Annotated in this window: 52 protein-coding genes and 1 riboswitch (1 of these 53 running past the window's edge); of the genes, 30 read left to right on the top strand and 22 right to left on the bottom strand. The window is 37.6% G+C overall.

Annotated features, from left to right (window positions below; all coding sequences use genetic code 11):
- The 4 genes from PQ479_RS07190 to PQ479_RS07175 form a co-directional block, all read left to right on the top strand.
- Positions 1–29, top strand: the end of a protein-coding gene (locus tag PQ479_RS07190) for an NEAT domain-containing protein (RefSeq protein ID WP_047986871.1). 2,683 nt of this gene lie to the left of the window's left edge; 29 of the gene's 2,712 nt are visible here — the last part of the coding sequence; the start codon falls outside the window, past its left edge; it ends in the stop codon at positions 27–29.
- Between the two features lie 75 nt (positions 30–104).
- Complete coding sequence (gene isdE / locus PQ479_RS07185) at positions 105–989, top strand: heme ABC transporter substrate-binding protein IsdE (protein ID WP_047986872.1); 885 nt, start codon at positions 105–107, stop codon at positions 987–989.
- Between the two features lie 90 nt (positions 990–1,079).
- A complete protein-coding gene (locus tag PQ479_RS07180) occupies positions 1,080–2,051 on the top strand; it encodes a FecCD family ABC transporter permease (protein WP_047986873.1) in 972 nt (323 codons plus the stop codon).
- A gap of 7 nt (positions 2,052–2,058) precedes the next feature.
- Positions 2,059–2,826, top strand: a complete 768-nt coding sequence (locus PQ479_RS07175; protein WP_047986874.1) for an ABC transporter ATP-binding protein — start codon at positions 2,059–2,061, stop codon at positions 2,824–2,826.
- Here PQ479_RS07175 and PQ479_RS07170 read toward each other — a convergent pair.
- On the bottom strand, positions 2,800–3,084 hold the full coding sequence (locus PQ479_RS07170) for a hypothetical protein (protein ID WP_273716881.1): 285 nt from the start codon (positions 3,082–3,084) through the stop codon (positions 2,800–2,802). The genes PQ479_RS07175 and PQ479_RS07170 overlap by 27 nt on opposite strands.
- 323 nt (positions 3,085–3,407) lie before the next feature.
- Here PQ479_RS07170 and srtB point away from each other — a divergent pair, with 323 nt between their 5' ends.
- Entirely contained in the window at positions 3,408–4,169 is a 762-nt protein-coding gene (srtB, locus tag PQ479_RS07165; protein ID WP_047986876.1) for a class B sortase, read from the top strand.
- Positions 4,170–4,787: 618 nt separating this feature from the next.
- On the opposite strand, the gene isdG is transcribed toward srtB, so the two are convergent.
- Genes isdG through PQ479_RS07145 form a run of 4 tightly spaced genes read right to left on the bottom strand, consistent with a single transcriptional unit; the run spans position 4,788 to position 7,910 of the window.
- A complete protein-coding gene (gene isdG / locus PQ479_RS07160; RefSeq protein ID WP_047986877.1) occupies positions 4,788–5,132 on the bottom strand; it encodes a heme oxygenase in 345 nt (114 codons plus the stop codon).
- A 32-nt stretch (positions 5,133–5,164) separates the two neighbouring features.
- On the bottom strand, positions 5,165–5,968 hold the full coding sequence (locus PQ479_RS07155; protein WP_047986878.1) for an ABC transporter ATP-binding protein: 804 nt from the start codon (positions 5,966–5,968) through the stop codon (positions 5,165–5,167).
- On the bottom strand, positions 5,965–6,957 hold the full coding sequence (locus PQ479_RS07150) for a FecCD family ABC transporter permease (RefSeq protein WP_047986879.1): 993 nt from the start codon (positions 6,955–6,957) through the stop codon (positions 5,965–5,967). The genes PQ479_RS07155 and PQ479_RS07150 overlap by 4 nt, the downstream gene beginning before the upstream one ends.
- Positions 6,954–7,910 (bottom strand): ABC transporter substrate-binding protein, encoded by a 957-nt coding sequence (locus tag PQ479_RS07145; RefSeq protein ID WP_047987059.1) that lies wholly within the window; start codon positions 7,908–7,910, stop codon positions 6,954–6,956. The genes PQ479_RS07150 and PQ479_RS07145 overlap by 4 nt, the downstream gene beginning before the upstream one ends.
- Before the next feature lie 229 nt (positions 7,911–8,139).
- Between PQ479_RS07145 and PQ479_RS07140 the strand changes: the two genes are divergently transcribed.
- The 5 genes from PQ479_RS07140 (at position 8,140) to PQ479_RS07120 (ending at position 17,031) form a co-directional block, all read left to right on the top strand.
- Positions 8,140–9,003, top strand: coding sequence for an AraC family transcriptional regulator (locus PQ479_RS07140; RefSeq protein WP_047986880.1), 864 nt, complete (start codon positions 8,140–8,142; stop codon positions 9,001–9,003).
- A 63-nt stretch (positions 9,004–9,066) separates the two neighbouring features.
- Entirely contained in the window at positions 9,067–9,399 is a 333-nt protein-coding gene (gene csaA, locus PQ479_RS07135; RefSeq protein WP_047986881.1) for a chaperone CsaA, read from the top strand.
- Positions 9,400–9,765: 366 nt separating this feature from the next.
- Positions 9,766–11,136, top strand: a complete 1,371-nt coding sequence (locus PQ479_RS07130) for a dipeptidase (protein ID WP_047987060.1) — start codon at positions 9,766–9,768, stop codon at positions 11,134–11,136.
- A gap of 174 nt (positions 11,137–11,310) precedes the next feature.
- Positions 11,311–11,973, top strand: coding sequence for a response regulator (locus PQ479_RS07125; protein WP_047986882.1), 663 nt, complete (start codon positions 11,311–11,313; stop codon positions 11,971–11,973).
- A 30-nt stretch (positions 11,974–12,003) separates the two neighbouring features.
- Positions 12,004–17,031, top strand: a complete 5,028-nt coding sequence (locus tag PQ479_RS07120; protein ID WP_047986883.1) for an AAA family ATPase — start codon at positions 12,004–12,006, stop codon at positions 17,029–17,031.
- 92 nt (positions 17,032–17,123) lie between these two features.
- On the opposite strand, the gene PQ479_RS07115 is transcribed toward PQ479_RS07120, so the two are convergent.
- Positions 17,124–17,273 carry an anti-repressor SinI family protein gene (locus tag PQ479_RS07115; RefSeq protein WP_083991128.1) on the bottom strand — a complete coding sequence of 50 codons (150 nt, stop codon included), beginning with the start codon at positions 17,271–17,273 and terminating at the stop codon, positions 17,124–17,126.
- Positions 17,274–17,764: 491 nt separating this feature from the next.
- On the opposite strand from PQ479_RS07115, the gene PQ479_RS07110 reads away from it, so the two are divergent.
- The 3 genes from PQ479_RS07110 (at position 17,765) to PQ479_RS07100 (ending at position 19,339) form a co-directional block, all read left to right on the top strand.
- Positions 17,765–18,439 carry a LuxR C-terminal-related transcriptional regulator gene (locus PQ479_RS07110; RefSeq protein ID WP_047986884.1) on the top strand — a complete coding sequence of 225 codons (675 nt, stop codon included), beginning with the start codon at positions 17,765–17,767 and terminating at the stop codon, positions 18,437–18,439.
- A gap of 256 nt (positions 18,440–18,695) precedes the next feature.
- Positions 18,696–19,100 (top strand): hypothetical protein, encoded by a 405-nt coding sequence (locus tag PQ479_RS07105; RefSeq protein WP_047986885.1) that lies wholly within the window; start codon positions 18,696–18,698, stop codon positions 19,098–19,100.
- A complete protein-coding gene (locus PQ479_RS07100; protein WP_053070266.1) occupies positions 19,100–19,339 on the top strand; it encodes a helix-turn-helix domain-containing protein in 240 nt (79 codons plus the stop codon). Before PQ479_RS07105 ends, PQ479_RS07100 begins: the two co-directional genes overlap by 1 nt.
- Positions 19,340–19,366: 27 nt before the next feature.
- Here the strand turns inward: PQ479_RS07100 and PQ479_RS07095 are convergent, their stop codons facing one another.
- The 4 genes from PQ479_RS07095 to PQ479_RS07080 form a co-directional block, all read right to left on the bottom strand.
- A complete protein-coding gene (locus tag PQ479_RS07095; RefSeq protein ID WP_047986886.1) occupies positions 19,367–19,711 on the bottom strand; it encodes a helix-turn-helix domain-containing protein in 345 nt (114 codons plus the stop codon).
- 73 nt (positions 19,712–19,784) lie between these two features.
- The gene (sinI, locus tag PQ479_RS07090) at positions 19,785–19,907 is read right to left on the bottom strand and encodes a DNA-binding anti-repressor SinI (protein ID WP_083991130.1); all 123 of its coding nucleotides are present in this window, start codon (positions 19,905–19,907) and stop codon (positions 19,785–19,787) included.
- Between the two features lie 211 nt (positions 19,908–20,118).
- Positions 20,119–20,658, bottom strand: coding sequence for a YpiB family protein (locus PQ479_RS07085; RefSeq protein WP_047986887.1), 540 nt, complete (start codon positions 20,656–20,658; stop codon positions 20,119–20,121).
- A gap of 348 nt (positions 20,659–21,006) precedes the next feature.
- Positions 21,007–21,312 carry a DUF3817 domain-containing protein gene (locus PQ479_RS07080; RefSeq protein WP_083991131.1) on the bottom strand — a complete coding sequence of 102 codons (306 nt, stop codon included), beginning with the start codon at positions 21,310–21,312 and terminating at the stop codon, positions 21,007–21,009.
- Positions 21,313–21,466: 154 nt separating this feature from the next.
- Positions 21,467–21,577, top strand: a riboswitch (guanidine-I (ykkC/yxkD leader).
- 77 nt (positions 21,578–21,654) lie between these two features.
- On the opposite strand from PQ479_RS07080, the gene PQ479_RS07075 reads away from it, so the two are divergent.
- From PQ479_RS07075 to PQ479_RS07065, 3 genes are all read left to right on the top strand, one after another.
- A complete protein-coding gene (locus PQ479_RS07075) occupies positions 21,655–21,993 on the top strand; it encodes a DMT family transporter (RefSeq protein ID WP_047986888.1) in 339 nt (112 codons plus the stop codon).
- A gap of 4 nt (positions 21,994–21,997) precedes the next feature.
- Positions 21,998–22,312 (top strand): DMT family transporter, encoded by a 315-nt coding sequence (locus PQ479_RS07070; protein WP_047986889.1) that lies wholly within the window; start codon positions 21,998–22,000, stop codon positions 22,310–22,312.
- A gap of 432 nt (positions 22,313–22,744) precedes the next feature.
- Entirely contained in the window at positions 22,745–24,913 is a 2,169-nt protein-coding gene (locus tag PQ479_RS07065) for a DNA topoisomerase III (RefSeq protein WP_047986890.1), read from the top strand.
- A 745-nt stretch (positions 24,914–25,658) separates the two neighbouring features.
- Here the strand turns inward: PQ479_RS07065 and PQ479_RS07060 are convergent.
- Together PQ479_RS07060 and PQ479_RS07055 are read right to left on the bottom strand one after the other, a co-directional pair.
- On the bottom strand, positions 25,659–27,188 hold the full coding sequence (locus PQ479_RS07060; RefSeq protein WP_047986891.1) for an FAD-dependent oxidoreductase: 1,530 nt from the start codon (positions 27,186–27,188) through the stop codon (positions 25,659–25,661).
- 78 nt (positions 27,189–27,266) lie between these two features.
- Positions 27,267–28,502, bottom strand: coding sequence for an MFS transporter (locus PQ479_RS07055; RefSeq protein WP_047986892.1), 1,236 nt, complete (start codon positions 28,500–28,502; stop codon positions 27,267–27,269).
- 405 nt (positions 28,503–28,907) lie between these two features.
- Here PQ479_RS07055 and PQ479_RS07050 point away from each other — a divergent pair, with 405 nt between their 5' ends.
- The 3 genes from PQ479_RS07050 (at position 28,908) to glnA (ending at position 34,780) form a co-directional block, all read left to right on the top strand.
- Positions 28,908–30,572, top strand: coding sequence for a glycoside hydrolase family 13 protein (locus PQ479_RS07050; protein ID WP_047986893.1), 1,665 nt, complete (start codon positions 28,908–28,910; stop codon positions 30,570–30,572).
- A gap of 863 nt (positions 30,573–31,435) precedes the next feature.
- Positions 31,436–32,956: a degradosome RNA helicase CshA gene (cshA, locus tag PQ479_RS07045; protein ID WP_047986894.1), complete on the top strand. Its 1,521-nt coding sequence runs from the start codon at positions 31,436–31,438 to the stop codon at positions 32,954–32,956.
- Between the two features lie 465 nt (positions 32,957–33,421).
- Positions 33,422–34,780 (top strand): type I glutamate--ammonia ligase, encoded by a 1,359-nt coding sequence (gene glnA / locus PQ479_RS07040; protein WP_047986895.1) that lies wholly within the window; start codon positions 33,422–33,424, stop codon positions 34,778–34,780.
- A gap of 267 nt (positions 34,781–35,047) precedes the next feature.
- Here glnA and rarD read toward each other — a convergent pair whose 3' ends face one another.
- The 3 genes from rarD to PQ479_RS07025 form a co-directional block, all read right to left on the bottom strand.
- Positions 35,048–35,953, bottom strand: a complete 906-nt coding sequence (gene rarD / locus PQ479_RS07035) for an EamA family transporter RarD (RefSeq protein ID WP_047986896.1) — start codon at positions 35,951–35,953, stop codon at positions 35,048–35,050.
- Positions 35,954–36,055: 102 nt separating this feature from the next.
- Complete coding sequence (gene pdxK, locus PQ479_RS07030; RefSeq protein ID WP_047986897.1) at positions 36,056–36,868, bottom strand: pyridoxine/pyridoxal/pyridoxamine kinase; 813 nt, start codon at positions 36,866–36,868, stop codon at positions 36,056–36,058.
- 106 nt (positions 36,869–36,974) lie between these two features.
- The gene (locus PQ479_RS07025) at positions 36,975–37,931 is read right to left on the bottom strand and encodes an ATP-grasp domain-containing protein (RefSeq protein WP_047986898.1); all 957 of its coding nucleotides are present in this window, start codon (positions 37,929–37,931) and stop codon (positions 36,975–36,977) included.
- 226 nt (positions 37,932–38,157) lie between these two features.
- Here PQ479_RS07025 and PQ479_RS07020 point away from each other — a divergent pair, with 226 nt between their 5' ends.
- Both PQ479_RS07020 and PQ479_RS07015 read left to right on the top strand, forming a co-directional pair.
- Positions 38,158–39,510: a YjiH family protein gene (locus PQ479_RS07020; RefSeq protein WP_047986899.1), complete on the top strand. Its 1,353-nt coding sequence runs from the start codon at positions 38,158–38,160 to the stop codon at positions 39,508–39,510.
- Between the two features lie 682 nt (positions 39,511–40,192).
- Positions 40,193–40,891, top strand: coding sequence for a uracil-DNA glycosylase (locus tag PQ479_RS07015; RefSeq protein WP_047986900.1), 699 nt, complete (start codon positions 40,193–40,195; stop codon positions 40,889–40,891).
- A gap of 56 nt (positions 40,892–40,947) precedes the next feature.
- On the opposite strand, the gene PQ479_RS07010 is transcribed toward PQ479_RS07015, so the two are convergent.
- Positions 40,948–41,598 (bottom strand): spore coat protein, encoded by a 651-nt coding sequence (locus tag PQ479_RS07010; RefSeq protein WP_420535540.1) that lies wholly within the window; start codon positions 41,596–41,598, stop codon positions 40,948–40,950.
- A 289-nt stretch (positions 41,599–41,887) separates the two neighbouring features.
- Between PQ479_RS07010 and PQ479_RS07005 the strand changes: the two genes are divergently transcribed.
- The 4 genes from PQ479_RS07005 (at position 41,888) to PQ479_RS06990 (ending at position 45,505) form a co-directional block, all read left to right on the top strand.
- Positions 41,888–43,159, top strand: coding sequence for an ammonium transporter (locus PQ479_RS07005; protein WP_047986901.1), 1,272 nt, complete (start codon positions 41,888–41,890; stop codon positions 43,157–43,159).
- A gap of 2 nt (positions 43,160–43,161) precedes the next feature.
- Positions 43,162–44,169 (top strand): DUF294 nucleotidyltransferase-like domain-containing protein, encoded by a 1,008-nt coding sequence (locus PQ479_RS07000; RefSeq protein WP_047986902.1) that lies wholly within the window; start codon positions 43,162–43,164, stop codon positions 44,167–44,169.
- 5 nt (positions 44,170–44,174) lie between these two features.
- Positions 44,175–44,906 (top strand): 3'-5' exonuclease, encoded by a 732-nt coding sequence (locus PQ479_RS06995; protein ID WP_047986903.1) that lies wholly within the window; start codon positions 44,175–44,177, stop codon positions 44,904–44,906.
- Between the two features lie 287 nt (positions 44,907–45,193).
- A complete protein-coding gene (locus tag PQ479_RS06990; protein ID WP_047986904.1) occupies positions 45,194–45,505 on the top strand; it encodes a YwdI family protein in 312 nt (103 codons plus the stop codon).
- 66 nt (positions 45,506–45,571) lie between these two features.
- On the opposite strand, the gene PQ479_RS06985 is transcribed toward PQ479_RS06990, so the two are convergent.
- Positions 45,572–46,180, bottom strand: coding sequence for a GNAT family N-acetyltransferase (locus PQ479_RS06985; protein WP_337957088.1), 609 nt, complete (start codon positions 46,178–46,180; stop codon positions 45,572–45,574).
- Positions 46,181–46,314: 134 nt separating this feature from the next.
- Here PQ479_RS06985 and PQ479_RS06980 point away from each other — a divergent pair, with 134 nt between their 5' ends.
- On the top strand, positions 46,315–46,689 hold the full coding sequence (locus PQ479_RS06980) for a DUF423 domain-containing protein (RefSeq protein ID WP_047986906.1): 375 nt from the start codon (positions 46,315–46,317) through the stop codon (positions 46,687–46,689).
- A 41-nt stretch (positions 46,690–46,730) separates the two neighbouring features.
- Here PQ479_RS06980 and gerQ read toward each other — a convergent pair whose 3' ends face one another.
- The 3 genes from gerQ to hemQ all read right to left on the bottom strand — a co-directional run bounded on the left by gerQ (position 46,731) and on the right by hemQ (position 48,792).
- Entirely contained in the window at positions 46,731–47,204 is a 474-nt protein-coding gene (gene gerQ, locus PQ479_RS06975) for a spore coat protein GerQ (protein WP_047986907.1), read from the bottom strand.
- Positions 47,205–47,239: 35 nt separating this feature from the next.
- Positions 47,240–47,671, bottom strand: coding sequence for a cell wall hydrolase (locus PQ479_RS06970; RefSeq protein ID WP_047986908.1), 432 nt, complete (start codon positions 47,669–47,671; stop codon positions 47,240–47,242).
- Between the two features lie 368 nt (positions 47,672–48,039).
- The gene (gene hemQ, locus PQ479_RS06965; RefSeq protein ID WP_047986909.1) at positions 48,040–48,792 is read right to left on the bottom strand and encodes a hydrogen peroxide-dependent heme synthase; all 753 of its coding nucleotides are present in this window, start codon (positions 48,790–48,792) and stop codon (positions 48,040–48,042) included.
- A gap of 421 nt (positions 48,793–49,213) precedes the next feature.
- Here hemQ and pta point away from each other — a divergent pair, with 421 nt between their 5' ends.
- Positions 49,214–50,203: a phosphate acetyltransferase gene (gene pta, locus PQ479_RS06960; RefSeq protein ID WP_047986910.1), complete on the top strand. Its 990-nt coding sequence runs from the start codon at positions 49,214–49,216 to the stop codon at positions 50,201–50,203.
- A gap of 51 nt (positions 50,204–50,254) precedes the next feature.
- Here pta and PQ479_RS06955 read toward each other — a convergent pair whose 3' ends face one another.
- Positions 50,255–51,070: a lipoate--protein ligase family protein gene (locus tag PQ479_RS06955; RefSeq protein ID WP_047986911.1), complete on the bottom strand. Its 816-nt coding sequence runs from the start codon at positions 51,068–51,070 to the stop codon at positions 50,255–50,257.
- 437 nt (positions 51,071–51,507) lie between these two features.
- Between PQ479_RS06955 and PQ479_RS06950 the strand changes: the two genes are divergently transcribed.
- Both PQ479_RS06950 and asnB read left to right on the top strand, forming a co-directional pair.
- Positions 51,508–52,752: a dicarboxylate/amino acid:cation symporter gene (locus PQ479_RS06950; protein ID WP_047986912.1), complete on the top strand. Its 1,245-nt coding sequence runs from the start codon at positions 51,508–51,510 to the stop codon at positions 52,750–52,752.
- 385 nt (positions 52,753–53,137) lie between these two features.
- Positions 53,138–55,048: an asparagine synthase (glutamine-hydrolyzing) gene (gene asnB / locus PQ479_RS06945; protein WP_047986913.1), complete on the top strand. Its 1,911-nt coding sequence runs from the start codon at positions 53,138–53,140 to the stop codon at positions 55,046–55,048.
- 72 nt (positions 55,049–55,120) lie between these two features.
- On the opposite strand, the gene PQ479_RS06940 is transcribed toward asnB, so the two are convergent.
- Positions 55,121–56,248 (bottom strand): NAD(P)-dependent alcohol dehydrogenase, encoded by a 1,128-nt coding sequence (locus PQ479_RS06940; RefSeq protein WP_047986914.1) that lies wholly within the window; start codon positions 56,246–56,248, stop codon positions 55,121–55,123.
- A gap of 171 nt (positions 56,249–56,419) precedes the next feature.
- Here PQ479_RS06940 and PQ479_RS06935 point away from each other — a divergent pair, with 171 nt between their 5' ends.
- Positions 56,420–57,100, top strand: coding sequence for a helix-turn-helix transcriptional regulator (locus tag PQ479_RS06935; protein ID WP_047986915.1), 681 nt, complete (start codon positions 56,420–56,422; stop codon positions 57,098–57,100).
- The last annotated feature ends 571 nt before the right edge of the window (positions 57,101–57,671 follow it).

The following is a 57,671-nucleotide window of genomic DNA, read 5'->3' as shown; positions in this document are numbered from 1 at the left end:
TTAGGAAGTATCGTCTAGGTACCTTGTAAAATGTATGTCTTGGCCCTTCTATTAAGGGCCGAGACAGTCTTATTTTCAGATGTATGTGGTTCGGAGGGAAACGGATGAAATTAATAGGGAAACATATAGCCTGTTTATGTTTTTTGTTCTTCCTTATCTCCTGTTCGTCAGCCAGTGAGGATGTATCAGAGGGTACAGTGGAGAAAGAACTGAATAATGAAGAAAGAATTATCGCAACGACGGTAGCAGCGGCGGAAATCTTTGCAGAACTCAACATCGATCTAGTTGGTGTACCAACAACTTATAAGGGATTACCAGAGCGATATGATGGGATCAAGGAAATAGGGAATCCGATGAGTCCTGATATGGAGCTGATCAAATCGTTATCTCCTACACATGTTTATTCGGTTACGACCTTACAAAGTGATTTAGAAGAAATATTTGAACGGACGAATATTCCTGCTAGCTTTTTGAACTTTCAAAGCTTAGAGGATATGCTTTTGGAAATTGAAGTGATCGGCTCTATGCATAACCGGAGCAAAGAGGCAGAGGAGCTCATTAAATCTTTGGAACAGCAGTTAAGTCAATCCGAGCAAAAAGTAGAAGGCAAGCAGTCGCCGAAGGTTTTAATTTTATTAGGTGTACCAGGTAGTTATTTAGTAGCTACAGAACATTCTTATATTGGTGATCTAGTGAAAAGAGCGGGTGGTACTAATATTGTACAGGGAGAAACGGTTGAATATTTGGCTTCTAATACTGAATACCTTCAACAAGCAAACCCTGATGTGATTTTACGTGCAGCACATGGAATGCCTGAAGAAGTGATAGAGATGTTCGACCACAAATTTGCAACAGATGATATTTGGAAACACTTTGATGCGGTTAAAAATGACCGTGTTTATGATTTGGAGGAGGAGCTCTTTCCGACAACTGGTAATTTAGCTGTTGGTCGGGCAATGGATGTATTAGTGGATTTCCTCTATCGCTGAGTGCACGAGTTTCTTTGGAATAAATGAAGTAGCAGAGCATCCTATAAAATAATGAAAGAATATTTACCTCTTAAGGTAGAAGGTGAATCAATGAATAAAAAGATTGTTAGTTTTGTAGTGGTGGGTATCTTATTAGTAAGTGTACTTATCTATTCTAGTTTATCTGGTAGTATTCAAGTTAGTTTTCGAGAATTATTGATAGGCTTAACCCAAGGTGGTCATGATGAAGTGGCGGTAATTCGTGATTTAAGATTGCCACGGATTATTACAGCCATGATGGCAGGGGCAGCACTTGCTGTTTCTGGAGCTTTACTGCAAGCAGTTATGCGCAATCCACTAGCAGACGCAGGAATTATTGGTATTTCTTCTGGGGCTGGCTTTTTTTCCGTTTTTGTCGTTAGCTTTTTCCCGACGCTTTACTTCTGGTCACCCATATTTGCATTTATTGGAGGGGCAATTGCCTGTTTTCTCGTATACAGCTTGTCTTGGAAGTCTGGCTTAAATCCGGTTAAGTTAATTTTAATTGGTGTGGCTATTAATGCTGTGTTTAGTGGGTTAAGTGATACGTTTAATTACCGCGGTAGCTATACGGTGACAAGTATTAGCCCCACAACGACATCAACATTAGCGATGAAAAGCTGGACGGATGTAGAGATTATTCTTTGGTTTGGTGGCATTGGATTATTAGCTGCTTTTTGTGTCGGTTATTTGTGCAATTTATTAGTTCTTCAAGACAAAACGGCAAAAGGCTTAGGAATATCCGTGTTGCGTTCACGTCTTATCATTTCAGCGATTGCTGTTATGCTTGCAGCTGTATCAACGGCGGTAGCTGGACTCATTGCCTTTATTGGTTTATTAGTTCCTCATATGGCTCGCCAACTTGTAGGGACCGATTATAAGATTTTGCTACCTTTTACAGCCTTAGCAGGTGCGTTATTATTACTTTTAGCCGACACCTTGGGGAGAATGATTATTGCCCCGAATGAAATACCAGCCTCCATCATTATGGCGATTATCGGAGGACCATTCTTGATTATTTTATTGCGGAGAAAGGAGCTTTAATAACGAGATGTTAATTAAGGATATATCTTTTTCTTATACAAAAAAGGAGAAGCAACTTCAAAATATACAAACAGAAATACCTCTTGGTAAAATAACGACAATCATCGGTCCAAATGGTTCGGGTAAATCGACTTTTATTCAACTAATAGCAAGGTTGTATTTCTCCACAGAAGGGGAAATTGTGTTGGATGGCAAAAGACTTGAGGCGTATTCTGCTCGTGAATTTGCTAAAAGTCTTGCGGTCGTTCATCAGCATAATATAGTTCCTGATGATATGACGGTAGAAAAACTCGTTCGGTATGGACGAATTCCACATCAACATTTTCTAAAGAAAGACCGTAAAGATGATGAGAGGGCTGTTGAATGGGCATTAGAAAAAACACAACTATTGAAAAAGAAGTATCGTGCCGTCAGCCAATTAAGCGGCGGGGAGCGACAGCGCGTTTGGATCGCGATGGCACTAGCCCAGCAAACACCAATCTTGTTATTAGATGAACCGACAACCTACTTAGATATGTATCATCAGCTTGAAATTTTAGATTTAGTTAAAAGGTTAAATAGGGAAGAAGGTATGACGATAGTGATGGTCTTGCATGACCTGAATCAAGCAATACGTTATAGCGATCACCTTCTCGTCTTGAAGGATGGACAAAAGCTATTAGAAGGCTCTCCAGAGGATGTAATTAATGAAGCTGTAATCCATAAAATATACGGCATACGAGCCAAAGTGAAAGTAGAGGACAATGACCTATACGTCGTTCCACTCGGCATCTAAAACGAGCAAACGGAGAATCACGGGGTTGTTAGCAGAAAAAGGAGGAGGAAGCCCGAGCAAACGAGGAATCACGGGGTTGCGGCACGGAAAAGAAGGAGGAAGCCTGAGGAAACGAGGAATCACGGGGTTGCCGCACGGAAAAGAAAGAGGAAGCCCGAGCAAACGAGGAATCACGGGGTTGCGGCACAAAAAAGAAGGAGAAAGCCCGAGTAAATCTAAATATATAATTATAACAAGCGAGGTTATAGGTTCAAACACCACACAAACCCATGGCGAAGCCCGATTCACTTCGCCACCAACAAAGAGGAAAGTTGAATATTGTCTTTAGTATTTTGGCTCTTCATTTACTTTGTTTTTTGTTATTACTTTTTTATGATGTTATTTGTACTTGAGAATCAGCAGTACCTAGCGGGCGATTCATGCTGAGACTCCCGTGGGACATAGTGGCAGAGCTGAGATCCGCTGGCTGCGTCGATTAGCTCAGCGCCACGTGATTTTCTCGGAGCATGATTTTCGGTAGCGGCAAGTAGAGCTCGGCATATGAGTTTCAGCTTTAACTTTCATACAAAAAGGACGATCTTATGAAGACTCAACAAATAAAAAAGAAAAGAGGAAGTAGAATAATTACGATTATCTGCCTCCTCATTTTTATCTATTCTGCTTACAGACTAATCGAAATTGGCTATGACTATTATCGGAATCATCAAGTATTAACAGATATTCAAGAAGTATATTCCCCAATAGAACGACAAGAACAATCAGAAGAAAACCAACAACAGCGGAGCTCATTTAATCCCTTGTTAGATATCAATGAAGACATAGTTGCATGGATAACCGTCGAGGGAACAAAGATCGATTATCCCATTCTACAATCAACAGACAATGATTATTATTTAAATCGGAATTATTTACATCAAGAGACGCGGGCAGGTTCCATTTTTATGGACTTCCGAAATGACATTACTTTAGAAGAAGAACATACTATTGTGTATGGACATCGAATGAAGGATGGCTCGATGTTTGCCGGTTTAAATCAATATTTAGAGCCGGAATTTTATCAAGAGCATCCTTCATTTTCCTTTGACACCCTTTATCAAAGCTACGAGGTTGAGATATTTGCCGCCTATGTCACAACAACAGATTTCTATTATATTGAAACGGACTTTCAAGAAGAACAACAATTTGACGTGCTGTTACAAGAAATGAAAAAGCGCTCAGCAATCACTACAGATGTTGAGGTAGGCAGTAAAGATAGAATCATCACACTATCGACTTGCGATTATCAGCTAGATCGAGAGCTAGGAAGACTAGTCGTTCACGGTAAATTAACCTCAAGAAATTAACGTTCAAACATAAAATAAAAACGGAGTCCGATGTGGAAAGTGGAAGAGTTAATAGCGTCCACCAATGCCGAGTAAATGAAAATACGCAGCAAAGAAGCGGAAAAATCAGCCGTCAATGCGGAGCAAAACAAAAAATATAGCAATGAAACCGGAAGAAAGCTCGTCAATTTGATTTCAAAACAATCACGTAGTTACAACGGCACAACCCACCACCCTAAGAAACTTTCATCCAAAACGCCTATGACAAAGCCTGTACACTTCGCCGCCAACAAACATAAAAGTAAGGGTTTGCTTTTTGACCGGCGGCATTTCATTTAATTTGGTTTTTGTTTTTTTAGAATGTAGTTAGTCAGTTTTGAACTTGAGAATTAGCAGTACCCAAGCGGGCGAGTTATGCGGAGACTCCCTCGGTACGTAGTGGCAGGCTGAGATCCAGCGGCGTAGCCGATTAGCTCAGCGCCCGCCGGAGGGTGCGTGCCCCCCATTCCCGCAGCGATCTTCGAAGAAGAGCACATGAGCTTGAGTACACTTCCATACAAAACAAGCCTGTAACCATTTACATAAAGTAAACAGTTACAGGCTTGCTTCTATTACAACCTAGATGGTTAGTTATATCACTTATTGTGCAACTTCAAGAGTATCAGAGTCACCAGCTTTTAAAGGATTTCTCACAACCTTAACATCATAGAAACCAATGTTATTTTCAAGAATGTACTCAGGGATTTCTCTTTTCGTATGAGATTTTTTGAAGGCTTCACTCTTCGTCCAATTCTTAAAATCATCACGAGAGTTCCAGCGTGTTACGACAGTCACCTCATCGTAATCGCGTGTGTTCTGCGTAAATAACACCTCTAAACCAAGGAACCCCTCCATAAATTCAACTTGACCAACTTTGTTAAAACGTTCAATTAACTTTTCACCATTTCCTTTAGTAATCTTTGATTTGTTTGTAACAATAACCATTTTAACTCCTCCTTCAGTTTTATATAGTGACTTCATATTTCTAATCTTGTTTTATGAAACTGGCCTTTAACAGGGATAATGAGTGGCAAACCATCATCAAATAAAATTTTGACATCAATGTTATATATATCCTTGATAAAAGCACTTGTTAATAAATCAACAGGGTTGCCTGCAGCACGAATAGAACCATTTTTGACCGTAATCACGTAGTCACAATAGGTGGCAGCTTGCTGTAATTCATGTAAAACCATAACAATCGTCATGGAAAATTTCCGCTGAATTTGTTCCAGTAACTCCATGAGTTCAATTTGATGAGTGACATCTAAAAAGGTAGTTGGTTCATCAAGTAAAAGAATATCTGTTTTTTGTGCTAGTGCTAAGGCGATACGTACCTTTTGTTGCTCACCTCCAGATAAAGTATGAAAAAGCCTGTCTGCATGCTTTTGTGTATTCGTTATTTCCATCGCCCATTGGATGATTTCTTGGTCATGCCCGAGTGAAGTCTTTTCAAAGAAACGTTTATATGGTGAGCGACCATAAGCGATTAATTCCTGTACAGTCAGGTTAGGAAAGGATTGCTTGCTCTGAGGGAGCATAGCTACAGTTCGGGCAAATTCCTTCCTTTTATAATCATGGATGTCTTTTTCCTTGATGCTAATAGAACCCGTATTCGTTCCAACGAGCTGTGTGAGAGCTTTTAGTAGGGTTGATTTACCAGAACCATTTGGACCGATAATGGCGGTCATCTTCCCTTTAGGAATGTCGATAGTGGCATCATTCAGGTGAAAGGTTCCTAGCTGGACATTCAGATTTTTTGTTGCAATTTCGACCGTCATGAATGAAGCCCCTTTCTCTTCAATAAATAAAGGAAAAATGGTGCACCTAAAACAGCAAGTAAAATACCAACAGGTAATTCGATGGGGTCAAATAAAGTCCGTGCAGCTGTATCAGCTAAAACAACCAAAATCGCACCGTATACAGCAGATAGCGGTAATAAGAAGCGATAGTCTTCACCGATGAAAATCCTGATAGCATGCGGTACAACAAGACCGACAAAACCAATTAATCCGGCAACACTAACAGCCGTTCCTGCAAGAAGGGCAGCTAATACGATTAATAGAAATCGTTGTAACTCTACTTTTTGTCCTAATAGTTTGGCAGAATCATCGCCAAGAAGTAGTAGGTTAGCAGGTCGAATGGCTAAAAGTGATAAAAGCAAACCGATTATGGCATAGGGAAGCATAAAGTCGAGATGAAACCAGCTTCGCCCATTAAGCCCTCCTGCGAGCCAAGGTATGACCGATTGAACCCGGTCACTAAAAATCACCATTAAACCGTTTTGAACGGCTCCAATAAGAGCATTAATAGCAACTCCAGCAAGGATAATTTTTAGTGGTGACGCTCCTTTATCCCAAGCAAGTAAATAAATAACTAATGCCGTAACAACGGCTCCTATAAAAGCGGTGATAGGGAGTAGATAGCTTAGTTGAGGAAGCATTAACATCGTAATACTTGCCATCATGCCTCCGCCCGCTGTAACCCCAATAATGCCCGGGTCTGCGAGTGGGTTTCTCATCACACCTTGTAAAATTGCCCCTGAAACCGCTAAGCAAGCACCAACAAGTAAACCAATTAAAACTCTTGGAATCCTTAAGTCTACTAGTATCGTTCGATAAATAGAGTCGTCGTTATGGAAGATGATATTCATTAAATCTAGGAATGGTATCGAGACAGACCCAACCGACATTCCAAGTAATGAGACAATGATAAGAATTGGTAGTGCTGATAATATCAAGAGCGTTCTTCGTTTATTTCGTCTATTCATTGAGCCGAATGTCCCGACGTTTCTGCAAATAATTGGGCTAAGATTTCAAGTGCTTCTGTAACCCGTGTACCAGGATTAGAACCAAATAAATCAGATGGTAAAACTTCGATTCGACCTTGCTTGACGGCCTCTAAGTTATTCCAAGTAGCATTTTGTTCCATTTCCTTTAGAAAGCCTTTTTTAACCTCTTCAGAATTACCGTGACTCATAAGTAATATGTATTCAGGATTAGCTTCAATGACTCTTTCTGTATTTAATTGAGCGTATTGTGGATAAGCCTCTAATTGTTCAAAGTCACTGGCGATATTTTCACCGCCCGCTACTTCTAACAAATGTCCACTTAATGAGTTTGGTAAAGCTGCCATGTACGTACCAGGTGCACCGTAAACGAGGAGGACTCGTGTTTTATGTTCAGGTTGATTCGCTTGAATTTGCTTGATCTGTTCATCCATCGTTGCTAAAAGTTCTGCCGCTTTATCCTCCTTTTGCAGCATTTCTCCAAATAACTGGATTTGATTTTGAATATCCTCAATCGATTGTGCTTGAGTTAACACAAATTCAGCACCCAAACCTTCAATGGTTCCAATATCTTTAAGGTTCATTTGTGCATGGCCTAAAACAACGTCAGGCTGAGCTAAAGTTAATTGCTCTAAGTCAATTTCATGTGTCGATCCGATTTGCGTCACATCGTTTGTAGCCTCAACGTGACTAACTCCATTCGGTCTACCTACTAGCTCACCACCAAGTGCATAAATAATGTCCATTTCACCATTACTGAGTGCTGCGATTCTTTCTGGTGCATGTTCAAGCTCAATCGTTCTGTCGGCAAAGTCTGTAATCGAGTACGTGTCATTTGCTGATGTTGTTGATTCCTTTTGGGGTGAAGAAGTGTCGGAACAACCGAAAAGCAAAAGGGTAGTCAGTATAAAAATGAGTGTGAATGATTTGCTCATCATAAGTACGCTTCCTTTTTAAAAGTAGTTATCGAGATTCTAAATGATAATGAATATCACTATCAATTTAGTTAAATGATAATGAATATCATTCTTACTGTCAAGAAGAATATATTCATTTTTGACGAATTTATGAAAATTAATTTATTTAAGGCTAGCAGGTGAAAGCAAGTATTATCATGAATGTAGACAATAGGAGCTCTACAATGGAGCAGAAGGAGAGGATTGGATGGAAGCACTAAGCCATTTAGCTAAAAGCATTGATTATATCGAAGCTCATTTAGCGGATAAGGTAGATATGGAGGAAGTAGCGGCGATAGCCCATTTCTCAAAGTTTCATTATCAGCGTATGTTCTATATGCTTATAGGCGTAACACCTACAGAGTATATAAGGCGTAGACGGCTAACCTTAGCGGTAAAAGATCTATTAGAAGCTGACAAGAAAGTAATCGATGTTGCTTTTAAATATGGCTATGACTCACCTGAAGCTTTCGCAAGAGCTTTTCGTAGGCTACATGGGATTTCTCCAAGTCAGGTGAGAAAGAATGAAAGGATGCTAATTGCTTATCCGAAAATCACCTTCCAACTTCAAATAAAAGGAGCGGTTGAAATGGATTATCGTATTGTTGAAAAAGAGTCATATGATATTGTTGGCAAGAGAATGAGGTTAACAACCAAAAATGGTGAGAATTTTAAAAAAATACCTTTGTTTTGGAATGAATTTAATTCTGATGGTTCTTGTGAAGTTTTAGAACAAGTTATGACCGACTTTGGTTACTTAGGTGTTTGTTTAAATTTCGATGAGGAACAAAATGAATTTGACTATATGATTGCCGTCGAATTAAAGCGGGGTGCAGAGGTACCAATTGGGTATGAGAGGGTAACGATACCAGCTGTAACTTGGGCCATCTTTGAAGCAGTAGGGCCAGTTAGTGAGGTTGTTTCTGAGGTGACAAATCGGATATTCCGAGAGTGGCTACCAGCAACAGGTTATCAGTTAGCTAACGCCCCAGAATTAGAAGTTTACCCACCTGGTGATGTAACGAAAAAAGACTACTGCACACAAATTTGGATGCCGATTCAAAAAGGATAAATCGCATAAGGCTTGTATGAGACTCTCTTTTATCGGTAAAATGGTTAAAAAAGGAGGGATATGATGGCAACGATCGATGATTTCTTGGAGCTAGACATTCGGATTGGAACCATTGAAGAAGCAGAGTTTTTTGCAGAGGCAAGAGTCCCAGCAATAAAATTGACCATTAATTTTGGTGAAGAGCTAGGGATGAAGGCATCAAGTGCTCAAATTACAAAACGTTATCAAGCAGAAGAGTTAATTGGTAAACAGATCGTGGCTGTTGTCAATTTTCCATCACGAAGAATTGCTGGTTTTAAATCGGAAGTATTAGTATTAGGCGCAGTACCTAGTGAAGGTGATGTTATTCTCTTACAAGCAGATCAACCTCTTAAAAATGGTACGAAAATTTCGTGAATATCATGTATACTTAAAGTAGCTTCTGAATGCCATTTAGGAGCTACTATTTTGCATGTTCACTTCGCCACAAATAAACATGAAAGTATGATTTAGCTTTTAATTGGTGGCTTTTCATTCAGCTTGATTCTTGTTTTGGTTCATTTTAATGAATGATGTAAAACTGTATTTGAACTTGTGAATTTAGATTAACCCAGCGGACGAAAATATGCGGAGACTCTCGCGGGGCGTAGTGGCGGGCTGAAATCCACTGGTTGTGCCAGTTAGTTCAGCGTCACCCCGCAGGACGCGGAGCATCATTTTCGGTAGCGAGGAGCAATGCTCCATGTTCGCTCTAACTTTCATATAAAGAAAGGAACGATCATTATGACAAATCGTTTACAGGAATACTTGACTGAGCACCGTGCAGGACACTTAGAACAGCTAAGTGAGTTCCTTAAGATACCATCTATTAGTGCATTATCAGAGCACAAGGGTGATATGAGGAAATCAGCCGAATGGTTAGTTGCATCCCTTCAAGAAATAGGAATGGAAAATGTCACGATCATGGAAACCGGAGGACATCCTGTTGTCTATGGCGACTGGCTTCATGCAGCAGATAAGCCAACCGTTCTTATCTATGGCCATTATGATGTTCAACCTGTTGACCCATTAGAACTTTGGGAGTCACCACCTTTTGAACCAACCATTCGTGATGAAAAGATATATGCAAGAGGAGCAACCGATGACAAAGGACAAACCTTCATGCATATTAAAGCAGTTGAAGCTTTACTTAAAGTTCATAATGAACTACCCGTCAATATCAAATTCCTTATTGAAGGCGAAGAGGAAATTGGGAGTGTGCATTTAGACCAATTCGTCGATGAAAATAAAGAGCTATTACGTGCTGATGTACTTGTTATATCAGATACACCTTTATTAGCTAAAGGCAAACCAGCTATTTGTACAGGTTTGAGAGGCCTAGCTTCTTTACAAATTTCAGTCAAAGGGGCAAAAGGAGATCTCCATTCAGGCTTATATGGAGGAGGAGTTCCGAACTCTATCCATGCACTCGTTCAAATTTTAGATTCAATGCGTGATCAAGATGGACGCATTCAAGTAGAAGGATTTTATGATAAGGTAGAGGAATTAACAGAGCAAGAAAGAGCTGCTTTTAAAGCGTTAAATGATGATGAAGAAGCACTCAAAAAGGAATTAGAATTACCAGAGCTTTTTGGTGAAAAGGGTTATTCCTTGTTAGAGAGAACGTGGGTACGTCCGACCCTAGAGGTTAATGGCATCTACGGGGGCTTCCAGGGTGAAGGGGTAAAAACCGTTATACCTGCTGAGGCCCATGCTAAAATAACTTGTCGTCTCGTCCCCGAACAGGACCCTGAAGAAGTAACGGCACTCTTAGAAAAGCATATTGAAAACCATACTCCACCTGGTGTTACCGTAACAACGAAACGATATGATACAGGTAAGCCATTTGCCGCACCGGTTGATCATAAAGTCTTCCAATTGGCTGCCAAGGCGTATGAAGAAGTTTACCAGGCTCCTGTTGCCTTTTCGAGAATGGGCGGGTCCATCCCTGTTGTAGAAACCTTTGCTCACGTATTAAGAATACCAATCGTACTGATGGGCTTTGGCTTACCATCTGAGAATTTCCATGCACCGAATGAACATTTTCATCTCGAAAATTTTGATAAAGGCTTACTAACTCTAACAAATTATTATCAAAAATTAGGTAGAGAGTAGGAGTGAAGCAATTGAAAGTGGACGAACCTCATCGTCTGCTTTTTTAGTACAGATATGCTGATACAAATTGATTAGTATTCCAATATATAGTACATTTAATTTACTAATATTTGAAATTAATTAGGCATATTCAAAGTGTATCGAACGGTGATTTATAATTGGAGGGTATAAAGAATGATAACCATTATGATTGTTGATGACCAGACTTTAATGAGGGAAGGCCTTAAGACAATTATCGAGTTAGAAGACGATATGAAAGTTGTCGCAACAGCAGAAAATGGAGAGGAAGCTATCAGTAAAGCAGTTCGAATTAAGCCAGATATTATACTTATGGACATTCAGATGCCAGTTATGAATGGTATAGATAGTCTTATCGAGATTAAAGCGAAATTACCTCATATAAAAATTCTGATTCTTACGACATTTGCTCAAGAGGATTATATCATCTCAGGTTTAATTCACGGTTCTGATGGCTTTTTATTAAAGGATATGAATTATGACCAATTAATCAAGTCAATGAGAGATGCTTATGAGGGACAAGTGATTTTACCTAATCAAATTGCCCAAAAGCTTGCAAAAAGAATAAAGAGTGCAGATTCTATTACTCACTCAAGACCATTTAATGAAAAAGAATTACAAGCTAAAGGAATCTATTTTTCCAAAAGAGAAATGGAAGTGGTTCATTTGTTAATGACGGGTTGTAGCAATAAAAAAATAGCGGAAACCTTATTTATTAGTGAAGGTACAGTAAAGAATTATATTAGTGAAATATACAAAAAAATAGATATTAATGACCGTGTCCAAGCGATTGTCTATTTAAATCAATTTACTTCATAATTCATTCTTATAAGTGAGTGAGGTATACACATGATTGAGGGTTATCATTATATAGAGACGATTGATAATGAAACGAACTTTATATTATATCGAGCTGTGGAGGCATTGACGAACGAACCTGTACTCATTTTAATGGGCAGAACCTATCAAACTCCTAAATCTCATTTAGAAGAGTTAGAGAAAGTCGCAGCAATTAGTTCAGAGATGACAGAAGCGACGCACACTTTCAAGCTAAGGTATGAGAATGCTCCAAGAAAGAAACCATACCTTGTAGCACAAGATATGGGTGCTATTCAGCTAAAAACGCTCATGGAGCAAAAAAGACTTTATGAGTTAAATGATCTTCTAATCATTAAACAATTTGCAAGCATTCTAGCACAGGTTCATCAACAAGATTATATTCATCGTAGTGTTATCCCGACTTCGTTTATGATCACGCCAAAGAAATGTAAGCTAATCGGTGTTCAATATATTGATGCTTTAAAAATACAAACAAATGCGTTAGCCAATGTACATATTGAAAAAAGGTTCGCCCCGTATATGTCACCAGAACAGACAGGGAGAATTGGAAAGTTTATAGATACAAGAAGTGATTTTTATTCATTAGGAATTTTGTTATATCAATGGGCAACAGGTGAATTACCTTTTCGAGCAAATGATGAAGTTCAATGGCTTCATGCCCATATAAGTGAAACGCCAACACCACCGCATTTAGTTGATCAAAATGTCTCTCTCAGGCTTTCCATGATCATTATGAAGCTACTAGACAAAAATCCAGAGCAACGTTATCAAAGTGCATATGGACTTATAAAAGACTGTGAGAGGTTGATGGAACTTACAGATAGTTCTAAGGATGACCAACTAACATTAGGCGACTGTGATAAGTCGACGACCTTGGAGTTTTCTTCAACACTGATTGGTAGAGAAAAAGAGATCGACAAGCTTCGAACTATCTATTCAAACACGGTCAATGAGGCTAAAGTGGTGCTCATAGAAGGAGAGGCTGGAGTCGGAAAAACAAGCATTGTACAGCATGTTTTCAAGGGCGTGCAAAAAGATACCTACTTTATTCAAGCGTCGTTTGAAAAGAGAAAAGGACATCAAGCATACCACGGTTTTATCAATGGATTTTCTCAACTCATTGATCAAATCATTGCCCAAGGAAATGCGGAAGTAATGAAATGGAGAACCATTTTTAAAAATGGTCTAGGTGATTCTTTATCTGTTTTTTATCGAATATTTCCCGATATTTTATTAATACTGGATGAGGATTCAGTAGATAGTGAGCCCATTAACATGGAAGCCCATTCATTTAAACAGGCAATTAGGAGGTTTCTTCAGTGTTTCTGCGAGCAAGGCAAAACAATCATTTTCTTCTTTGATAATATGCAATGGTTTGATGAAGCGTCCTTGTCGTTATTTGAAGAAGATAAATTGACGGTACATGTTGAAAAAGTCTTGTTTATATTGGCTTTCCAACTCAATGAAAAAAGTCAACTAGATAGAAATGATAAGGCTCGTCAAATGCTCTTAAAAAATGTATCCATTGATTTAGTGCTGACGCTACAGCCATTAAATAGGCAGCAATTATTACTTTGGCTAAACAGCACGTTTACCTTATCAAAAGACATGGAGGATGAGACGTTAACAACATTATTTGAACGAACAGCTGGCAATCCCTATCGTCTTCAACAGGAATTAATAAGTTTATATGAGAAAAAACAATTCACTTTTAATCATATTGAAGGTTATTGGTCCTTTTCACAACTGCCTATTATTGAAGAGAGACAGGAAACAAATATTGAAGCACTTCCAAGTATTATAGAGCATATGTCAGAAATAGAAGTGGAATTATGGGAGTACTGTCTATGCCTTGGTGAGCCATTTCATTTTGAGCTTTTACAACAGATTTCGAATTATTCAGCTACTATCATTGAGTCATGCTTCACTCATTGGCAAAGATTAGAACTTGTGAAACGTATAGAATCCTTAAATATAGAAGAATTAGTCCTAACATTTATAAATGACCAAGTTTGGACGTATTTGTATGCAAATATCGACAAGCAAAACAGAATGGAAAAGCATTATAAAATTGCAGAAGCCATGCTAGCTCAATTATCAGAATTAGCACAAATTCCTTCCACCATTGTTGACCATTATAATAAATGCACGGAGCTTCCATTATCAAAAGAGAAGGGCTTAGAAATTGCCCAATATAATTTAATGGCAGCAGACAATTATGCAGCGGTTGAAGCCCATCACTCAGCGTGTGTGTATTATGAGCATGGATTAAAATGGGTACAAGACGACCCGTCCCTTGAGTTCATTCTCAATATAGGGAAGGCACGGTGTTTATACGCTCTGGCCAATAATGAAGAAGCACAAGCGTTAACGACCGAACTATATCAAAGTGCTACAACCGTAAAGGAAAAGGTCGAGGTGCTGCGTGTAGAAATAAAAATGACGAACCATTTAGCAGAGCCAGAAAAAGTCATTCAATTATGCCTCGATGGACTAGCACTTCTTGGATATGCATTTCCGAAAAGGCTAATCAAGTTCCATATATTATATGAATTGCTGAATGTCCATGTAAGAATGAATCGAGTTCTTCAGTATCAACCCCTTAAACAAGAGGGTTATAGTGAACAGGAGAAAATGGTTTTTTCACTGTTAGAAGCTATGGGTATAGCGGTCTATGGGTATAAAAAAGATCTCTATGCTCTGCATGTATTACGTCTTGTCAAGCTTCAATATCCAACTTTTTCAGAAGGGAACTCGAGTCTCATTTTATCTCAATATGCGATGGTATTAAGCGAAGGAGTTCACCATTATAAGAAAGCCTACCACGTTTCAAAGTGGGCTACAGAAAAAATCGGTCAGAATTCAGACTCGTTTACAAAAGGTGTTACCCGCTTTATCTTTTCGGGCTTTATTCAGCATTGGCAGGAACCGTTAGTCAATAAACTGACTGACCTAGAAATTGCTTATGAAACCAATAAAAAATCGGGTAATTTAGTCGTAGCTGGAGGCTGTTTGATTATGTCGTTTAATGCCTATTTAATGCTGGGTCATCCGTTGACCTCATTACTGAAACACGTTGAAGACTATCGAATTAAAGCACAAACTCTACGATTAGAGGAATTCAACTACTATTTTCAGCTAGTAGAAAAAGTGATGGAAGCCTTAAAGAATTGGCAAGAAACAGTAGAGTTGAATCAAGAAATAGAGGCGTTATACAAATGGATCAAAACACATTTTCAATCACGAGAAACAACACTTTCCTTCTTTTCATTGCTTATGAGCTTTTATTGGACGATGTTAGGAAGATATGAAAAATGCTTAGAAGAGGTGGAAGATAGTAAGTATCTATTTGAAGGGCGGAATAGTGTGTTAGGTGCATCTCAGGTAGATTATTGGGTCTATCACAGCCTCTCTATTTGTATGGCCGGTAAAAGCGATAAGGCTCATCGGAAAATAGTCTCAAGCTATTTAAAGCGAGTTACTAAATGGAAAAAAGTGAATAAGGATAATTTTGAAAGCCGATATGACATCATTGAAGGCTGCTATTATGCGATTAAAAAGTCATTTGAGCATGCGAGAAACTCGTTACAAAAAGCCTTAAAACTATCGACAACACAAGGGTTATTTCACCATCAAGCAATCATCCGTCAACTGCTCAATTACCTTTATATTGAGCAGAATAAACCGGTATGGGCTCAGATGTATATTCAACAAGCCAACGAGTCCTTTCAAAAATGGGGAGCAGAGACGATTGTGGAACAAAACCGCCAATTGTATCAACTCAATCAAACAAATCAAGTGAAAAGTTTTCCTGTTGAGGGAATAGACAGCTTAAGTTTAATGAAAGCGGCTCAAGTTCTTTCGAAGGAAATGGTTTTAGAAAAAGTACTTCAGCAACTCATGAACATTGCTCTTCAAAATGCAGGAGCTAACTCTGGGCTTTTTATCCTTCATCATAACGATCAATTATTAGTGGAGGTGAAAGGCTATTTACAGCAAGGGGATATTCAAATTGAGGAGATGGATTCTGTTTCAATCCAAGCGTATGAGCAAGCACCTGCGACGGTAATTGATTATGTGATTAAGTTGAAAAAGGCCCTATTATTTGAAGATTTAATGAAAGATTTTAGATTCAGCAACGATCCTTATATGCCAATGTATAAGCCAAAATCCGTTTTAGTAGTACCCGTCATTCATCATCATCAATTATTTGGTGTCTTATATTTAGAGAATAACCTTTTTACTCATGCCTTTACGAAACAAGACTTACTATTCTTAGAGCTATTAATGACTCAAGCTGCTATAGCTATAGAGAATGCAAGGTTATATAAAGAGATGCAAGTATTAAATGAGTCACTTGAAGAGAAAGTAAAAAAAAGAACCTACTATTTAGAAAGAACGCAACAGCAAATGGCAGAAACGATGGCGAAAAAGTCGGTACTGGAGGAAAGAAACCGCATTGCCCGAGATATCCATGATGTGGTAGGGCACACTCTCACCACAGCGATTGTACAAGCTGAAGCAAGCAGAAGATTGTTTGAAAAAAATGGGGAATTATCGATGGAGAAATTAGAACTTACACAAGGTCTAATACGAAAAGGGTTGAATGAAATTAGACACTCCGTCCATTTACTTAATCAGTTTGATTCGATAGATGACGTGCAGCTGACCGAGGTGGTTAAGTTGGTTATATCTGAGGTAGAGGTAAATACAGGGGTTATCGTTGATTTACATCTAAATATGAAGACGGAGATCAAGCAAAACGAACTGAATCAAGTGGTTTATTATGTTTTAAAAGAAGCTTTCACAAATGGTATTAAACACGGTAATAGCTCTAATTTTTCTATACATCTAACCGAGGAAGAGGATTGTGTAAAGTTAGTCATCCAAGATAATGGGAAGGGTGTAAACAAGCTTGAATATGGATTTGGTTTACATTCAATGAAAAAGAGAATCGAGCAAATAGGAGGAAACTTGCAAATAACCTCATCGAAAAAAAGTGGAACAACACTTATTATTGAAACCCCTTATAAATAGTAAGATGGGCATATCTTGAGCATGAGCGGTATTGTACCGATCATGCTCATTCATATAGGGGAATCCTCACTTTAATCGTTTTATGTAAGTGATCAGCTGATATTCGATATATTGAAGCTATCTTCAGTTGGTCGCTTTTTCGAATTATTTATATAATCTCTAACCTCTTCTAATGTTAAACCTAACCGTTTTGCTTCAGATATTAAAGAAAGCCATTCAACATCTAGTCCCTCTTTCCTCATCTCGGAATCCCCCTCTAAAAATAGTCATTCACTCTAATTAAGACTGGTAAACATATTTTAAATCATATTGTTACTATTAATTTTAACTATTTTGAAAATAATGGATAGTTACTACGGTCATAAAATTAGTCACAGGTTTTTTTTATTAAGTCATTTGTTGAATTTAGAACTAGTTTAAAATAACTATTTTTATTTATGCCAATAAATTGATAAGTATGACTGAATCGATAAAAATCTACATGAATAAACAGAATATATTATTTTTCTCTAGATATTTTTAGGTTAATTTATGAGTAATAAGTCCTTTTTAGTAAGGTTGAAATTTGTAAGTTTGTAGGAATTATAGTAAATTAAACTTACTTACAAATGTTGATAAGTAGTTATTTAGTCTCTTTATGAATAAATGTATGAGACTATATTTTAGTGTTATATTTGAATTAGGTGATAAGACTCAGAACGACATGGTAAGGGCATTTGATGGAGGGGAAACGATGAATAGCATACGTGTCATGATAATTGACTCACAAACATTAATGTTGGAAGGATTACGTTCTATAATTGATGCAAAACCTGATATGAAAGTTGTTGCAACTGCTAAGAATGGTGAGCAAGCACTGAATGAGTGTAACCTCACTATGGCTGATGTAGTAGTTATTGATTATTCATCATTATTAAACGGCGATCTCATTTCTATAATTAGGGAACTTAACCAAAAAGTAAAAATATTAGTTATTCTTAATATGGATGAAGATATATATATGATTAAGAAGCTAATTATTGAAGCGGATGGCCTATTATTGAAGAGTATGAGTTATGATACGTTAATTCAGTCAATCCGAGATATTATGAAGGGGCAAATCTTACTTCCGCATACGCTTGCGAAATTAGTTGTACATCAAGACTTTGATGTCCTAGGTCGACCGTATCATGAACCAGGAATAATTCCTCGTGGAGAAAGAATCAAATTTTCAAATAGGGAACAAGATGTGATTGGACTTTTGATAGAAGGCTATTCTAATAAAATGATTGCAGAAAAATTGTTTATAAGTGAAGGTACGACTAAAAATTATATAAGTGATATTTATGGAAAGATAGGAATCAAAGAAAGAACTAAGGCAGTGCAATGCTTAAAAAATCTTATGCAAGTTAGTCAGGAAATTATTTAAATGGTCTAAGAGCAGAGCTCGGACCATTTATTTTTTTATTTTATTGACTTATTCGTTATAAAGAACTAAAATTAAATAAAAATATGATTAGAGTTTTAAATAACACATGATATTCTCATTTTTTTGGAGGCTTGAATGGCTAGACTCCATTTATTTTTTGATGATATGTTCTTAATAAAGAATATAACGCGCAAATTTTTATACTCTTTTTTTGATGTTATTGTTCTTAATAAAGAATAAATAGACGGAGGTATTTATGAAGTCAAATATTCGTTTTGAAAAGGCTGTAAAGGGAGACTTATATTTATATGAATTAAAGAAGCAATTAATCAACCGAAAGTGTTCTGAAGTCATTGTGAAAGAAATGAATCACGAAGCAATTGTTTTTGAGAGTACATTATCGTTACCTCTTATGAAGGGGGTTGTTTATAAATTAAAAACGGAAGTATTTAAAAGAGAAGTAGAGCTTTTTGGGATTATTTGTGAGAAGAAACAACGTTTAGATAATAAGTTATATCTATATAAGTTATATTTTATGTCATTATCTAAACATGAGGACCTATATTTGTCTGAGATTAAATTGAAGCAACTACAAGTAAATAAATTTGAAGCATACACGCTATTAGTTAATGAAATAAACAAAGATGGAGTGAAATTTTGATGGAGCATAAAACGATAAGAGGACTTAGAAAGAATAAAGGATTAACATTAGAGGATTTGTCAGTTGCAGCAGGGGTATCGAAGTCATATATTAGTTATATTGAAAGAGGTGTACAAAAGAATCCTAGCATTGCCGTCTTAATCAAAATTGCTAATGTGTTAGATATTGAATATGTTGAACTCATTCAATTAATACATACGGAGGAAGGAAAAAGAGAGGTAGAAAAAGTAAAAAAATGAACTGATTGATTAATCAGATCATTTTTCTTATTTATCTGTCTCTTGTTTGTTTTTCCACTTAATAAAATCTAAATATTCGCGAAACTGATCCTTACTAATTCCTGAATTCATGGCTTCTTCGACAAGCTCGATCCACCTTGGGTCTAGGGTAGTATCTTGATTAGCTTGTCTTGTTTCATCATCATATAATAAATCTTCTACTGAAATATGGAGCATCGTTGCAATTTTTTCTAAAAATTGTATGGAAGGGTTTGATTGAATATTTCTTTCAATAGAGCTTAAATAGGACTTGGCAACCCCTGCTTTATCTGCTAACTCCGTTAACGAATAGCCTTTTTCTAGTCTATACCTTTTTACACGATCGCCTATCATGTGCATTACCTCTCTATGTGTGAGTTATACTTTGTATGATTATACCAATTAATAGTCTGTTCTGTAAAGAGAACTAATCAGTCTTTTTTTTAGCGATTTCTGTTTGGAAAAAAAGATTAATTTCTTGAATAGTTACTCCTAACGCAATCGCTTCCTTCAAAAGTTCAATCCACTCACTATCTAATTTTTGCTCCATACTTTGACACCCCTTTTTATTATAGGAATAACATATATGTTCATTATAAAGAACATATATGTATATGGAAAGGGGTATAAAACATAGAAATATAAAGAAATATCTATTATTTTGAAGATATTTGTCTAAAACATAGTATTAATCATAAAAAATCTGATTTTTTGGCAGTAATTGTTTGTATTTAGGTTTTGTTCATTAAAAAGAACGATTTTTACTTTATTTCCTGCAATTTTTCAACCAATTTATTAAATAATACTTTGTCTCGGTTATCTAAAGCCTTATCAATCGCTTTCATTATCGCTTCTTTATCGTTTTTCTGCATAAGGTCATGTATCATTTGATTGGTTTCTTCTTCGTATTGTTTGAAGCGTTTAAAACGTTTGAATTGGTCCTCTTTAGGGTTTTCGATCAGTTGTAAATACGTATGATTTAATGACTTACCATTAAAGTTTAAGATCAAATAATAAATTTCAGCAGGATTTGTGAGCATGTCCTCTAATAACTTCGACATATTGTCTGTTTTTCGCTTGCCATAATATATAAATCCAGGTTCTTCAGATTGAAAAGTAGAAATGACGATTGATTTATTATTTGGAACAATGTTGTTAGAAAAACGTAATTGCTCAAGTAGATGGTGATTTCGTATGAATTGATCCAGAATCATTTTAGTCTCTTTGTTTTTTAATTGATGGTTCTGTAAAAACCACTGTAGAAAACGCCTTTTTTGTTCGATAGATACCCATTTTGTCATCGAAGATTCACCTACTAGTTTAAATTTGAACAGTAAAAATATCCCCTGACACTGTCTAAACTTCTTATAATAAACTAGTGTAACATTTTTTTCTTACTATGTTTAAATAATTTAATTGAAATTTCTAACTTTTTAATTTGATGACTTGTTGAGTTTGACTCTTTATTCAATTTAGTTTTCCATCGTGGCTTTTCGTTCAACATGATTTTTTCACTCAGGGAGTACTGTCCTACTAAGGTCATTTATCGCGAGATGGATGACCAGCTAACTTCATGGCACAAACTATCGCCCATCAGTAACTTTCATACAAAAAAACCTTATACCGATTAAGATATAAGGTTTCACCTATTAACTGGCTACTTGAGTATTCTTTTCTTCTAAAATCTTTTTATCGAAAATAAATGGTCCAAATGGAATGACCGAGGCCAGTAAAGCTAAGCTTGTCGTTCCTAACGACCATCTCGCCATACGAACCATTACAAATACAGCGACGATATAAACCATAAATAAAACACCGTGTGCCATGCCGATTACGGATACGAAACTAGGAATATCAAATATATACTTAAGTGGCATAGCTAAAAATAGCAACAATACGAGAGAAGCACCTTCTAAATAGCTAATGATACGAAATGCCTTTGTTGATTGTTTCACCGATAAGCCCCCTATTAGAAACAAAATTTCTCTAAATCATTTTACAGCTTATCATAATTATGAGAGGAAAAACTAATGGACTTTTCGTGACAAATCATCAAAAGATTGACCATGCTTGACAGGAACAGGGAGCTTTGACATAATGAAGCCAATTAGCAAAGTCTTGTAGGGTTCCGTAGCGCATCATATGCTAGTCTGGTCCAAGACAAGACGCACTTCTTCAAATAACGAAGTTGTGACACGGAGGGATAAAAGCCCGGGAGATGCTGTCTATGAAGACAGAATTCCCGGGCTTTTTTGTGGCTAAATAGGATGTACCAGAAAAAAGAGGGGTGATGAATCGTGAGACAAGAGTGGTTATTATTAGTGATTGCAGCGGTTTTTGAGGTAGGTTGGGTGATGGGTTTAAAGCATTCATCTAATGGGATGGAATGGCTGCTAACCATAATAGCTATTATAATTAGCTTTTCCTTATTAATTCGCTCAGGTAGTAAGCTTCCAGTAGGGACGGCTTATGCAGTTTTTGTTGGTTTAGGAACAGCAGGAACTGTTTTACTAGATATTATCGTATTTGGAGAACCGTTTCGTTGGATGGTTGTTTTATTAATTGTTGTTCTATTAACTGGTGTACTAGGTTTGAAAATGAAAACGACTGTGACGGATGAGGAGAAAGGGGTTTAGCACCATGGAATGGATTTATTTAGTAATAGCAGGAATCTTTGAAATGGCTGGTGTGGTGATGATTAATCAGTGGCACCACTCAAAGAAATGGACAGCGATGTTTCTACTCATTTTCTTTTTTGGTCTCAGTTTTCTATTTTTATCATTAGCTATGGAAGTATTACCAATGGGAACAGCCTATGCTATTTGGACAGGAATAGGAGCTTCTGGAGGTGCACTACTTGGTATATTCCTCTATAATGAACCTAAAGATAAATGGCGAATCTTCTTTATTAGTCTAATACTCGTATCGGCAGTCGGTTTAAAAGCCATTAGCTAACTCATTTAAGCATTAGAAACGTATGGTTTTCTACGCTGCTATTGGCTTTTCAATGATTTCGATTTTGCTCCTTTTCAATAAAATAATGTTGTTGGTATAATTTCTTGAACATAATCATAAGCAATGACTCAGGTAGAAAAGTTATGCGAGATTCGAGTGGGAAAAGAGGAGAAGGCAGAGGATGAGCTATGTACCATGTTATTGTTTCAACCTTTAACTGATGGCTACTTAAACAGTTGGCACTTCATTCAATTAGTTTATGTTCATTTTCATTTTAATCATTTTTGTAAGAATGATTTTAACTTTAGAATTCAGTCACCCAGCGGACGAAAATATGTGGAGACCCCCGCAGGGCGCGTAGCATAATTTTCGGTAGCGACGAGCAACGCTCCATGTTCGCACTCACTTTCATACAAAAGGAGAAAATCATATATGACAAAAAAAGTAGTCCTAGCGGAAAAACCATCGGTAGCCCGTGACTTGGCAAGAGTATTACAATGTACAGAAAAAAGAAATGGATTCTTTGAAGGGAAAGAATATATTGTTACATGGGCATTAGGCCATCTTGTAACTTTAGCACCTCCAGAAAGCTACGGAAAATCGTTGCAGCAGTGGCGGCTTGAAGATTTACCGATGCTACCAAGCCCTCTTAACCTAGTTGTCATCAAACAATCTCAAAAACAATTCCAAACGGTAAAAGCCCAATTAAACCGAAAAGACGTATCCGAAGTAATCATTGCTACGGATGCAGGTCGAGAAGGGGAGCTCGTAGCCCGTTGGATATTAGCGAAAGCAGGCACAAATAAAAAGTTAAAGCGATTATGGATCTCATCGGTTACCGATAAAGCAATTAAAGAAGGTTTTAAGAAACTCAAAGATGGAAGACAATACGAAGGTCTGTATCATTCGGCAGTCGCAAGATCTGAGGCAGATTGGTATGTGGGAATGAACGGTACGAGAGCATTAACGACTAAATTTAATGCCCAGCTTTCCTGTGGGCGTGTGCAAACACCTACTTTAGCCATGATAGAAAAAAGGGAAGAGGATATTCGTCAATTCAAACCAATACCTTATTGGTTAGTAAAAGGAAGGGATTCTCAAAACCTAACATGGCAATGGTTTGAACAAAAAAATAATGAAAATCGTCTATTCGCCAAACAAAAGGCAGAAAAAATACATCAAATCGTTTCTAGTCAAAGTATGCAAGTAATAGATGTGAAAACAGCTAAGAAAATGCAACAAGCCCCTAAGCTTTTCGATTTAACGGAGCTTCAAAGAGAAGCCAATAAACGCTTTGGATTTTCAGCAAAGGAAACCTTGAGTACACTACAGCGTCTATATGAACAATATAAAATCGTTACTTATCCAAGGACGGACTCCCATGTTTTATCAAGTGATTTAATCGATACTTTATATGAACGTCTTGCAGCTGTGGATATTCCACCATACCGCAAGTTAGTTTCAACATTAAAAAGAGACGGTTTTCAGATTCAATCACATGCCGTGAACGATAAACTAGTAAGTGACCACCACGCGATTATACCTACAGAGCAACTTGCACCACCTTCATTATCAGCAAAAGAAAGAAAGCTCTATGATTTAATTGTGCAACGTTTTTTGGCTGTGTTATATCCGGTGTATCGTTATGAGCAAACGACGGTTACTGCTGGGGTGGGAGAACAACTATTTAAACTAACAGGTAAAAAAGAGCTTGAAAAAGGGTGGAAAGTGGTTTTTGAAGACCAGGAAACTTCAAAGGAAAGTTCATTACCTCTCATTAAGAAGGGTGATTCGATTAATGTAAAATCGGTTGAGTTAGAGCAACACTTAACCAAGCCGCCTGCTCGTTTTTCAGAAGGGACATTACTTTCTGCAATGGAAAAACCCGCCGCCTTTCTTGAGAATAAAGATCCGGAATTAGTCGACTCATTAGGAAAAGCAGGAGGGATTGGTACAGTAGCCACCCGTGCAGATATCATTGAGAAGTTATTGAATACTCACCTTATGGAAAAGCGTGGTCAAGAGCTTATGATTACTTCTAAAGGATCACAATTGCTTGAGTTAGTCCCAGCTGAGTTAAAATCACCTGCATTGACAGCTGAATGGGAAAGGAAGCTAGAGCTGATTACAGAAGGTAAGTTAAAGAAAGAGCAGTTCATACAAGAGATGAAGCAGTATGCCACCTCCATTGTGAAAGAGATTAAGGCAAGTGATCAACGCTTTAAGCATGATAATGTAACAGGTAGTAAATGCCCGGAGTGTGGAAAATTACTTTTAGAAGTCAATGGTAAAAAGGGTAAGATGCACGTATGTCAGGATCGAGAATGTGGCTTTAAAAAGAGTGTAGTTGTCTATACGAATGCTCGTTGTCCGCAGTGTCGCAAGAAGTTGGAGCTGCGTGGGCAAGGGGAAGGACAGGTATTTGCTTGTGTTTGTGGTCACCGAGAAAAGAAATCGAGCTTTGAGAAACGGAAAAAGGCGACTCAAAATCAAAGGGTAAGTAAAAAAGAAGTAAATCGCTATATGAATCAGCAGAACAAGGAAGATGGTTTTACTAATTCAGCTTTAGCAGATGCACTGGCAAAATTGAAGAAAGAATAGGGTTATCCACAAAGGAATTTTATTTGTTGTTGATAATAGTGTAAATTCCTCGATAAAAAAACTTGGTTTTTCCAATGTTATTCGACTTATTCACATTTGTTTGTGTATAAGTTGGGGTTTATCCACTATTTATTCACAAGTGGTATCTATAAATATCTTGCTAAACGAAAAAAGGTTATCTAAGGCATCTTTATTTGTAATAGATGTCAAAGGTAACCTTTTGTATGAAATTTACATGGGTGGTGCACATTTCTCGAGTAACTTGACCTTTGGTCTTTGTTTTTGGTCCGTTTTTGAAAATCGAAATGACCTCACAGACGAATGAATTCGTCTGAAGGTTCATTTCTATTTTCAAAACTTCACGCAGTCGCGTGAAGTAGCCAAGCAAACTTCGCTAACGGTCCAAAAACACTTGGATTTTAGATGCTAATCCTGATGAGTTACTACTTTCTCTTTTTTATTGGTGGTGGCGAAGTGAATGGGGCTTCGTCATGTGAGTTTTGTATGAAAGTGTACGGAGTGGCGATAGGTTGTGCCTTGAAGTTAGCTGGTCATCCATCTTGCGATAGACGACCTTAACAGGACAATGCTCCCAGCGGATCTCAGCTCTTCCACAATGTCCCATGGGAGTCTCTGCATGACTCGTCCGCTGGGCGACTGCTAATTCTTGAGTTTAAGTAACATATCCATTTACAAACATTCTAAATTTTAATGAAATAACGTCACTTCTAGATTTGATTGGACTTTACAGGTCGTTTTTAACTTGTTTGAGTGGTTCTTTAGCTGGGCCTTCGATGACATCTCCGCGATAGGAGAATCTCGAGCCGTGACATGGGCAGTCCCAGGTTCTGTCACCTTGGTTCCAATTGGTTTCACAGCCCATATGTGTACACGTTGTATCAACAAGATGTAAATGTCCATCGTGGTCTTTGTAGGCACCTGTTTTTTCTCCGTTCCATTCTACAACGGCACCTTCGTCTTTTCCAAGTTCTTCTATTTTTTTATAAGCTTGTTCTACTTTACCTTGAATCAGATGTTTGGCAACATTGATATTTTCTGATAAAAAATGTCTAATACTTGGGTCAGCAATAAATCGAGAAGGATCAAAAAGGGCTTCCGCAGGGTGATGTTCGTCTAAAATCTGTTTAGTAACGATTTGTGCGGCCGCTGTTCCCGTTGTCATTCCCCATTTTCTGTACGCAGTTGCCACATAGATTGTCTTTTTCTTATTCTTTAGTTTTCCAATATAAGGTAGCTTATCTAAGCTGACTAAATCTTGAGCAGACCAGTGATACTTGGGGGAGAATTCACCAAATAATTCTGTTCCGAACTGTTGAATAGCTTCATAATGGAATAATGGATTCATCCCTTGACCAGCTTTATGTGATTCGCCACCTAATAAAATGAGTTGTTTTCCTTCATGCTCGGTATACCTCAAGGAGCGCTTTGGGTTATCGGCACTTAAATACATACCTTCCGGAAAAGTACCTGGGATCGTACCTGCAACAATATAGGAACGTTCCGCATGAAGTTTACTAAAATAGAAACTACCGCCGTCATAGAAGGGAAAGTGCGTAGCGATGACAATCTGGTCAGCATATACACGTGCTTGTTGATTGGTAATCACTGCTACTTTTGTATCTTCTTCTATATCCTTGGCGACAGTGTTTTCATATAGCAGACCACCATGGGCGGAAATATAAGTTAAAAGTGTTTGTAAATATTTAAGTGGATGAAATTGAGCTTGTTTTCCGATCTTTAAAGCGGCTTTTGCTCGAACATCCAATGGGATTTTATCGACATAATGACCAGAAATTCCAAGTTGCTGATAAGCGTTAAACTCTTTTTCTAGACGATGAACACCGTGATTTGTCGTTGCATATAAGTAAGCATCCTGTTCACTAAATTCACAAGCAATGGAATGCTCCGCTATGCTTTTTTTGATAAAAGCGATAGCTTCTTCGTTGACATCGTAATATTGCTTTGATTTTTCCTCTCCAAGATGATGAACAAATTCATCGTAAATTAAATCGTGTTGTGAAGTGATTTTCGCTGTTGTATGCCCGGTCGTTCCGTGTAAAAATTTACTTGCTTCAATAAGGGCAACTTTATAGCCCGCCTTCGTTAGAAGATAAGCAGTCGTAATACCAGTAATCCCTCCACCAACAATCGCTACGTCTACATGAGTATCCTCCTCTAATTTTTGAAAAGAGGGAAGGGTTAAAGATTGTAACCAATATGAGCTTGTTTGATTTTGTTCAAATGATTCTTTCATGGTGTCCTCCAAACATGTTTTTGATACTCATAAGATATCCAACTATCTTTGAAACATGTATGGGTGAAGCGGTAGACTTTACGCTACTTTTCTTTCGCTTTGAACGAGGTGTTTTTTACCTAGGTATAGCACATAAAATGCGACAACAAACATGCAAGCACTAACATAGAAAAGAGTGGAGCCACCAAATAAATCAACCATACTTCCTAAAAAGAATGGCCCTACAATATTGGCTGACATTGAAAATAGGTAATAAAAACCAGTGAATAAACCAATACTTGTTAGTCCACCTAAATCAGCTACGAGTGGATAGGCTTGCACATTAATTAATGCCCACGCACAGCCACCGATAAATAGAATAAGCTGGAGAGATAGTGGCTCACTAAAAGCTGGTATCAGGACAAAAATAAGCGGAAGACTAATAAGCCCTACCATCATCGTTTTGATTTTACCAAATTTTTGACCAATCCATCCGGCAGGTAAGGCAAATAACACAAAGGATAAACTAAAGAACCCTAATGTAGTTCCTGCAACATCGCTAGTAAATCCTAATGTTTGGGTAGCGTACAAAGTGAACAGTGCTTCGACAGAGGCATATCCGATAAAATAGATAAAAATAGCCGTTAATATAAATAATGCTGAGCGGTTTTCCTTTTGAAAAAGTAAAACAAATTTCTCCTTTAATGAAGATACAGCCATTGTTTCTTCTTGCTCTCCACTTGTGTCACTACTATAAGGTGGATTACGGTCAACAACAAATAATAATAGGAAAAAACAAATGATTAAAAGGATACTTGCGATCGTAAAAGGGTACATCGGATCAATTTCAAAAAGCCTGGATAAACCAAACAAAGCGATAATGGCACCGACCCCACCCATTAAGTTAATAATTCCATTGGCATATGATCGTCTTGGCGGTGGAGTATGATCAGGCATTAATGAAATGACGGGTGCACGGTATAGAGTCATAGCTAATAAAAATAAAATATCGATGGTGATTAATATCCATAATGTGTCTTTGAAAAAAGGTAATAAAATAAAGAATAAGGCAGCAAGAGGCATACCGACCATTAAGAATGGTAATCTTTTTCCGAACCGTGATTGAACCTTATCAGACCAAGCCCCGATAATCGGAATAAGTAAAATGGCAAATAAGTTATCGAGCCCCATAATAAACCCAATGATGCTTTGTTTTTCGATATGAGCAGATAGGATAATGGGCATAAAAGCATTATAAAAAGTCCAAATTAATGTTAAAGCAAAAAAGCCACTACCAATTACGAATATCTTTTGGTAACGAAATGATTGTGACATGGTAATCCCCCTTAATCTCTTTTAGTTTTCTCTACCTATATGTATTCGTAGCTCCAACTAAGAATCCTTTGTTTGTTTGTTAGGTTTTCGTAAACTTTTGTCGAAAAAAAGTAAAGTCAAAATGACAAACGTTTGCATTTCATGTGAAAACATTGAGATAAAAGGATACAGAGAGTGTGTAAATCAAAAATACTTATCAAAAAAATACACACAACTAACTGTTGTATCTCAAAACGGAATAATTTATAATGAATCCATAAGTGCAAACGTTTGTCTAATCGCTTCACATTGAAAAAAAGCTTCGTTTGTAGCTTTTTAAAACGGGATAACTTTTAGGTTTTTTAGAAAATGAAAACGTTTCAAGTGAGTAAAAATAATATAGGACATGTACTAGGAGTGTTAATAATGAATAAAAAATGGTGGAAAGAAGCTGTCGCTTACCAAATATATCCACGAAGCTTCCGTGATTCTAATGGAGATGGAATAGGGGATTTACAAGGTGTTATTGAGAAATTAGATTATATCAAAGGACTAGGAATCGAAGTTATTTGGATTTGCCCAATGTATAAATCACCTAATGATGATAATGGTTATGACATTAGTGATTACCAGGATATTATGGATGAATTTGGTACGATGGAAGACTTTGATCAGCTTTTAAATGAAGTTCACAAAAGAGATATGAAATTAATTATTGACTTAGTCATTAACCATACGTCTGATGAACACCCTTGGTTTATTGAATCGAAGTCATCAATAAATAATGAAAAGCGTGATTGGTATATTTGGAGTGATCCAGCAGAGGATGGTTCAGAACCAAATAATTGGGAATCCATTTTTAGTGGTTCTGCTTGGAAATATGATCAGACAACAGAACAATATTTCATGCATATTTTTTCAAAGAAGCAACCTGACCTGAATTGGGAAAATCCTGACGTAAGGGCAGCTCTTTATCAAATGATGAACTGGTGGTTAGATAAAGGTATTGATGGATTCAGAGTAGATGCCATTTCTCATATTAAAAAAGTTAAAGGGTTTCCTGACTTACCTAACCCTGAGAAATTGGATTATGTTCCATCCTATGAGGGGCATATGAATCGTGAAGGAATCCATGAATTTTTACAAGAAATGAAAAAGGAAACCTTTGATCGTTATGATATTATGACGGTTGGTGAAGCGAATGGTGTCTCGGTTGAACAATCTGATATGTGGGTTTCTGAGAATAAAGGTGCCTTTGATATGATCTTCCAATTTGAGCATTTAGGGCTTTGGCGTAAAGAGACAGGAGAGGGAGGATTAGATATACTCTCTTTGAAAAAAACGTTAACCAAATGGCAAAAGGGATTAGAAGATGCCGGTTGGAATGCGTTATTCCTTGAAAATCACGATCAACCTCGTAGTGTTTCAACATGGGGCAATGATAGTGAATACTGGAAGGAAAGTGCAAAGGCATTAGGCACCTTGTATTTCTTTATGCAAGGAACTCCATTTATTTATCAAGGTCAAGAAATCGGAATGACAAACGTTCAATTCCCTAATATTGAAGATTATAATGATGTCGGCATGTTAAATCTATATAAAATTGAACGTGAAAAAGGAAAGAGTCATGAAGATATCATGAAGATTATTTGGGAACAAGGGCGAGATAATTCTCGAACACCGATGCAATGGTCGGACAGCTATCAAGCTGGCTTTTCTACTTCGGAAAAGCCTTGGTTTGGAGTGAACCCGAACTATACGTCAATTAACGTGGCTGCCCAGGAAAAAGATTCAAGTTCGATTCTGAACTACTTTAAGTCCATGATTAAACTCCGTAAACAATATGAAGGACTTGTATATGGTAAGTATGATTTACTTCTACCGGAAGATGAGTTTATTTATGCGTATTCAAGAACATTAGGAGAAGAAACTTTCCTGATTGTCGTAAACTTATTTGCTGAACAAGTAAAATTAGATACGGTATTTATAGATCAGTATTCAGATAAAGAATTACTTTTAAGTAACTACGAACACATCAAAGCAGAGGATCAATTAAGAGCATACGAAGCTCGCGTCTACAAAACAAGCTGACTTTGAATAGAATGCACTAGTCAAAAGCACACCGCTACTTTCAGAAGTGGCCGTGTGCTATTTGGAGTGTGAAAAAAGCAGTGCCATGTTGTTGTAGAGAGAATAGCTTCTAAGCAGGACGCACTACTTACAAAGATAAAAGTGTCGGCGATTAATCCTTAGCCTTTAACAACTCAGCTCCTCATTCCCTTCGTCACCAACAAAGATGAAAGTAGTGTTTTGTTCTTTACTTGTGTCTTTTTATTCACTTTGTTTTTTGTTCTCATTCATTTTAATGAATGTTTTAAGATTGTTTTTTTGAACTAGAGAATTAGGGTAAACCAGTGGATGAAAATATGCGGAGACTCCCTCGGGACGTAGTGGCAGAGCTGAGATCCAGCCGCATAGCCGATTAGTTCAGTGCCACCTCACAGGACGCGGAGCATAATTTTCAGTAGCGACGAGTAACGCTCCATGTTCGCACTAACTTTCATACAAAACCTCACAACCCAATTGCTTTTTTATAAATACCATGTTAAGATAAGGAACGGTAAAGAATTGCGCACCCTACTGATTGGGTGACACATAGATGAAGAATGACGACCATGTTCCAAAGTGTTGTGGGATGTGGTTTTTCTTTGCTTTCAACTTGATGGCAAGAATTAAAAGAAGTAAGAGCTAATAAGTCGTTCTTACATTAGGGAAACCTAAATACAAGGAGTATTCTTACAACAGAAATACGAGCTAATGAGAAGTGAATCAATCGGTTCAGTCAAATAAAAGAGCTAATTTTAATGATAGATTATCATAGCTATAGAACGCTCCTAGCTTTATGTGTCCGAAAAGCATGAAGGCGTAAAATATAAATTAAAGGAGATATGGATTTGCCAACATTTTATGAGTTTAATTTGGACCATCAGATTATTAGAGCAATTGAGGAAATGGGGTTTTCAGAAGCAACACCCATTCAAAATGCAACCATTCCAACTACATTATCAGGGAAAGATGTAATTGGACAAGCGCAAACAGGAACAGGTAAAACAGCAGCATTTGGTTTACCATTAATTGAAAAAATTGATATAGAAAATGAGGTCGTACAAGGTCTTATTTTAGCCCCGACACGTGAATTAGCGAACCAAGTCGCAGAATCACTGAAAAAATTCGGGAAATATAAAGGTGTACGTACAGTCGTTGTTTATGGTGGCCAAGATATGCGTCGCCAAATTCAAGACTTAAAAAGAAAGCCACATATTGTCGTGGCAACACCAGGTCGTTTAATGGACCATATGAACCGTAAAACGGTTAAACTAAACCAAGTTGAAACGGTTGTTTTAGATGAAGCAGATGAAATGTTAAATATGGGCTTTGTCGAAGATATTGAAACGATTCTTAAAGAGACGCCATCTGAGAGACAAACTTTATTATTCTCGGCAACAATGCCTACACGTATTGAGAAGCTTGCACAGCAGTTTATGCAAAACCCAGAAAAGATCGCAGTTAAGGCGAAAGAAGTGACAATGGAAAACATTGAACAATTTTACATTGAGCTTCATGAAAGACAGAAATTTGATGCATTATGTCGTCTTATGGACATTCACGTTCCAGAACTTGCTATCGTTTTTGGTCGCACAAAAAGACGTGTCGATGAATTATCAGAGGCATTAATTAAGCGTGGTTACCGTGCTGAAGGTATTCATGGTGACTTAAACCAAGCGAAACGAGATAGCGTTTTACGTAAGTTTAAAAACGGCCTTATTGAGATTCTTGTGGCAACAGATGTAGCAGCAAGAGGATTAGATATAAGTGGAGTTACACATGTTTATAACTTTGATTTACCACAAGATCCTGAGAGTTATGTCCACAGAATTGGACGTACAGGACGTGCGGGTAAATCGGGAATGGCGATTACTTTTTCAACGCCATCAGAGAAAGAGCATGTATTAGCGATCGAAAAGACATCTAAGAAAAAGATGACTAAAACGGTTCTTCCATCTTATGAAGAAGCTATTTTAGGTCAACAAAAAATTGCCATGAACAATCTTAGAGAGAAAATTAATAAAGAAGATTTCCAAGCGTATCGTGTAATTGCCAAGGAGTTATTGCAAGAAACAGATGCGACAACGGCATTGGCAGCTGCATTAAAGCTATTAACGAAAGAGCCTGATACAACAGAAGTACGATTAACAGGTGAAGCTCCATTACGTACGAAGAAACGTCGTGACGGTGGAGGCGGAAGACCTTATCGTCGTAACAGCAAAGGAAGTGGCGATCGTCGCCAACGTTCTGAGCGTGATTGGAAAGGTAACGGCTCGCAAAAAAGGCAAGGAAACGGACAACAACGCCGTCAAGGTGGTAAGCCAGCTGCTTCAGCAGATGGAAGACGCAGACGCAGTAAGCAAGCGTAACGAATAAAAAGGGATATCTTCAAAGGCTAACACTAGTCTTTGGGATATCTCTTTTTCTTTTTGTCCACTTAATAAAAAAATCATTCATTGCATCAGAAAAGACAAGGAAGTCTAATTAACTAACAAATCATTAAAGGACGTAATGGACTTGGTGAAATTATCTTACGTATTTCCAAAATCACAAGGATAGGTCGTGTACCTGATTTCTTATGAAAATCACCGAACTTTATAAATGGACCCATGAAAAATGATACGATAACAGAAGAATTAGTAGTTATTATCATATATTCAGTAATCGTGCGTGTTTCCATTGGGGTGGTAGAGTAGAGGGAATATGAGGAAAATTATAAAAATTTATATGTTAGATTATCTTACATGATGATTGCGAAAAGGACCTAATGATCATAAAGTAGTAATTAACAAATAGATGTAATAAAAGTTTACATGAAAAGGAAGTGTGTGGGGATGACGGTAAGTACGCCTACGAGAGAGACTTTAATTCAAGAGATTAAAGAAACAATTGAAAAGAAAAGTGTCGAATTACTTCATATGCAATTTGTAGATATTGAAGGAACCTTAAAACATGTAACCATTACTGCTGAACAACTACAACAAGCTGTAGACGGAAAAGTTATGTTTGATGGATCTTCAATTACAGGATTTACGCCGATTAACCAATCGGATTTATATTTAGACCCAGATTTATCTACTTTTGCTGTCCTGCCATGGACGGAAGAAGAAGGGTATTCGGAAGCTCGCTTCATTTGTAGTGTCACAAAACCAGACGGTAATGATTTTGATGGTGACCCAAGGAATGTATTAAAAAAGACAGTTGAGAGAGCAAAAGATAAAGGCTACTCCATTAGTGTTGGACCAGAATTAGAGTTTTTCTTATTCGAAACGGACGAATTTGGTCAACCGACACAAAGAACTCAAGATGTAGGTGGATATTTTGAACCTTCGCCTAAAGATGAAGGTGAGAAAGTTCGTCTAGCTATTTATAAAGCACTAAAAATGATGGGCTTCACCATCGAAGCATCACACCATGAGGTAGCTGTTGGACAACATGAAATTAATTTCAAATATGCAGACGCTTTAGCTTCAGCTGATGCGGCAACGACGTATAAGTGGGTCGTAAAAACGGTAGCAAAGCAATTTGGCCTTCATGCGACATTTATGCCTAAGCCTCTTGCAGGCGCTAATGGAAGTGGGATGCATACAAACATCTCTTTATTTAATGAGGAAAAACAAGAAAATGCGTTCTATGATGATTCTGATCACTTAGGGCTATCTGAGACAGCTTACCAATTTATTGCTGGTTTAATTGAGCATGTCAAGGATTTTGTTGCTGTAACAAACCCTCTTGTCAACTCATATAAACGATTAGTGCCAGGTTATGAAGCACCATGTTATATCGCATGGTCGGCATCAAACCGCTCTGCATTAATTCGTATCCCTGCAACACGAGGAGGAGGAACCCGTGTGGAAATCCGTTGTCCAGATCCATCCTCTAACCCGTACTTAGCCTTTGCTGTTGTAGCTGCTGCTGGATTAGATGGGGTAGAACGTGAATTAACAGCACCACCATCTGTAGATGCTGATATCTTCAGCATGTCACCTGCTGAAATTGAAGCACGAGGTATTGAAAACTTACCAACAAACCTTGAGCAAGCAGTTGACCGTTTAGAAACAGGTGAAATCGGTTTGAAAACGTTAGGTGAACATGCATTTGGTGAATATATTGATTTAAAACGTTCTGAGTGGAATGACTTCCGCACAGCTGTGACAGGTTGGGAAGTAGACGCCTATCAAGCTAAATTCTAATTAAAGCTAACTAATGTGAAAAAGCATCCCGAAACAAGAAGGGCTGCTTTTTCTTACGTAGTTGGCTTATTTCTATGCAAAACAAAGTAAACATCACTCCACCACCAAACATGGAAGTCTAGTTTGTACTTTATAAATGAATGCGGTTAGTTGGTTTTGTGAATTTAAGGATTAGTAGTAACTTAACCGAGCATGATTTTCGGGAGCGATGAGCATAGCTCCGACCCCGAGCATCAGCAGTAACTTTCATACAAAAAAATCCTACTCTCAAGCAACCTTCCGTGCAACCACTTTCTTACTGCTAGCCTGTGTGAAAATAATCAAACCAATCCAAATGAATACAAACGCAAACAATTGAACGAAATTAAAATCCTCTTGATATACGAACACACCTAAAATAAACATGATCGTTGGTGCTATATATTGTAAAAACCCAACTAATGACAGCGGGATTCTTTTCGCGGCTGTAGCAAATAAAAGAAGAGGAATCGCCGTTGCAATACCACCACCTATAAGTAACCAAGTAGATAACTCCCCAACTGAAAAGGAATAATCCGACCCCAATTGTATAATCAAAAAGAGGGCAATCGGGCTAACGATTAATGTTTCAATAAATAAGCCACCTAAAGAAGAAACGGCTACTACCTTTTTTATTAATCCATATAACCCAAAAGAAAGGGCTAAAATAAGAGATACCCACGGAAAAGTCCCATAATCAATAGTCATAAAAAAAACACCAATGAAGGCAAAAGTAAATGAAAGAATCTGTTTGCGGTTAAATCGTTCTTTTAAAAATAAAAAGGCCAACAATATATTGATTAAAGGATTGATATAATAACCTAAACTAGCTTGAAGGACGTATTCATTGGAGACAGCCCAAATAAACACATACCAATTAACAGAAATAAAAAAGGAAGCTAAAATAATACCAATCGCAGAACGCCAGTTTGTAAAGGTCTTACGAAATTCAAGACGAGTTTGTCTTAGTTGCTTGGTAACTAGAATAATGATCAAACAGAAAACAAGTGACCAAACAATACGATGAGCAAGTACAACAATGGGATTGATGTCATCTAATAGCTTCCAATAAATCGGAAAGACACCCCAAAGTATATAAGCACTTAATCCAGCGATCACTCCTAATTTTTGTTGATTTTGAATTTGTTCAGCCATATGTAACCCCCTAATTTCTCCATCTTAAAAAGCATCTGGATGGTTTAGAAAGATGAAACACGCATGAATAATCATTCATACGTGTTTTGAGTGATTGTATTATTAAACAAGTGTATGTTTATAAGCAGCATGATTGGTTGGACCGACATATTCGTTCAAACGGAATGAATGCTTAATAGCTGCAGTAATAAAATCCTTCGCTGTATAAATCGCTTTTTCGATGCTACTACCTTTTGCTAACTCAGCGGCGATTGCTGCTGAGTAGGTGCAACCAGCTCCATGCGTAAAGCTTGTTTTGATTAACTCCGACTTGAGCTCATGAAACGTTTCGCCGTCATACCAAATGTCAATCGCTTCACTAAGACCAAGCTTGCTACCACCTTTGACAATAACATGTTTTGCGCCCTTTTCATGAATCGCTTTTGCAGCTTCCTTCATTTTCTCAATGGAATCAACAGGGCCTACACCACTTAATTGAGCAGCTTCAAACAAGTTTGGTGTCACAACGAATGCTCGAGGAACTAAGACATCGCGCAAGCATGCATCTGTTTCTGGATTAAGAGCTTCATCTGCTCCTTTGCAAACCATAACAGGGTCAACAACTAATTGGTCGATTTTATATTCGTCCACTTTTTGGGCCACTAGCTCAATAATCTCAATCGAGCCTAACATCCCTGTTTTAACAGCGTCTACTCCGATTCCTGATAAAACAGTTTCTATCTGCTTAGCTAATGTATCAGCTGACTGAGGAATAACTTCATGGAACCAATTTCTAGCTGGGTCTTGAGCGACGATGACAGTTAAGGCATTCATGCCATATACACCTAGCTCTTGGAATGTTTTAATATCTGCTTGTAAACCCGCTCCTCCGCTTGTATCGGATCCAGCGATGGTTAATGCTTTGAACATAGTCATGGTGAATTGTTCACTCCTTATCTTCTTGCTTTTATTTATTATACTAAATTATGGGTGTTAGACAATGCTTGCTTGGTAAATGGCTAATAAATATTAAGATACTTATTTATTTGATAGTAGAGCGTTGTTCTTTCAATGCAAGCAGCTCAGCTTGAAGAGTCTTAGCAATTTCTTTCATGCCAAATTGACCGTGTATCGCCTCTGCTTGTGGGTTGTAATTCGTATTGGTGTTGACGTCATACGTATACCAACCACCATTTTCATCCATAATACACTCAATTCCAGCCATATGAATGTGATTTGCTTTTAAAAATGCCTCGTATTTAGCAATTAGATCTGCTTGTCCCTCATCGACGATTTCAAACTTTGCTTTCGGTTGACTGGTTGTTGGGCAGAATTGATCACCGATTTGACAGCTATCCGCTGGACAGAGTTCAAATCCCTCTGATGTATCCACTTTGACTGTATACAGGAATTTTCCATTCACAAATTCATAACGTAATATCGATGTGTTTGGTGATTTTATATATTGTTGAATTAAGGTGATTCCGTCAATAGAAGGTTCGAATTGAGAACTGTTCACAAATGCCTCAAGTTCATTCACTGAATGAAAAAGCTGGACCCCTAAACCCTTTCCTGCTCGGTTATGCTTCGTAATAAAGGAAGAAAGTCCACTTTGACTAGCTGCCTCTACGAGATGTTGCTGTCCACTCGCCGCAATGGTTTTAGGTGTCTGGATACCGAAAGCTTCTAAAGCCAAATATTGAGCGACCTTACTAACCTCAAGAGAAAGGGCACGACTTCCATTAAAAATTTTACGGTTGTGTGCTTCTAACCAAGTTAAAATGGCTGCTGTGTATTCAGGTGCATAACGGTGGCCGCGTGTGTGTGAAGAAGCGCTCATACGGTTATAAAAGATCCCTTGAGGTGGTTCTTTCATTAAATTGAATTGTCCCTCATGTAAATGCCATAACTCATAGGGTTGTTCGAGTTCATCAAGTGCTTCACATAATGGATTTGTCCATTCATCGTTCTCGTGTAAAATGTATATTTTTTCAGTCATTTCTTTAGAAGTCCTCCTTGGTGAAAGCATAAACTAATACTCAGTATAACGGATCGTTTTTTCCTTGGCTAATTATATGTTTCCTTATTAATTGGAGGGGTATATATCCAAAAAAAGACATTGCGAAAAATGTGGAAATCGGGTAGGATAGAAAAGTTGTCTTTATTAATATGTTAGTATAATTATACGTAAAAATACGGTCGATAGTTAGGAGAGTCGAATAGATATGCAAGAACCTGATACACAAAACAAAGACCGAATGAGGTTAATGTGGAAGTTTATCCTTCCTTCATTGATGGGGGTATTTTTATTTATTACACCGATACCTTCTGAAGATGGCGTGACCATTCCAGTCGCTTATTTAGCTGGGGTTGTTCAAGATGTTTTAGGGGAAAGCTTACCATTTATTGTTTTTTCCATATTAGCTATTAGTTTTGTCCTTTCCTTGCTTTTAACATTGTTAAAAAATAAATATCAATACCATGAGGTAATTAGAGCTGTTTTTGTCGTTTCGCCACTCTCGCTCTTATTACGTTTCGTTGGTGTCGTATTGGTCGGAATGGTACTTTGGCAAGTTGGTCCTGAAGCCGTTTGGTCAGGGGATACTGGTGGTACATTAATTTATGATTTAATTCCTGTTTTATTTTCTGTTTTCTTATTTGCAGGCTTATTTTTACCTCTATTAATGGACTATGGCTTACTTGAGTTTGTAGGAAAGTCAATGAATAAAATAATGAGACCATTATTTAAATTACCTGGTCGCTCATCTGTAGACGCTTTAGCATCATGGGTAGGGGATGGGACAGTTGGAGTTCTCATTACGAACCAACAATATGAAAATGGCTATTATACGAAACGAGAAGCAGCTGTTATTGGTACAACATTTTCAGTCGTTTCGATTACGTTTAGTATTGTTATTTTACAGCATATGGGTCTTGGCCACATGTTCTTTGAATTTTATATCGCCTTATTAGTGTCGGGGTTTGCCGCAGCTATTATTATGCCTCGAATTCCTCCACTTTCTTTAAAAACAGATACATTTATAAATGGTGAAAAGCGTTTGAAAAGTGAGGAAAATAAAAAGGGCCAGCGCGGAGATAGTTTGAAAGTGGCACTTGGTAAAGTAAGTCAAAGTGGTGGCTTAAAGGACTTTACAATTTCTGGTGTGAAAAATGTCTTAGATATGTGGTTAGTCGTAATTCCGGTAGTCGTGGTCATTGGTACAGTGTCACTAATTATTGCGGAAAAAACACCATTGTTTACCATTTTAGGCACACCATTTGAATACATTCTAACTTGGATGCAAGTTCCTGAAGCACAACAAGCGGCGCAGACTATGGTCGTTGGGTTTGCAGATATGTTTTTACCGGCGTTATTAGGAGCAGATATTCAAAGTGAAATGACACGTTTCATTATTGCCACCGTTTCGGTTGCACAGCTTATTTATATGTCAGAGATTGGCGGACTTTTATTAGGATCTAAAATACCTGTTCGTTTTATTGACCTTGTACTAATCTTTATTATTAGAACCTCAATTGCACTTCCGATCGTTGTATTTTTTGCTCACATCTTTTTCTAAAAATGCTATGATAAGAATCAAAACAAAAGTCACGCTTATAACGTGGCTTTTTTGCATACGACAAAACAAGCAATTATAAAAGGAAATAAGAAGTAACATCGCAAATGCTAGATGAATGAAGTGAATATGAGCTATTCGCCACCAACAAGCATGAAAGAATTTTTTGCAGCAATGAAGCCAAAAAAAGAACAGTCGATGCGGTGTAAATGAAAAAGCGAGCCAATTTGAAGCCTGTATATATAGCCATTAACAACTGTCATTTATCTATGCCGATTGTAGCTTTGACTCCAAAATGTTCATTCACAATACGTTTTGACTGATGGAATTTGATTCAATTTGGTTTGCTTCTTTATTCATACAAAACCCACATGGCGAAGCCCGATTCACTTCGCCACTAACAAAAATCAAAGCATGTTTTGTCCTTTTATTGGTGTCTTCATTCACTTTCATTTTAGTTATTGTTGTAAGAATGTTATTTATACTAGAGAATGAGCAGTCACCCAGCGGACGAAAACATGCGGAGACTCTCATGGGACGTAGTGGCAGAGCTGAAATCCACTAGCAAAGCTGGTTAGTTCGGCGCCACCCCATAGGACGCGGAGCATGATTTTTCGGTAGCGGTGATTAACGCGCCGCACATGAGGTTTAGATACCTTTCATACAAAATACAGGAGGGGATAATATGTTAGAACAAGTTTTACCTGGCTGGCTGTCTTTGATTAGACAAGAAGCAGAGCAGGATTATTTTAAGAAATTAATGACCTTTATCGAAGAGGAATATCAGAATAAGAGCATTTACCCACCAAGAGACATGCTTTTTCAGGCTTTTGAGTATACGGATTATGAACAAGTCAAAGCAGTCATAATTGGACAAGATCCCTACCACGGTCATGGACAAGCGCATGGGCTAAGCTTCTCCGTACAAAAAGGAATCAAATTGCCACCTTCACTTAGAAATATATATAAAGAACTAGAGGATGACCTCGAGCAACCACAGCCTCCCCATGGCTACTTAGGTTCATGGGCTCATGAAGGAGTCCTATTGTTAAATACAGTCTTATCAGTGGAAGAAGGTAAGCCAAATTCTCACAAAAACCAAGGTTGGGAGACATTCACAGAGCATGTATTAATGAAACTCAACCAACGGAAGAAACCACTTGTTTTTATATTGTGGGGGAAACAAGCCCAAGCAAAAAGGCCCTTAATAGATGAGTCATTCCACGCTGTTATTCAATCACCACATCCAAGTCCTTTTTCTGCAAGGACAGGTTTCTATGGTAGTAAACCATTTTCAAAAACAAATGAAATCTTAAGGGAAAAAGGTCAAACTCCTATTAATTGGTCACTTGAAGGAGGGTGTGAAACGAATCATCTGGAATAAATGGTAAGCCGTCTGATCATGTGTGATCGGACGGCTTTTTTACGTTGTGTAGGTGTTTAATGTAAGGGATGTTGATGATTACTTGGCATCGTTGCTGGCTGGCTAACGGTAGTAAAGGCTGTTGACATAGCTTGCATATCAGCAGGTTTTAGCTGTGGTACTTGATAATAGCCATGTTTATTTTGATATAAAAATACTTCATAAGCCATTTCAATTATATTAGGTACGGTATCAGCTAATACACGTCGAATAACAGGATTCGTCACTTCAACGGCAATCATCGCCATAGTAGAGGCTGTTGATTTTAGTAAACCTAACATATGGGCAGATAGACCAGCTTCTTTTACTTCTGAAATATTTCGATTCGGCTTTTTGGGGGCAGAAGGTTTTATCCCAAATTGTACGGTATGACTTAACTTCATTTGATATTGACCTGTGCCTTGTGAAGGATCTTGACCGCTTCTAAAGGATTCAACGATGAGGTTATATTGACTTTCCAAAAATTGATATTGTCTGTCCAAAAGCTGTATTAACTCCGGGTCCTTCATATATCCCCTAAAAATCATAAATTGATCGAGGACATTAATAATTCCAGCTAATATTTCGTGGCAATCAAACATTTCGTGACCGCCATGATTAAATGTTGGCGTTGCTTGCGTAGAATTTTGAGGCATATTTGTCATACCTTGTTGCTGATTTGGATTCATTGACCTGTTCTCCTTTTTATTTAGTTAAATGATCTTACATGTTGTAAACAACACACTTTTTAATATGGTCAATAAGTACGGAAAACATGTAGTCGATTTCCATAGAGTAAGCTGAAACCCTTATAAATAAAGCGTTTTCAATAAATGGACTAATGAAAAATGGTGGTAGCTTTTCTGACATAACTGTAGATTCAGAAAATTTAGACCTTATAATTAGGGTTATATTAATAGGATTTACTTAACTGACGCAATAATACTTTAGTAATTTAATTCAAGGGGGTAAAAAAGAATGGAAATGGTTTTAGTCGATAATCTTTGGGTTGTTATAGCGGGTATTTTAGTTTTATTTATGCAAGGTGGATTCATTCTTTTAGAAGCCGGTTCAACAAGAATGAAAAATGCTGGTCATATCGCAGGTAAAACGATTTTTACAGTAGGGATTGCAACACTCGTTTATTGGGCCGCGGGTTGGGCGATTGCTTACGGAGATAGTGTAGGAGGGATATTCGGTTCAACACAGTTCTTTTATGGAGACGCATCTTCGCCTGATGGAGGGCTCTCGCCATCCGTTGACTTCTATTTCCAAGTCATGTTCGCAGCAATAGCTTTGACCATTGCTTTTGGCGGTTTCGCAGAGCGTGCCAAACTATCTGTTTATGTGATGTTTGCAGTCGTTTTCTCTTTAGTCGTCTATCCAGTCGTATCGCATTGGGTGTGGAATGATGGTGGTTGGATTGCACAAATGGGTAAACAAGATTTTGCCGGATCGACAGTAGTTCACTTAACAGGGGCTATGGCAGCACTTGCCGCTACCATTATTTTGAAGCCTCGACTTGGTAAGTATAATAAAGACGGTTCTATGAATGAAATTGCTGGACATAACCAAGTTTATACAGCGTTAGGTGTTTTGATTTTATGGGTAGGTTGGTTTGGGTTTAATGCAGGAAGTACAGTTGCTTTAGAAGAAGGATTCTTTGGTTATGTAGCCCTTAATACTCAATTAGCCGCAGCAGCAGGTGCTGTAGCAGCGCTCTTTATGATATGGGCTTTAAATGGGAAATCAGATATTCCTACCATGTTAAATGGTGCACTAGCAGGTCTAGTCGCGATTACAGCTTCTTGTGCTTTTGTTGCTCCTTGGGCAGCTGTAGTAATTGGAATTATTGGTGGATTAATTGTAGTCTTCAGCATGAAAGCACTTGATAGAGCCAAAATTGATGACCCTATTTTTGCGATTTCTGTTCATGGTATTGCTGGTATTTGGGGAACGATTTCAACTGGATTTTTCGCCACTCCGACACTAGCAGCTATGAACGGTGGAGAAGCTGGGTTATTTTATGGTGGCGGATTTGGCCAGTTAGGCGTTCAAATTTTATCCGTTGTTGTCTGTGGTTTATTCGCATTCGTTGCTTCGTACATCCTTTTAACAATTATTAAAGCTTTAGTTGGTGGTAACCTGCGTGTATCTGAAGAGGAAGAGATTCTTGGATTGGATATGAGTGAACATGGAAGTTATGGTTATCCTGAAAACATGGCTGGTAATGAAACTAAAGGAGCATAATCATGTTTGAAAATGGTGGACTCACGGTTTATCTAAATCAAAACTTTGAAGCAAAACTCGAATTGGTTTTGGAAAAAAGGAAAGCGATGATGAAAACGGTGGATCCTTCTATTGAAGAGGTTAAACATGTTCATGACGTTATTATGGAAGAAACAATCAATATGGTCATGGAAAAAGTTGAAAGTGAGTGGGGAGAGCCTCCTGCTCACTTTGCTTTCTTTATTTTAGGGAGTGGTGGACGAGGTGAGCAACTTTACTGGAGCGACCAAGACCACGGTATCGTTTATGAGGGTGAAACGAGCGAAAAAAAGCAAAGCTATTTTCTTCATTTAGGTCAAGTTATTGTCGAAGCCCTTGTTTTGGTTGGGTATGAAGAATGTGAAGGAAAAGTAATGGCTTCTAATCCCATGTGGTGTCAGTCTTTTGAAGCATGGCAGGAACAGATTCACGGTTGGCTACAACAAGACAATTGGGAGAACATTCGCCATACGCTGACGTTATTTGATGCCCAGACGTTTATAGGTGAGGAACAATTAGTGGAAAAAATAAAAGCGATCATTTTTCAAGCTGTTGATGAGAATCCACAATTGATGCAACGCTTTATTGACAATACGGGTCGGATGAAAAAAGGGATCGGTTTATTTGGTCAGCTACTTTTAGAGAATAAAGGCCTAAATCAAGGTAAATTAGATTTAAAACAAATAGCTTCCTTTCCTTATGTGAATGGTTTACGGTTACTGGCAATCCAAGAGGAGATTCAAGATGCTGCTACGTTGCACCGATTTAGAAAACTCTCTCCTTTTTATGATGAGGTAAAAAGTTATGAAAAGGATTTCCGTGAACTTTTAACCAAGCAACTACAATGGCAAAAGGATGTAAAAACGTATGAAAGCATTCATTATTTAGATGTGACTCAGTTGTCAAAAGAGGATAAACGTTTGCTGAAAAAGTGGATTAAAAGAGGACAAACGCTTTATAAGAGGATTCAAGTGCATGTAGAGGAGGGGTAACGAAGATGATGAACCATATGATTCAGTTGATGAAACAACTTTCATCAAAACTGAGTCCAAGTATTTACACTTCGACACAGCAACGCTCCTTTACTCAACAAATGTCTCATTTACGACAAATCCAAAAAGAGTTAAAAAATGAGGATGCTCTTGATAAACCTTTTAAGGAATTGCCTTTTATTATTTTTGATCTAGAAACGAGCGGATTTTATCCCGATCACGGTGACAGAATTTTATCAGTGGGTGCGATCAAGATGCAAGGAATCGAAATTTTGAATGAGGATATCTTTTATTCAACGATTCAACCTCTAAAGCCTGTTTCTGACGATGTATTACAATTAACGGGATTAACGATGGAGGAATTAGAGCAGTCACCACCGTTATTGGACGTACTAACTGAGTTTTATCAATTTGTCGGCGGGACAACATTGGTTGCTCATCATGCTAGTCATGAAAAGAAATTTATGTCACATGCAACTTGGCAAACTTTACGTACTACTTTTCAACATCGTTTAGTGGATACAGCCTTTTTAACAAAAGTCGTCCTACCTTCAGAACAACTTGTAACGCTTGAAGATTGTTGTCGCTATTATGATATACCTGTGATTAAAAGGCATCATGCTTTAGAGGATGCCAAAATAACCGCGGAGCTCTGGAAACAGAATCTAATCAAAGCAGAACAAATGGGTTTCCACTGCCTACGCGACATTTATATCTACTTAGCAAAAACTAAATGAGGAGGGTCTGCAACGCCATGGCGAAACCCCATTCACTTCGCCACCAACAAAGATGAACGTAGTGGTGACTGTTCAAACTGTTGGCCCGTTTACAACTCGATCACCATCAGGAGTCAGCCTGTATAAACAGGGTGCACTGTCCTACTAAGATCATTTATCGCGAGATGGATGACGAGCTAACTTCACGGCACAAACTATCGCCCATAAGTAACTTTCATACAAAACCTAGGATTATTTCTCCCTCTCCCAAACATATGATAAGATGTCTTTGTAGGGAGGCCGATCACATGAACATATCAACACAAATTGTTATTAACCATATGAAAGAACAAATACAAAGACTAGAACAAGCAAACGAACAAAAGAATACGCAGCACGTCATTGAAGCCATTTCAGCTATAGAAGCCTATTGTCAGCTTTTCAAAAACGACAATACCTTCACTAGAGTAGACAGACAACAGCCACCAGTTGAAAAAGTGGTGTATCCAAGCTATCAACAAATTCAAACATCACCAAGTCCTGAAACGGCTGTCGTGCAAGACCATCGAGGGACTACAAAAAATAATGAGGGTAACTTAGGTAACCTATTAGATTTTTAATTTACTATTATAAGAAAAAGCAGTGGAGTAGCTCTTTACCTTGAGCATGTTTCCACTGTTTTTTGATCACTTAGAGGGTTGCCATTCTACAAGTACACCATAATGACACGATTCATCATCATCTAAATAATCGGCTAGAGTCTGTAGCGGAGTCAGTCCTTGTTTTAACATAAATGTAAGGACGAGATCATGAATGTCTCCCTTCACTACTTTCTGAACATAGGTATTTACATCAAGCTCTTGAGCATGATGGTGATAGTTTGGTATTCTACAGCCAGCGATAAATCTTTTTAGATTTAGTTGTTGAACTAATTCTTTTCTAGCTTCATATAAAGCTGCGGCCACACCTTGCCCTCGATAGCTAGGTTTCACACAAACATCAATACCATATAAACTGTCACCATTTGGGTTATGGCTTTTTTTAATATAGCCATTGTCAGCGACTTCTTCCCAAGTGTGAGGTGACCCGTCGTATTGGACTATTAAAGATGTTGCTGAACCAACAATAACCCCGTTTATTTCCGCTAATAAGCTACCTTCTGGAAATGTCTCGATATGCGAGGAGATTTGAGATTTAGACCACCATAACTCTTCAGGAAATGGAGGGGGAAATGCTTCTTTTTGCACAGCTAGTAACCCTTCAAAATCCGCTAGGGTATAAGGTCTAATCTTCACGTTTGTCAATATATTCACTCCTTTAAACAATAATAGAATGGTGGATGTCCATCTATTATATAAGATAAAAAGTGGATTTTCTCGTTTTAAAAATTTAGAATAGAGGAAAGTCATTTAGATAGGAGTAATATAACATGGCCAAGTTATTTTTATTGATGGGAAGTATTATCATGGCTCTTGTCGTTGCCATTGGAGCTTTTGGGGCACATGGGCTAGAAGGTAAGATTACAGAGAGAATGCTAAAAAATTACCAAACAGGTGTGCAATATCATATGATTCATGGTATTGGCATAATAGTTGTTGGATTATTAGCATTAAAAATGGCATCAAATCAATTATTAACTGTTGCGGGTTGGAGCTTCTTCATTGGAATTATCTTTTTCTCGGGCAGCTTATATGCTATGGCTTTAACAGGGATTACAAAGTTAGGTGCCATCACGCCGTTAGGTGGAGTGGCCTTTATTCTAGGTTGGATTCTAATAGGGGTAGCCGTAACAAAGAATTTATGAAAGTAAAACAACCCGTAAGGCATTTCTGCCTTACGGGTTGTTTATCTAGGACTATATTGTGTTAAAGCCTGACCTCCTGCATTTCCACCGAATGGATAAGAGTATTCAATCGGTTCATCAAAGGTAACATAATCAAGAGTGACCATTAATAGTAAATAATATTCGCCGTTTTCAGGGTTGCTGACAACGATATGGTCTCTACCAGCTTCTTCAATTCTTCCTCTGAAAACTTTTGCATTCCATTCACTATTATTTTCAAAGGTCATATAAAAGCTAGCTATTTTTCCACGATTTAACCGTAGAATATTTTCAATAAAGGATTGTTCTAACGGCAACATACTTCCTGGACTAGTATTTTGCTGTTGTAAAACAAATCCAGGGACTTGATAATTCGACGCTGAAAAGCTCTGTGATTGTGGTTGTTGAACTTGCTGTTGTCCTTGAAACCCTTGTGATTGAAACCCTTCTTGAGAAAATTGAGGATAAGAACCTGGCCATTGCTGTTGATACAACATAATCACTCCTTTAGCCTTTGATTATTCGAGACTTATTAAAATGTGTTATAAACCTCTTCACAGTCTGAAGCGAGTGGGGTGTAGAAACAGTGTGCTTTATATCTTCCGGAATTCCACTGTCCCCACCACTCTGCAGGGCATGGGCCGTCTGGTCGAAAAAACCACAAGGCAAATTCTGCGGGGTTGACTCTCTCACCGTTAACCATTCTTCTAGCTAATTTCCGATCCCGTTCACGAGCCTGCTGATAAAAATAACTTTTTTGAACTGCCTCAAATCCACCAGGTGATTGGTAAGCCATATCTGGTATTGAGCGGATATTTTCGAAATCCAAACAATTCGCTCGAACTCGATTCACCATGACATTACCAGCATTCAGCATGCCGAGTTCTCCATCACCTTCAGCCTCTGCTCGCATGAGACGTGCTAAAATATCTATATCACTTGAGGAAGCTTTTATAACCGCCATTGGTCACCTCCAAAATCAACATGAATTACATGATAGATGTCTAATAAAACATATTTACTCCACTATATGTCTAAACGTGCAAGACTATGATTCATTTCTTGTAGATTTTTTTATGATTTTGTATGAAAGTTGGTGCTAATACTCATATGCGGAGCTTTGCTCGCCGCTATTTAAAATCATGCTCCAAGACATTCACATGACGCTAAGCTTATCGGCTACGCCGCTGAATCTCAGCTCTGCCACTATCTCTCACGGGAGTCTCCACTAATATGTTTGTCAACAGGTAATCCGGGAATAGTAAATGAAAGGTGAGAGCATATAAAAGGCGGTTCATGTTAATCCATGAACCGTCCTTGTTGTAGGGCTAATTAGATGTGGTAAAAGAATTGTTGAAGTTCTTCTTTTTTGAGGATGTTTCCGACATAAAATGAACCGAATTCTGCATAACGAGCAGAAACTTCATCGAATCTCATCTCATAAATAAGCTTTTTAAACTGTAAAACATCTTCGGCAAAGAGAGTGACGCCCCATTCCCAATCATCAAAACCAACCGAGCCTGTAATCATTTGTTTTACTTTGCCGGCATAGCTACGACCGATCAAGCCGTGGCTACGCATTAACTCTTTGCGTTCATCCATCGGGAGCATATACCAGTTAGCGTCGTAATCACGACGTTTATCCATTGGATAGAAACATACATGCTCTGCTTTTGGTAATTGTGGATAAAGTCTAGAACGCACATGTGGGTTTTGATAAGGGTCTTCATTACTTTCGCCCGCTATATAATTACTGAGCTCAACAACCGACACATACGAGTAAGCAGGTATCGTGAATTCTGCTAAACGAGTTTTATTAAAAGCACGCTCAATTTCGTTCAGTTCCTTCATTGTAGGACGTAAAAGAACGAGCATTAAATCTGCCTTTTGACCAACGATGGAATAGACGGCATGGCTACCTTCACCGTTAGCTTCGACATCTTCCCATTTTGAGAGAGTTTCCTCGAACTCGCGTACTATTTGTTGTTGTTCTTCTGTATTTAACGTTTTCCATGCTGGCCAGTTCATTGTGCGGAAATCATGTAAACAATACCAACCATCAAGAGTTTTAGCTGCTTCAATCATTATGTAACACTCCTTTAATGAACAATAGTATCAACCTAATTCCCTTGTATCATACCATAAACTAAAGCACAGAATGAAATCACAATGCCTATAAAAAAGTGACATTGTTCATAACTTCACAAAATTTTTAAATTCATTCAAGTTATTCCCATAAGTAACAAGTAAAATAAAAGAGAGGGAAGTATGATTTTAATGGAAAGACTAAAACCTATAAGTGTAATTTCAATCTATATGGCAAGTGGGAACTAGATGTAGATGGTATTTAACGTAAATATGCCCAATTAAAACGCTTTCTATTTTTGAAAAATTTTTACTTTGAATCAACATCGTGCAAGAAGGTTTTCTTTTTAAAAGAAGCAAGTTATCCTGTTAATATGAGGCATATACAAAGACATGTATATGATGTATAGGAGGTTTGGTCATGAGCGACCTATTTAGTGGAATTAAAGAACAAGTAAAAGAACACCAACCAACAATCGTTCTTCCAGAAGCAACAGACGAAAGAGTGATGGAAGCAGCGGTTTTATTAGAAAAAGACCAAGTTGTTAAACCTATTTTAATTGGGAGAAAAGAAGAGGTTGAAGCAAAGGCCCAGGAGTTACAATTTGACTTGAGTGGTATTAAGCAATTAGACCCGTACAATTACCCTCAAATCGATGAAATGGTTGCTTCGTTTGTTGAACGCCGTAAAGGTAAGGAAACGGAAGAGTCGGCACGTGAGAAATTAAAAGATGTGAATTACTTTGGTACGATGCTTATCCATATGGGGTTAGCAGATGGATTAGTAAGTGGCGCTGCCCATTCAACGGGTGATACGGTGCGTCCAGCCTTACAGATTATTAAGACACAGCCTGGTATTAAAAGGACTTCGGGTGTTTTTATTATGGTTAAGGACGATAAGAAGTTTGTCTTCGGTGATTGTGCGATCAATATATCTCCAAACAGTGAAGAGCTAGCTGAAATTGCGATTGCAACAGCAGAAACGGCAAAGGTTTTTGGGATTGATCCAAAAGTAGCTATGCTGAGCTTTTCAACAAAGGGCTCTGCTTCTTCTATGGAAACACAGAAAGTATCGGAAGCAACAAAATTAGCACAGAATACTCGTCCTGATTTAGTCATTGACGGGGAATTCCAATTTGATGCGGCTTTTGTTCCGGCAGTAGCACAAAAGAAAGCACCAGATTCACCATTGCAAGGACAAGCGAATGTCTTTATCTTTCCGAGTCTTGAGTCAGGGAATTTAGGTTATAAAATTGCTCAAAGATTAGGTGGATATGATGCAATTGGCCCTATTTTACAAGGTTTAAATAAACCAGTAAATGACTTATCACGCGGATGTAATGTTCAAGATGTGTATAAACTTTCTTTAATTACAGCAATGCAAGCTATTACGCAAAAGGTAGCGAAATAATAAACGTTCAGAACCCCTTTATGATGAAATCGTAGAGGGGTTTTAGTGTTTTTAGGGTAAACATTTCTGATTCCGTTCGTTAACTCTCGTTAGGTTTTTAATAAATAATTCTTGTTCATAGGAGGTAAGGCCTTCCATGTTTAAATGGGCACCTAGTTGTTGCATCGTTTGTAATAAGCGAAAGGAAACATCTTGCATCGTCAAGTGTTCTCCGATTAATTCACTGAGAGAAGCCATCGTTTCAGGTTGCACTCGAGGATACTCAAAATTAGTTGGTTGACCTTGAACGGACCTTGTGTAGAAGCTTTTGATAAGTTCTGCTCTTTGTGAACCGCTTCCCGCAACACATAAGTAAATTTGAACCGCTACACCTCCTCGAATTCTTCGCTGCGATATGCCTGCAAATTTTCTCCCCTTTACACTAAGGTCATAGGAACCAGGGCAATAAGAACCAACAATTTCTCCTGCTTCTACTTTCACTTTAGGAAACATGGAGCGAATTAAGGAATACATAAGCTCGTAGCCTCCATCTATTGATAGTTCTTTATGTTCTTTTAAAATTAATGAGATATTGTAAATATGTTGATCTAAAACGACGGCTAAACCACCTGAATTTCGCACAATAGAATCATAGCCATTTTCAGAAAGTAACTCTAACCCATCAGATATAACCGGTAATCGGCTATCCTGTGTCCCTAATACAACCGTGTCATGGTGAACCCATGTACGGAGTGTGGGGGGAACTAATGATTGTGCGACCGATGTGCAAATTGAATCATCGTAAGCAAATGAATGTAATGGTGAGACGTTTAAGCCTAAAGTAGAATGATCAATAAAACGCCAATTTTGGGAAAGATAATCAAGCATCATAACGTTCTCCTAATTAAAATTCTAGTTCTGTATTATAGCATAACCCAAGGCTTTATGGGTGTTCAAGTATAGAAGGTTTTCAAGAAAAGTAAAGTATGTTATCATGAGTGGTGCCTCTTTTTAAATTTTGTTGAATGCGGAATAATTATGTCATAATTGATAGACTTATGTCTATTTATTTTAGATGTAAGCGTAAGCAGAAGGGAATTTATAGCATTCATACTTTAAGAAATGTAGTAAAAAATAGAAAATAAATGGAAAGCTTTAGGAAGAGGTTTAGAGCAGTGGTCTGAGGTTTTGACTTCCTTTATTTACCTGAAATAAGTTAATTTTACAATTTTTCTGAAAATGACTGGTTTGATATTTCTTTATAAAGGGTAAAGATTTTAAATTTATTATGGATGAGTATTCATCAGTAGGAGAGGGGATTATAAATGAGCTTAACTAAAAAAATAATAATCGCACTTATTGTCGGTGTGTTTGTTGGGTTAGGATTTAACTTATTTGCACCTAACTTATTCGAGCCTGTCGATACATACGTATTAACACCACTTGGACAAATCTTTCTTAATTTAATTATGATGGTTGTTGTACCACTCGTTTTCTTTTCCATTATTTTAGGGGCAGCTGGTCTTGGTGACCCTAAGACTTTAGGTAGAATCGGTGGTAAGGCACTTATTTATTTTATGGTAACATCCGTTATTGCGTTGTCATTAGCAATTGGAATGGCTTATTTAATCCAGCCAGGTGAGCCGGGGCTAATGGGTAATTTAGAAGAAGATTATCAAGCACAGGAAGCACCTCCTGTTATGGATACACTTCTCAATATTATTCCGCAGAATCCTATTGAAGCAATGGCATCTGGTGAAATGTTACAAATTATTGCCTTTGCACTACTAGTTGGTGTAGCACTGGCACGTTTAGGTGATAAAACAAAGGGCATTGTCAAACTCGTAGAACAAGGAAATGAGATTATGATGTTCCTTGTTGGTATTGCCATGAAACTTGCTCCTTATGGTGCTTTTGGTTTAATTGCATCAGCGATCGGTAAATTAGGTTTAAGTGTCATTCAATCAATGATTGCTTACATGATGACGATAATTATTGCATTAATCTTACACACAGTAATCACATACGGTGGAGCTGTTTGGTTACTAGGTAAACGTAATCCGATTCAGCACTTTAAAAAGTACTTCCCAGTTATGGCCGTGGCATTTAGTACATCCAGTAGTAATGCTACATTACCAACAGCAATGAAGGTAACTGAGCAAGACCTAGGTGTATCTAAACCAGTAACCTCCTTTGTAGTACCACTCGGGGCAACGATTAATATGGATGGTACAGCAATCATGCAAGCTGTTGCGACTGTCTTTATCGCACAAGTATTTGCCGTATCATTAGATTTTACACAACTATTAACGATTATTTTAACGGCAACATTAGCGAGTATCGGTACAGCAGGTGTTCCTGGCGTAGGTATGATAATGCTAGCGATGGTATTGACTTCAGTTGGCTTACCTGTTGAGGGGATTACGCTTGTATTAGCTGTTGACCGAATTCTTGATATGATGCGAACAGCAGTTAACGTTACAGGTGACTCAGCTTGTGCGGTCATCATTGATAGATATGAAAGAGAACGAGAAGACGCAGATTTAGGATTTGATGAGAGCAAGGCTTAATGAACGTAAAAACCGAGTGTGGTAATGTTACCATACTCGGTTTTTTCTATATTGAGGTATGAATATAAAGTATTTAGAGAAATCATTGAATCCTTATTTAAGAAGTTGACGTCTAATGTACATGTATGATTATATACGTATTTAATAGGGAAGAATGGGTTAAGAGTTTATAATTGCTACGAATGCGGTCACAATGTGGAAAATAATCTTTTTTTGGTGAGTTTATTGAATGGTTCGAGTAATGTAATTATAATGAGTAAGATTTCCTTTATTTGGTTGCGTGATTATGAAATGACATATATGATTGACAACTCAAAAACTAAATCCTACAAGTCAATGATATGTGTTATAAGATAGAATAAACTTATTAGTAGGTGACGAGACAATGTGTGGTTTTTTTGGAGAAATAAATATAAATCAACAATTTATGACCCGTGATTTATTTGAGCAAGCATTGGAGCAAATTCATCATAGAGGCCCTGATTCAACAGGGATTTTTGAAGAGCATCCAGTAAGACTTGGATTTAAAAGATTAAGTATTATTGATTTAGAACATGGCAGTCAGCCAATGGCTTATGAGAATGACCGTTACCACATTACATTTAATGGTGAAATATATAATTATATCGAATTAAGAGATCGTTTGATTCAAGATGGTTATTCGTTTCAAACTCATACGGATACAGAGGTTATTGTTGCCTTGTACGCCCAAAAAGGAGTACAGGCAATCCGAGAGCTCCGAGGTATGTTTGGTTTTGTGATATGGGATAAAGTGCAGCAAGAGTTAGTAGGGGCAAGGGATCGTTTTGGAATTAAGCCGTTTTATTATTGGGAATCCAATCATCAATTGCTCGTTGCGTCTGAATTGAAAAGTATACACCACTGTATAGACTCTTTGACTATTAATACCAAATCACTTCAGCAATATTTGAGCTACCAGTATGTACCTGAGCCTGCTACCATTTATAAAGAAGTTCAGAAGTTATCACCTGGTCATTTCTTTGTAAAAAAGTTAAAAGGTACGATGGAGATTAAAGCATTTCATCAATATCAATTCCGAACGATTAATCTTTCATTAGAGGATCATATCCAAAAGATAAGAGATGTTATGGAAGACTCTGTAGCCAAACATATGCGTAGTGATGTTCCAGTAGGTGCCTTTTTATCAGGGGGAATTGATTCAACAACAACTGTTGCCTTGGCAAAAAGACATAACGAAAATCTCCAAACCTTCACAGTAGGCTTTAAGCAAAATGGATATAGCGAGGTTGAGGTAGCGAAAGAATCAGCCCACCAATTAGGTGTTACTAATATCCATAAGTTTATTAGCTCAGAAGAATTTTTGCGTGAGCTACCAAATATTATTTGGCACATGGATGAACCCGTAGCGGATCCAGCAGCTATTCCTCTTTATTTTGTTGCTAAAGAAGCGAGTAAGCATGTCAAGGTGGTTTTGTCAGGGGAAGGAGCCGATGAGCTATTCGGTGGCTACAATATTTATCGTGAATCGTTGGCTTTGAAAGGGTTTGATTACATACCAAAGCCATTAAATAAGATGCTTCATTCTCTTGCTACATTTCTTCCTGAGGGAGTAAAAGGGCGGAACTACTTAATCAGAGGTACGACACCATTAGCCGATCGTTATATCGGTAATGCTAAAATATATGATGAATTAGAAAAGAAAGAGATTTTGCTCCATTTTAATCAAAATAATCATTTTAAAAACCATGTCGCTCGCTTTTATGAGCAAGGTAAGGCTTATGATAAGGCAACTTTAATGCAATATATTGATTTGCACACATGGCTACCTGGAGATATTTTAACAAAAGCAGACCGCATGACCATGGCTCATTCATTGGAGCTGCGCGTTCCATTTTTAGATAACGAAGTTTTGGAAGTAGCGAGTGAAATTCCAACGAAGTATAAGCTAAGTCATCAAACGACCAAGTATATTCTAAGAAAAGCGATATCTGAATGGGTACCTGCAAGTGTCTTAGACAGAAAAAAGCTTGGATTTCCTGTGCCGATACGAGTTTGGTTACGAGATGAATGGTACGATTGGGCCAAAAATATGATCCATATGAGCCAAACTGATGAGTATCTATATAAGGATCAAATACTAGCACTATTAAATGAACACGCAACAGGTAAACGCGATAACAGTAGAAAGCTTTGGGTCGCATTATGCTTTATGATATGGCATGCCCTTTATATAGAGAAGTCCATGACACCATATAAGAAGCTAGACCACCCAGAAGACTTTTACCCATCTAAAGAAGTGAATGTAAGTAAATAATCACAAAATGGAAAAGAAGTTCGATGATTTAATGCATCGGACTCCTTTTTGGGTTTGTGATTGTAAATGATTTTAGGATTTAGCGACTTCTGGTTGATAAGATTCATCCATAATAAGAATCGGTTTGATCGTTTTGCCTGATAATGAATCGGCTTCTGCTTGATTAATGTCGTCGATAGAGTAATACTCCACTAATTTATCAAACGAGAAGTTACCTGCTTCATAAAAATCGACCATCTGTCTAATTGATAATTGAGGAATGGCACGTCCCATCAGAACACCGACGATATTTCGGTTTTTCATAGCAAGATCATTAATTGTACTAATCGTTATATCCTTTCCAACGGCTACTGGTGCAATAGATCCACCTACTGCTAATACTTCTATGGCGGTACGTACGACTTGTCCAACTCCTGTCGTATCAACGCTATAATTTACACCTCTTCCACTTGTCAAAGCAAGGATTTGTTCTTGTGCGTTTTCATTCTTACTGTTAATAACGTGAGTGGCACCTAGCTGCTTTGCAAGGTCAAGTCGGCTCTCGTGAATGTCAACGGCAATTACTTTTGAACAACCGGCCACCTTTGCGGCCATCATTGCAGCCATACCAACTGCGCCAGTCCCAAAAACGGCAATTGTCGAGCCGGGCTCAGGCTTTATACCATTAAGAACTGCACCGCTTCCAGTCATGAACCCACACCCAAGTGGACCGAATAAACGTAAATCTAAGGATTTATCAATTTTTGTTAAACTAGAAGATCCGACAATGGAATGAGTAGAAAAAGAAGATTGACCAAAAAAACGAGTAACCGGTGTTCCGTCTTCTCTAGTAAAATAAGCGCTACCATCCTCTCGTGTAGCTGACATGTTTATCTCACTCCAGTCATAACAAGAACCAGGGATCCCTGTTCTACAGTTATCGCACTGTCCGCAATAACCGAATGAAACAACCACATGATCACCTATTTCAAAACCTTGGACATTACTTCCCACCTTTTCTACAATAGCAGATCCTTCATGACCGAGAATAATGGGAAGAGGGAATTCATTAAAACCTTTTCGAACGGCTACATCTGAATGGCACATACCTGAAGCTACCATTTTAACGAGTAACTCATTGTCATTGGGCTCACTAATATTGAGCTCCTCCATTACATAAGGTTCATTTACAGAATTGATAACAGCAGCTTTTATTTTCATACGTATCACTCCTTTAAAATTAGGTTGCTACACATTAATGATAGCGTTTACTTGAGGGGTGGAATAGTTAGCTTTACGTATAAAAATGACCTAGACAAAAGGGGAAGTTTATAGGTATATCTATCCTTTTGTCTAGTTAATTTGATATAGTGAATGTGGGGGTGGTGTCGCTTGATAGCAAACTGGCAAAAAGAACTTTCTTCCATTATAAAAAGTGAAAATGTTAATGAGAATTTGTTTGAAATGATCAAGGTATTTTATCAAAACTTCCCTTGTCGCATTATTCAATTATTTCAATATTCAAGCTTTAATGATGCGTTTAGTGGCATAATCTCTTATGAATATCCAAATGTACAGTCAATTCATTATGTTCATGAGATGGCAAAAGTAAATCGTTTTGTATATGAAGCATTATCTGACAATAAGGTAAGCTATTTTGATAATAATGCTTTTCAGCTTTCCATTAGTAATCATTTCATCTTATCAGAGCCGATTAAAAATATGCTCGTTATCCCTTTTACAATTAATGATATTGTCGTAGGGTTTATGACAGGTGTCAATGTCCAATTACAAGTAGGGCAGGATGTGTTAAATGAGATGAAAAACTTCAGCGAACAATGCTTGCACTTTTTATATGGAACAAGGCTAAAAGAAAATACTTCTTTTACAAATAAAGAGTTACAAGTTATGCAATATATCGCGAATGGTTTTACGACAAAGGAAATTAGTAACATGATGTATCTAGCTGAATCAACGGTCAAATATTTCTTGAAAAATGTTATGGTCAAAACGGATAGTGCTAATCGAACAGAAGCAGTGACTAAACTCTTCCGTTTGCAATTACTCCATTAAAAAGTGTAAATCTAGTTATAAGCTTACTATCTAGTCCCGATGAACAGAAAATTTGTTTATGGGGTTATTTTAATTATGACAAGCATTAATTCATTAATAGGAAAGAAATCACTGTTTTCATCGTGACTTCAATAGGTATATGATAGAAGAAGATTAAAAAAGAGAAAAAAATTAGAAGTTACGCTAGACTACTTATTTTGCATTATTTCCAGAAAAATGGAGAAGGACTGGGCCATGTGCAGCAATTCTCAAACAGAATTTCCACGACAACCTACTCACCTTTAATAAACAGGGAAGTATTGTTTGGAGGTTTTTGATTATTTGAGCAAACTTTCTTTTGACAAGTGCCATTTATTTAATGGGTGTTTGGCTTTTCGTTCATTGGGTTTTTGAACGAGAAGTACAAAAACCGAAGAGTATGAATGAAAAGTCTAATAATATGTCAGTTACTCAAGGGAAGAAGATGAGTAAAGTAACGAAAAGAGCCGAACGAGACAGTTACTCAAGGGAAGTGAGAGAGTAAAGTAACGAAAAGGGCCGAACGAGACAGTTACTCAAGGGAAGAAGAAGA

The organism is Alkalihalobacillus pseudalcaliphilus (genome assembly GCF_028610675.1).
Classification (GTDB): domain Bacteria; phylum Bacillota; class Bacilli; order Bacillales; family Bacillaceae_D; genus Alkalihalobacillus; species Alkalihalobacillus pseudalcaliphilus.
This window is presented reverse-complemented; position numbering and strand designations above follow the sequence as displayed.

Coding starts and splice junctions, on each gene's coding strand:
- isdE (WP_047986872.1), top strand. CDS start 105: ATGAAATTAATAGGGAAACATATAGCCTGTTTATGTTTTTTGTTCTTC.
- PQ479_RS07180 (WP_047986873.1), top strand. CDS start 1,080: ATGAATAAAAAGATTGTTAGTTTTGTAGTGGTGGGTATCTTATTAGTA.
- PQ479_RS07175 (WP_047986874.1), top strand. CDS start 2,059: ATGTTAATTAAGGATATATCTTTTTCTTATACAAAAAAGGAGAAGCAA.
- srtB (WP_047986876.1), top strand. CDS start 3,408: ATGAAGACTCAACAAATAAAAAAGAAAAGAGGAAGTAGAATAATTACG.
- isdG (WP_047986877.1), bottom strand. CDS start 5,132: ATGGTTATTGTTACAAACAAATCAAAGATTACTAAAGGAAATGGTGAA.
- PQ479_RS07155 (WP_047986878.1), bottom strand. CDS start 5,968: ATGACGGTCGAAATTGCAACAAAAAATCTGAATGTCCAGCTAGGAACC.
- PQ479_RS07150 (WP_047986879.1), bottom strand. CDS start 6,957: ATGAATAGACGAAATAAACGAAGAACGCTCTTGATATTATCAGCACTA.
- PQ479_RS07145 (WP_047987059.1), bottom strand. CDS start 7,910: ATGAGCAAATCATTCACACTCATTTTTATACTGACTACCCTTTTGCTT.
- PQ479_RS07140 (WP_047986880.1), top strand. CDS start 8,140: ATGGAAGCACTAAGCCATTTAGCTAAAAGCATTGATTATATCGAAGCT.
- csaA (WP_047986881.1), top strand. CDS start 9,067: ATGGCAACGATCGATGATTTCTTGGAGCTAGACATTCGGATTGGAACC.
- PQ479_RS07130 (WP_047987060.1), top strand. CDS start 9,766: ATGACAAATCGTTTACAGGAATACTTGACTGAGCACCGTGCAGGACAC.
- PQ479_RS07125 (WP_047986882.1), top strand. CDS start 11,311: ATGATAACCATTATGATTGTTGATGACCAGACTTTAATGAGGGAAGGC.
- PQ479_RS07120 (WP_047986883.1), top strand. CDS start 12,004: ATGATTGAGGGTTATCATTATATAGAGACGATTGATAATGAAACGAAC.
- PQ479_RS07115 (WP_083991128.1), bottom strand. CDS start 17,273: ATGAGGAAAGAGGGACTAGATGTTGAATGGCTTTCTTTAATATCTGAA.
- PQ479_RS07110 (WP_047986884.1), top strand. CDS start 17,765: ATGAATAGCATACGTGTCATGATAATTGACTCACAAACATTAATGTTG.
- PQ479_RS07105 (WP_047986885.1), top strand. CDS start 18,696: ATGAAGTCAAATATTCGTTTTGAAAAGGCTGTAAAGGGAGACTTATAT.
- PQ479_RS07100 (WP_053070266.1), top strand. CDS start 19,100: ATGGAGCATAAAACGATAAGAGGACTTAGAAAGAATAAAGGATTAACA.
- PQ479_RS07095 (WP_047986886.1), bottom strand. CDS start 19,711: ATGATAGGCGATCGTGTAAAAAGGTATAGACTAGAAAAAGGCTATTCG.
- sinI (WP_083991130.1), bottom strand. CDS start 19,907: ATGGAGCAAAAATTAGATAGTGAGTGGATTGAACTTTTGAAGGAAGCG.
- PQ479_RS07085 (WP_047986887.1), bottom strand. CDS start 20,658: ATGACAAAATGGGTATCTATCGAACAAAAAAGGCGTTTTCTACAGTGG.
- PQ479_RS07070 (WP_047986889.1), top strand. CDS start 21,998: ATGGAATGGATTTATTTAGTAATAGCAGGAATCTTTGAAATGGCTGGT.
- PQ479_RS07065 (WP_047986890.1), top strand. CDS start 22,745: ATGACAAAAAAAGTAGTCCTAGCGGAAAAACCATCGGTAGCCCGTGAC.
- PQ479_RS07060 (WP_047986891.1), bottom strand. CDS start 27,188: ATGAAAGAATCATTTGAACAAAATCAAACAAGCTCATATTGGTTACAA.
- PQ479_RS07055 (WP_047986892.1), bottom strand. CDS start 28,502: ATGTCACAATCATTTCGTTACCAAAAGATATTCGTAATTGGTAGTGGC.
- PQ479_RS07050 (WP_047986893.1), top strand. CDS start 28,908: ATGAATAAAAAATGGTGGAAAGAAGCTGTCGCTTACCAAATATATCCA.
- glnA (WP_047986895.1), top strand. CDS start 33,422: ATGACGGTAAGTACGCCTACGAGAGAGACTTTAATTCAAGAGATTAAA.
- rarD (WP_047986896.1), bottom strand. CDS start 35,953: ATGGCTGAACAAATTCAAAATCAACAAAAATTAGGAGTGATCGCTGGA.
- pdxK (WP_047986897.1), bottom strand. CDS start 36,868: ATGACTATGTTCAAAGCATTAACCATCGCTGGATCCGATACAAGCGGA.
- PQ479_RS07025 (WP_047986898.1), bottom strand. CDS start 37,931: ATGACTGAAAAAATATACATTTTACACGAGAACGATGAATGGACAAAT.
- PQ479_RS07020 (WP_047986899.1), top strand. CDS start 38,158: ATGCAAGAACCTGATACACAAAACAAAGACCGAATGAGGTTAATGTGG.
- PQ479_RS07015 (WP_047986900.1), top strand. CDS start 40,193: ATGTTAGAACAAGTTTTACCTGGCTGGCTGTCTTTGATTAGACAAGAA.
- PQ479_RS07010 (WP_420535540.1), bottom strand. CDS start 41,598: ATGAATCCAAATCAGCAACAAGGTATGACAAATATGCCTCAAAATTCT.
- PQ479_RS07005 (WP_047986901.1), top strand. CDS start 41,888: ATGGAAATGGTTTTAGTCGATAATCTTTGGGTTGTTATAGCGGGTATT.
- PQ479_RS07000 (WP_047986902.1), top strand. CDS start 43,162: ATGTTTGAAAATGGTGGACTCACGGTTTATCTAAATCAAAACTTTGAA.
- PQ479_RS06995 (WP_047986903.1), top strand. CDS start 44,175: ATGATGAACCATATGATTCAGTTGATGAAACAACTTTCATCAAAACTG.
- PQ479_RS06990 (WP_047986904.1), top strand. CDS start 45,194: ATGAACATATCAACACAAATTGTTATTAACCATATGAAAGAACAAATA.
- PQ479_RS06980 (WP_047986906.1), top strand. CDS start 46,315: ATGGCCAAGTTATTTTTATTGATGGGAAGTATTATCATGGCTCTTGTC.
- gerQ (WP_047986907.1), bottom strand. CDS start 47,204: ATGTTGTATCAACAGCAATGGCCAGGTTCTTATCCTCAATTTTCTCAA.
- PQ479_RS06970 (WP_047986908.1), bottom strand. CDS start 47,671: ATGGCGGTTATAAAAGCTTCCTCAAGTGATATAGATATTTTAGCACGT.
- hemQ (WP_047986909.1), bottom strand. CDS start 48,792: ATGATTGAAGCAGCTAAAACTCTTGATGGTTGGTATTGTTTACATGAT.
- pta (WP_047986910.1), top strand. CDS start 49,214: ATGAGCGACCTATTTAGTGGAATTAAAGAACAAGTAAAAGAACACCAA.
- PQ479_RS06955 (WP_047986911.1), bottom strand. CDS start 51,070: ATGCTTGATTATCTTTCCCAAAATTGGCGTTTTATTGATCATTCTACT.
- PQ479_RS06950 (WP_047986912.1), top strand. CDS start 51,508: ATGAGCTTAACTAAAAAAATAATAATCGCACTTATTGTCGGTGTGTTT.
- asnB (WP_047986913.1), top strand. CDS start 53,138: ATGTGTGGTTTTTTTGGAGAAATAAATATAAATCAACAATTTATGACC.
- PQ479_RS06940 (WP_047986914.1), bottom strand. CDS start 56,248: ATGAAAATAAAAGCTGCTGTTATCAATTCTGTAAATGAACCTTATGTA.